Origin of the sequence: Hahella ganghwensis DSM 17046, assembly GCF_000376785.1 — a bacterium.
GTDB classification, from domain to species: domain Bacteria; phylum Pseudomonadota; class Gammaproteobacteria; order Pseudomonadales; family Oleiphilaceae; genus Hahella; species Hahella ganghwensis.
This window is the reverse complement of sequence record NZ_AQXX01000114.1, coordinates 1-57671: the sequence shown is the minus strand read 5'-3', so window position 1 is coordinate 57671 and position 57671 is coordinate 1. Positions and strand designations below refer to the sequence as shown.

The following is a 57671-nucleotide window of genomic DNA, read 5'->3' as shown; positions in this document are numbered from 1 at the left end:
AACAATCCTGCCTGCGATGTCATTGATTTCTGGAACAGCTTTGTGTCGAAGAGCGGCCAACAACAACTGGGAATCGTGGGGTGAAAGTGCCGCTCTTTTCTGAATCAGTTGGTAGATACCCACATGAGCAAGATCCATGTGAATGGGTGAAACCTGGGTTAAACGCAAGGTTTCCAGCATGAGAGAAATAATTTCAATATCCGCGGCAGTGTCCGCAATACCGAAAAGCTCGCAACCTGTCTGGATAGGTGAGCGGGAAGACAACATGTTTTGCGCTTTGGTACGCAGTACGCTGCCGAGATAGCACAAGCGGTTGGCTCCGGCTCTCTGACTTCTGGCATCTATCCGTGAAGCCTGAGGGGTCATGTCAGCTCGCACGCCCATCATGCGCCCGGTTAACTGATCGGTCACTTTGAAGGTCTGCAGTTCCAGATCACGCCCGGCACCGGTTAGTAATGATTCGAGGTATTCAAGAAGAGGGGGAACAATCAGCTCATATCCCCAGGAATGATAAAGATCCAGAAGTCTCCGTCGTAGCTCTTCCACTCTGCTGGCTTCCGGAGGAAGCAACTCTTCTACCCCATCGGGTAGTAGCCATAAATCAGATGCCGATAAAGATCCAGGATCACCAAACATTAATCTTCAGTCCTCGGACTCAGGTCCGCTGTTAACGAAAAATTCTTTGGGTTGTTCGCGCTAGCAAATTAAATCAACAGCAATCAAAAACGACAGTTCTCAAGAGCTGCAGCGCCACTAGTGTTTGACAACGTATAGCAGCAAAGCACCGGTCACCATACTGATCAACCCTATAGTCCGCATGGTCCGATCGTCCACTTCGGCCAATCTCTGCACCATCTGGCGCCACTTCCCCGGATAGAGAAAGGGAATCATTCCCTCCAGCACCAGCATCAGACAAAGAGCAGCACCTAAATCCTGCCACATAGAGCATGACCCCCTTTATCTGACTTCCCTCTCCCTTTGAAAACAGGGATTTTGGTTTAGATTGCCCACAAAAAAACCGGGTCCATGCCCGGTTGCAGAATATTAGCACTATTTTAAAGGTGGCCCAAACCTTTTAAGTATTGGAACCACCGATAATTCATCAGACCTCTTGTCCCGCTTAGCGGGTAGACTGCTTGATATACTTCAGGAACTCGCTATCCGGTTCCAGAATCAGGAGGTCGCCTTTGCTTGAAAAAGTTTCCTCATAGGCAGTCAGGCTACGATAGAAAGAATAGAACTCCCGGTTCTGGTTAAATGCATCAGCGTAAACCTGCGCTGCGATTGCATCTCCTTCACCTCGAATCTGCTCAGCCTCTTTCTCAGCCTCAGCCTCTACGACAATACGTTGACGATCTGCATCTGCGCGAATCCCCTCAGCAAGCTCCTCCCCCTTGGAACGATGCTCCTGAGCAATTTTGAGACGCTCAGACTCCATCCGCTCGTATACGGAATCACTAACCTTGGTCGGCAGGTCAATCGCCCTTACGCGAATATCATTGATCTCGATACCGAATTCCTTTCTGGTGAGAAAATCCAGCTCTTCCTTCAGCTCTTCCATCAATTCCTCACGTTCACCGGCAACGACCTCATGCATCGTCCGGCGACCAAACTGGTCACGCAAGCCGTTATCAATACGAGACTCTAGCAGTCTGACGGCATTAATTTCATCGCCAGCGGTAGACCGGTAGTAGTCACCGACGTTTACAATCCGCCAAGTTGCATAAGAATCCACATCCAGCGGCTTCTGCTCTATGGTCAGATAACTTTTGGTCGGCAAACTCATCGCCAACACCCGCACATCAAACAACTTGGCCTCGTGCACGATGGGAATTTTGAAGTGCAGACCAGCTGGAATATCCGAGTCAACCATTTCCCCAAACCGAAGCAAAACAGCCCTGTGTGTTTCAGGAACGATGTATACGCTTTGTAAAATGATCAATAGTGCCGCAAGAATGACACCAACCATTAGTCCGAATCGACCACTCATGACTATCTCCTGCTCCTGGTTAATGCTTCGTTACGGGTACGGAAATCATCATTACGTGAAAAAGATGAGTCCGCCTGCGAGGCCGCAGTAGCACGACTGGATTGACTGGAACTGTCTGATACCTGAGAACGATTCATCAGGCGATCAAGTGGCAGGTACATAATATTGTTGCCCTGAGCCTGATCCACCAAGACCTTGCTACTGCTCGACAACACACGCTCCATGGTATCGATGTACATCCGCTCGCGGGTAACTTCCGGAGCCAATTCATAAATCTTCAATACTTGTAGGAAGCGGTCTGTTTCACCTTCCGCCCGGGCGATAACTTCAGACTTGTATGCATTGGCTTCTTCGATAATACGCTGAGCACGACCGCGGGATTCCGGTACGATCTGGTTACGATAGGCCTCGGCCCTGTTCACCAGCTTCTGCTCATCTTCTTTGGCACGCTGCACTTCTTCAAATGCAGATTTTACCGCCTGAGGAGGCTGGGCCGCATTTATGTTCACTTTCCGCAATTCAATGCCGGCACCGTAGAAGTCCAGATACCGCTGCAACCGGTTTTGAACGTTAATTGCTAAAATAGCACGACCTTCGGTCAGAACCTGATCCATCTGAGCGCTACCCACCTCGTGGCGTAAAGCACTATCAATGGCATAATCAACTGTTGTGATGGGATCACGCATATTGAGCATGTAATCCTGCAGATTCTTGATCACAAACTGAACAGTCAAATCGATGTCCACGATATTCTCGTCCTCAGTCAGCATATGCCCTTTTTTGGGCCGGTTCCTGACAGAGGTAACATCTTCTATGAAGATCTGATCGATATAGGGGATTTTAAACTGCAGACCTGGACCTTTAGTATCCAGATATTTACCGAAACGAAGCACAACGGCTCGTTCCTTTTCATCGATTCTGTACATGGAATCCCAGATGGTAAACCCAGCCAGCACCACAATAATAATGGCGATGATACCTCCGGCTGACCCACCGGAACGTCCGCTACTACCGCGGGACGGTTTTCCACCAAATATTCCGTTAAGTTTCTCCATTCCTTTACGAATCACCTCATCAAGATCCGGTGGACCATCATTATTACGGCGCCCCCCAGATCCCCATGGATCCTGATCTTTGTTTCCGCCTGGTTCATTCCAAGCCATTTTCAACCCCTTACTCTGATGACGGATAAATATTGCGGGTAATACTATGGATCTTAATTCCATTCAGCAAGTTAAGCTGTATCTATGTCAGGTCGACAGCCTGAATTTTCAAGACATGCCGCGTTCCAGTAGCTCCTCCAATCGAACATTTGCCTTCCGCTCCAACTGATTCCAGTCACTTTTCGGCATTCTGACATGAATGGCAAATGAACCATCTGCATCAATACTCTCAGACATTACCGCCTCCCTCTCGTAGAGTTGAGCCCGTATGCGGGCCAGAGACGGGGGAATATGCAACGTCTGATCAAGCATATCATTGCCCAGAAGTTCGGCGACCGCTTCTTCTATCAGATCCAGGCCTGCACCGGTCTTCGCCGACACCCAGATTCTTGTAGGCCGCCCCTCTTCATCTCGATCAATCCTGGGTTCTACGCCATCAAGGCAGTCAATTTTGTTGAATACGAACAAACAGGATACCTGGTCTGCCCCGATTTCCTCGAGAACCGCATCAACCTGTTCGATATTTTCTCTTCTGTCAGGATCACTGGCATCAACAACGTGCAGCAACAGCGTCGCATTCAGGGTTTCTTCAAGAGTAGCATGAAAGGCATTAACCAGCTTATGCGGAAGATGACGAATAAAACCAACCGTGTCCGCCAGAACTACCGGTCCGAGAGATGAAAAATTGATACGCCTTAGGGTGGGATCCAGTGTGGCAAACAGCTGGTCTGCGGCGTAAACTTCCGCCGAGGTCAGTGTATTAAAGAGAGTCGACTTACCGGCATTGGTATATCCAACCAGAGATAAAGAAGGCACATCAGCACGCTTCCGCGCTCTACGCCCTTGCTCCCTCTGCTTTCGCACTTTCTCAAGTCTTTTCATAATAGACTTGATTCGCCCACGAATAAGACGACGGTCTGTTTCCAGCTGAGTTTCACCCGGTCCACGTAAACCTATACCGCCTTTCTGACGCTCAAGGTGAGTCCATCCTCTGACCAGCCGGGTAGACAGATGCTCAAGTTGAGCGAGCTCAACCTGCAGCTTTCCTTCGTGGGTGCGTGCTCTCTGGGCGAAAATATCCAGGATCAGACCAATTCGATCGAGCACCCTGACTCCCAGGTCTCGCTCGAGATTACGTTCCTGACTTGGACTGAGCGCATGATTAAAGAGAACAACATCGGCAGATGTCTCAGTAACAGAAAGCTTGATTTCTTCAAGCTTGCCACTACCGACAAAATACCTTGGACTCGGATGATTTCTTGAACCCGAGACGAGCGCAACCGGGTCAGCCCCGGCAGACAGAGCCAACTCGGTAAATTCCCGGGGGTCCTCCCGATCTTTCTCTTCCAGCATATCCAGGTGAACTAGAACAGCACGTTCACCCGATTTTGGTCGCTCAAACAATTAAGCGCACCTGACGTTAGGCATTACCTGCTTCACCTTCGCCTTCACCTGGAGGAGCAATACGCACATTGCGGGCCGGCACTACAGTTGAGATAGCGTGTTTGTACACCATCTGACTTACAGTGTTTTTCAGCAATATAACGAATTGATCAAAGGATTCGATTTGCCCTTGCAGCTTTATTCCATTCACCAAAAAGATGGATACCGGTATACGCTCCTTCCGTAGAGCATTCAAATAAGGGTCTTGTAAAGATTGCCCTTTTGACATTCTTTTTCTCCTGTTTTTTTGATTCTAATTATCCATTCCACACCCCAATATGGGGCCGGATATTTCATTTCCACATTGACTCCAACGCAGAAAGTTCCGCATAAGCTCAATATAGGTCCGGTTTACTGCGTTTTAAATAGCGGCGATCAAACAAATCTGTAAACAGCCTTGATACGGGCTCAATCCAGACTCAATCAGGTCCTTATCTGAGCAGACCACTCTACCGCAGACAAGTACCTAGTCGAAGTATAGCCGACTATATATGCAATAAGGAGTTTTTTTACTACTCCGGGGAAGGATGTAAATGCTCGCTTTCCAATGAGACTCAATCTCATCGCCAATGCGAGTATACTCGTCTCAAATGGCCAGAGCCATAGGGGATTACCTTATTGTAACCAATGATTTATCAAATCTGCCGTACTTTCGACTAATTGACTATCAGTCGAGTTTAACCATCGGGCAGTTGGCCAGTTACGTAACCAGGTCATTTGACGTTTAGCGAGTTGGCGGGTGGCAATAATCCCTTTTTCCCGCATAGTTTCGTAACCATACACACCATCAAGAAATTCCCAGACCTGCCGGTAGCCCACAGCTCTTATTGAAGGCAACTCTGCCGACAGATCTCCGCGGCCGTAGAGACCGCGAACCTCTTCAACCAGCCCGGATTCGAGCATGTTGTCAAACCTGCGAGCGATACGTTCGTGCAGAACAGGCCGTTCGGCAGGAGCCAAAGCCAGCGACAGCACAGAATAAGGCAGACTGGTCTCCTCCGAGCGGTTCCAGTCAGTCTCAACCGCCGCTCCTTCCGCTCCCCAGAAGCTTGAAAACGGCTTGCCTGTGAGCAGGCAAACCTCAAGAGCACGCTGAATCCGCTGTCGGTTATTGGGATGAATCTTACTCGCAGCTGCCGGATCAAGCCCCTGCAGCTTTGCATGCATCGCAGGCCACCCAATTTGAGACGCTTCATCAATCAACGCCTGACGTGTTGCCGGGTCAGCACTCGGCATATCACCAATTCCCTGCCATAACGCCTTGTAATACATCATGGTGCCGCCTACCAGCAATGGAATGCGACCTGCCCCGGAGATTTCAGACATGGCATCCAGCGCATCATCACGAAACTCTGCTGCTGAATATGGTTCTGACGGGTCTTTGACATCAACCAGACGATGGGGGTAGCGCTCAAGCGTCTCCCGATCAGGCTTAGCCGAACCAATATCCATCCCCCGATACACCATCACAGAGTCGACACTAATCAACTCACAAGGGAATAAATCAGTCAGCGCCATCGCAAGATCAGTCTTACCCGAAGCGGTAGGTCCCATCAGAAAAATGGCAGGCGGCTTCTTCTCACTTGCCCTGCTTATCTCACCACTCACTCTAGCGCCCTCGCAGGAATAGTTTATCCAACTCACTCATGGTCAACTGCACCCAGGTCGGACGCCCGTGATTACACTGACCACTGCGCTCGGTAGCCTCCATATCTCTGAGCAACGCATTCATTTCCGCGATTGACAGCTGACGATTAGCTCTGACAGACCCGTGACAGGCCATGGTTCCGAGCAAAGTATTAATCGTTTCTTCTACCTTACGGGTAGTCCCATGCTCCAGAATATCGGTCACCACATCACGCACCAGATTCTCAATATTGGCACTTTTCAGAATAGCAGGTACCTGCCTTACAATAATCGACTCCGCCCCAGCGACAGATAGCTCCAGCCCGAGACTCTGGAGGGTTCCTCCGTGCTCTTCAACAGCCCCGGTCTCTTTACGGCTCATCGCCAGACTTAGAGGAACCAGCAGCGGCTGCTGAGTGACACCACCTTCCTCCATGGACTTTTTCATGCGCTCGTAAACAATACGCTCATGGGCAGCATGCATGTCAACCAGGATCATTCCCGCCCTGTTCTGAGACAGGATATAAATACCGTGAAGCTGGGCGATGGCATAACCCAGTGGCGCCCCCCCGGCTTCTGATTCTTCAGAGTTGGTCACCCCACTCCCCATAAGTGAGGACACAGCGCCCCCCACAGCCAATGGACTGGCGGTGTATTCTCCTTGACCAGATACTCCCGACTGAGCAGCAGTCGCGATCTCAGGCTGAGATTGAGCGGCACCGGAATAAAGGGCTTCATAACCAACAAGCTGCTCTCTGATGGCGCTTTGCGCTGGCCTCTCTGATAACGGGAGTGAATTCTGCGAAGGCCAGCTTTGAGCAGCCAACACCGGAGCTGCGCTTTCCGACTCTGATTCCACTTCCACGACAGGCCTGATTTCCCCTAAAGCCCTGTGAAGGCTACGAAACAGAAAATCATGCACCATCCGGCCTTCCCGAAAGCGCACCTCATGCTTGGTCGGATGAACGTTAACATCAACTGTTGCAGGATCAAGCTCCAGATATAGAACAAATGCAGGGTGACGGCCGTGATAGAGAACATCCTGATAGGCCTGCCGAATAGCGTGGGCCACCAGTTTGTCCCTGATAACCCGGCCATTGACAAAAAAGTACTGGAGATCGGCCTGACTTCTGGAGAAAGTGGGTTTAGCCACCCAGCCATGCAACTGCAGCCCGGAACCACTGGTGTTGATTTCCACAACACTCTCCACAAAGGGTTTGCCGCAAAGCTGTGCAACCCGCCTCAGATGAGATTCATGGTCGTTTGCAGGCCGTAACTGGTGAATCACTCTCTGGTTATGGGTCAGACTGAATGATACATTCAGACGGGCCAGCGCTTGCCGCTTGATAATTTCTTCCAGGTGATTGAATTCTGTCTTTTCTGTGCGTAGGAACTTTCTTCTGGCCGGCGTGTTGTAGAAGAGGTCCCTCACTTCGACAGTAGTGCCCGGTGTATGGGCCGTAGGAGAAAGTCTGGGCGTCATATCACGCCCTTCCACCTCGACCTTCCATGCCTCGCTCTGGTCTGCCGGTCTCGAAGATAGCGTCAACCTGGAGACAGAGCTCACACTGGCCAAAGCCTCGCCACGGAAACCCAGGGTGGCAACAGCCTCGAGATCATCCAAAGTCGTGATTTTACTCGTCGCATGACGTGACAATGCCAGAGCCAACTCATCCTTGGGAATTCCGCCGCCATTATCACGAATTTTTATCAGCTTGACCCCGCCGTCTTCCACTTCCACATCAACGCGCGTTGCTCCGGCATCCAAGGCGTTTTCCACCAACTCCTTTACAACAGAGGCTGGTCGTTCGACAACCTCACCTGCAGCAATCTGGTTAGCGAGTCGAGGGGTAAGTAATTGAATCTTTGACATATTGGGTAGGATTATCTGCTTGGCTCATTCACGGGAAAGTGACGGGATGGTAACAGATGGGACAAAGGAACAGAACAGCGTCGAGGAAAAGGAAGTATCCACGATAGGAAAAGAAAGAAAGGTCATTAAAGGGCTTCAGATAACAACGGAAGCCCTCCTGTAAAGCGCCCCAAAAACGCTTTATTCATTGTTAACTGGCCGGAATTTTCAGTACCTGGCCGATTCTCAACTGTTCATTCTTCAGACCGTTATGCTGCATCAGATCATTCAGGCTAACCCGGTTACGGGCGGCGATTTCACTAAGCGTATCTCCACGCTCAATCTTATAGGTCGCTCCCTGAGCCATACGATTCTGAAGCTTACTCCAGGCTACATAAGTGCCGGGTGGCGGAGATTCGTCAAAGTATCCCTGCAGCCCTTTATAAATCGCCTGCGCCATCTTGCGCTGATATTTTTGGGTTCTCAGCCGACCGGACTCTACCGGATTCGATATAAAGCCGGTCTCAACCAGAATTGACGGAATATCTGGCGATTTCAAAACCACAAAGCCAGCTTGCTCAACCCGCTTTTTATGCAGCTTGGAAATCCGTCCCATTGACCGGAGAACATGATCTCCGACACTCAGGCTGGACTTCAGACTGGCCGTCATGGAGAGATCCAGCAACACACCGGCCAATACGTCATCTTTATCATCCAGACTGACGGAACCAACGCCGCCGATCAGATCAGACATATTCTCTTTGGTTGCCAGCCAACGGGCGGTTTCACTGGTGGCGCCGCGCTTGGACAGCGCATAAACCGACGCCCCACTCGCTTGCGGACTTTTGAAAGCATCTGCATGCACTGAAACCATCAGGTCGGCATTGTACTCGCGCGCAAGATTGGTACGCTGGCGCAATGGGATAAAATAATCCCCTTTACGTGTCAGACGGCTGTTGTAACCTTTCTTCTGGTTCAGCATGGCCTGCAGTTCCCTTGAAATGGCAAGGACTACGTCCTTTTCACGCACACCACGCGGCCCGAGTGCACCAGGATCATCGCCTCCATGACCAGGATCAACCACGACCAGAATGTCACGACGCTGACTGTTTTCCTCAACACTCTTGGTGACTTCGCTTGTTTTACTGACCGTACCGCCGTATAAATCAATCACCAGACGATGCCCATACTGATCATTGGGCTTTAACACAAAGCTTTTGGGTTTGACGGACTGTTTAAGATCCAGCACCACCCGCAAGTCGTTCTGATTACGTTTTGCACTACGAATTCTTCGGATAGGACTGTCATCCAGCTTGATATTCCCCATATCCGTATTAAGCTCCGCACCGCTCAAATCAATGACCAGTCGGTCTGGCGATGACAAGGCAAATACTTTATGTTCTGCTGGAGAACTCAGATCAAATACCAATCGCGTATGATCCGGTGCCGGCCAAATTCTAACGTTGCTTACCGAACCCGCCAGAGCCGGGGCCGCGACAAACCACACCGCCAATAGAATCCATCGATACCATCTGGTCATAAGATCAATACCCCTAAACCCCTGTTACTCCTGATCCCGAGAGCCATAATATCTATACCTTCCATATGCCCCCAGACTTATTCCGTCTCAAGAAGCCCCAAAATCTTTTACGACTTTCGCAACTATTACGGTCATGGATTCACCATGACTATGAAATGCCACCTGTCGTCCTTCTCCGGCAGTTGACAGCCGGATTTCCAAATCCGCCTGGGGTAGCCACCCCTGGCCTTTTTCCGCCCATTCAATGAGACAAAGAGTAGTCTCTTGAAAATAGTCCCGAATCCCCAAAAACTCCAACTCCTCAGGATCTCCCAGACGATAGAGATCGAAGTGGTACAATGCACCTTGTGCCAACTCGTATGGCTCTACCAGCGTATATGTCGGACTCTTAACTGACCCTGAATGTCCCAGGCCTCTGAGAATGGCACGAGACAAAGTCGTCTTACCCGCCCCCAGTTGCCCTTCCAGATACACGACTGAGGGCCACTCCAGATGTCGGGCCAGTATTGCTCCCAATCGAAAAGTCGCGTCCTCATCAGGCAAAACCAAGCTTGTGTTATTCGTCATTCGCGCCCCGCTTCCTGCAGTGTGACAGCTTGCTTCCAGGCGTCCCCCAAACCGGCAATAACATCCGTGGCCGTCAGCCCCGGCTCTCCAGTCTTTGCTGCAGCCATATCTGCACTGCTGGCGTGCCAGGAAACGGCAAGACAGGCAGCATTGAAACTATCCATCCCCTGGGCAATCATTGAAGCGACCATGCCTGTTAAGACATCCCCCATGCCCCCAGCTGCCATCCCCGGGTTGCCGTGCTCAGCCACAACATTAATCCGGGTGTTCCCATTTCCAGAAGCTGCCACCAGAGTCCCGGCACCTTTGAGTACAACGGTTGCCTGGTATTTCTCCGCCAATGTTTCGGCAGATGCAAATCGGTCAGCCATAACGTCCTGAACAGAACACCCCAACAACCTCGCAGCCTCTCCCAGGTGTGGTGTCAATACGGTCATTTCCGGCAATTGCAGATGATTGGCAGCCAGTATGTTCAATCCGTCGGCATCCACTACCAATGGCATATTGTATTGCTGGCAGTACTGTAGTGCCGTCTGGAAGCACATCTGCCCCCATGGGCCACTTCCGAGCCCCGGCCCCAACGCCACTACCGACGCAGAGGTCAACATTTCTTCCAGTGTCTGGCGATGAGCTACCTCACGGAACATGACCTCCGGCACTCTTGCTAATCCCGGGCCAATATGGCTGGGTATCGTGGCACAACTCACCAGCCCTGCGCCTGAACGACAAGCAGCCTCTGAGGCCATCAACACTGCACCACCAAAACCGGAATCTCCGCCTACCACCAACACATGACCACACTGACCTTTATGCGCAGTACGATCTCTGGTCGGTAGTAACGTCCTGCTCTCGGCGAAATTCGACCGAGTTACAGATGAGAGAACACAACCAAAGACGTCATCGGATACCCCAAGATCATCAAACCAGAGATCTCCCACGACATCAGCGCTTTGCCCTGTCAGCAGTCCACGCTTGATACCAATAAATGTCGAAGTTATCACTGCTTTGACAGTTGCACCCAACATCATTCCCGTGTCCGCCGACAATCCAGAGGGGATATCCACAGCCAAGACCGGCTTACCCGACAGATTGATCACATCGATGACCCCGGCATAATCCTCACGAACGTGCCCGGTCAACCCTGTCCCCAGCATCGCATCAACAACAACATCACAGTCATTCAAGATTTCTTTGATCAGAGAAAGTTCGGGCATCTCTGCGACAATTCCCGACTCTGAAGCGTTTTGCCAGGCTTCTGCAGCTTCACCTTTCAGTTTTTCGGGGTTGGAAAGCGCAATGACTCGCACCGCTTTTCCAATCTGCTTTGCCATTTCAGCAATGACGTACCCATCACCACCGTTGTTTCCACCACCACAAAATACTGCTATTGACGCCGCTTCCGGAAAATGGCGCAGCAAATGGCGAAAGGCGGCCCTGCCCGCAAGACGCATCAAAGCGTACCCGCCACCTTCAGTCTGGGCGATCGTCAGAGCATCAAGCTGACGCACCTGTGCTGCGGTATATAACACCTGGGGCACATTACTACTTGTTGATTGAATCAACACTTCTTGAATCCACTTGAAATAATGTCTCTATATTGCTGTAAATTTTAGCAAAATACTATAAAAAGTACATTTCATAATCAATCTTCATGTTTCTCTTATCGCCCGTCATATCAGGGATGTACGCGGCATTGCACCAGCAATTTTCCCTAACTACTGATTTCCAAAGCAGTTCCAGGAACGAAGCCTGAAAATTGTTGCCAATTGCAACAGACTCTAATGCTTGTGTATGCCAAAATAGGCATTCTATTCATCAGTAAGTCTGTCAGTTTTGAGTCAAATCGATTACATTTCCCTGGCCAAAAACATCAAGTCCTGGGCCCTGGAGCTGGGATTTCAGCAGTGCGGGATTACCGACGTCGACCTCGGGGAGCATGCGGAGCACTTCCAGCAGTGGCTGGCGAAAGGCTACCACGGCACCATGAGCTACATGGAGACCCACGGCAGTAAGCGATACCGGCCTGACGAGTTGGTGCCGGGTACCCTGAGGGTGATTTCACTGCGCATGGACTATTGGCCCGAGCAAGATCAGGCGAAAAACGCCGAGGCCGCCTTATCAGAAGATCAGACAGCCTATGTATCACGTTACACCCTTGGGCGTGACTACCATAAGTTGATTCGAAAGCGTCTGGCCCATCTGGCGGAACGAATCACCCAGAAAATCGATAGCAGCCAATACAGGGTCTTCGTGGACAGTGCACCAGTACTGGAACGTGCGCTAGCGCAGAAAGCCGGACTTGGCTGGATCGGAAAGAACACTCTCTTGATCAATCCCAAGGCTGGCTCATACTTTTTTCTCGGCGAAATATTCACCAACCTGTCACTGCCCATTGATGAGCCTTTTGACAGTCACCACTGCGGAAGCTGTTCGTCTTGCCTTGATCTGTGCCCAACCAATGCCTTCGTGGGCCCACAGGTACTGGATGCCAGACGCTGCATCTCCTATCTCACCATTGAACTGAAAGGGGCTATTCCCGAGGATTTACGGCCACTGATGGGCAACCGGATATTCGGCTGCGACGATTGCCAGATGGTATGTCCATGGAACAAGTTCAACCACCCCTCCAGAGAGGAAGACTTCACCCCTAGACACCAACTGGACTCCAGCCAGCTTATTGAACTATTTCACTGGACCGAAGAAGAGTTTCTGGAGAAAACCCAGGGATCCGCTATTCGCCGAACAGGATACGAAAGCTGGCTTCGCAATATTGCGGTAGCCTTGGGGAACGCTACTCCCAGCCGGGAGGTCGAGGTGGCTCTAAAAGCCAAATTGGACCACCCTTCTGAGATTGTCAGGGAACATGTGACCTGGGCCTTGAATCACCTCCGCAAACGTTCGTCCCTGGGTATGACGACGGATTAACTGAGCTTCAGGAAGTGCTCCCGGTAATATTTCAATTCTTCAATCGACTCACGAATGTCTTCCAAGGCCTGATGGGTACCTTTTTTCTTGACCCCTGCTGCCACTTCCGGGCGCCAGCGACGGGCCATCTCCTTCAAAGTGCTGACATCAAGATTTCGATAATGGAAGAAGCTTTCCAGTGATTTCATGTACCGGGCCAGAAAGCGTCGATCCTGGCCAATGGAATTGCCGCACATGGGCGAAGCGCCCGCTTCGCAATGCTCATTCAGAAAATCCAATACCTGCTGCTCAGCAAGCAGTTCAGAAATTTTACTCTGCTTCACTCTCTCAGTAAGACCGCTGTCACCATGGGTTTTCTTGTTCCAGTCATCCATCAAGGACAGCACAAAATCCGGCTGATGCACAGCAATCACAGGACCTTCCGCCACCACTTCCAGATCACTGGTGGTCACAATAACCGCCATTTCAATGATACGATCCATCTCCGGATCAAGTCCGGTCATTTCCAAATCTATCCAAATTAGGTTATCGCGACGTGACATAACTTCTCCACCGAATTACAGTAGCGCAAACCCTACCGGGTGCATTTAGGCGCAATATTACCACAGTGTAGTTGATAGTCTTCTTTAATCCGGCATCAGTGGGATTAAAAGAAGTTTAAACGAGGATTGTATTAGCACCGCATGGGAAAACGCAGACTTACGAAACAACAGAAGTGGCGCATCAAGAAGATTCAGGACGAACGGGCCCGACGGGCTGAGCGTAAAGAATCCGAAGCCGTAGAGCAGCTTGATGCAGGCGATCTGTCAGCAGAACAGAAAGGTCTCGTCATTGCCCACTATGGTCAGCAGTTGGATGTGGAAGCATTGGACGGAGACCTGAAGGGGCAATTGCACAGATGCTATGTCAGGGCCAACATAGACTCCCTCGTCACCGGTGATATCGTAACCTGGCGCGCTGGCTCGGATAACAGTGGCATCATTGTCGCCCGCGGAGACCGGCATACAGCCCTGAAGCGTCCGGATAAGTTTGGCCAACTGAAACCCATCGCCGCGAATATCGATCAAATCCTCATCGTTATTGCTCCCGAACCTGAAGCACATGCCAACCTCATCGACCGTTACCTGGTCGCTGCGGAAGCCGTCGAGATTCCGCCTAAAATCATCATGAATAAGAAAGACCTGATTAACGATGAAAATCAGGCGCGAATAACACATCTGCAATCCCTTTACACCAAACTGGGTTATGACTGGATCGAGGTATCTTCCAAATCCCGAGAGGGTTTAGCGCCCCTGGTAAAATTATTATCCAACAGAACCAGTATATTTGTCGGCCAGTCCGGAGTGGGCAAATCCTCATTGATTCAAATGCTTTTGCCTGAAGAAAACATTCGGGTGGGTGAATTATCTGAGGGTGTGCGTAAAGGCACCCATACCACCACTACAGCCAAATTGTTCCACATGCCGACCGGTGGAGATCTGGTCGACTCACCAGGAATACGGGAATTCGGGCTCTGGCATATGGACGAACTGACTCTGGCCCAGGGATTTGTTGAGTTCCGCCCCTTTCTCGGCGCTTGCAAATTCAGAGACTGCAAGCATCAGGGAGAGCCTGGTTGCGCCCTGCAGTCAGCTCTGGAACAGGGCGAGATTGAAAGTTCCAGAATGGAAAGCTTTCAACGCATCAGAGACTCTCTTGACGATCAGACGATTATTAATACGCACGATTGATTCACAGTCAGACCTTACCAATTGAGCCCCTCAGAGCCGTTTTGCCCGCCATTTTCGGGCTTCTGCTCAATCGGCAAATCCTTGTTTGGATCAAAAGCCGGCTTGCTTAACTCCTGACGAATCAATTTGTCGACTTCACCAGAAAGTTGATTCGTCGATACATCCGAGTCGACCTGCTCGGCGTCTTCAATTTCCGCCTGGGTCTTCTTATTCAGCACAATAATTGAGATTCTTCTGTTCACCGGGTTTAACGGGTCTTTGTCGTCATAAAGTACCGAAGAGGCCAGACCAACAACCCGCGCCAGTCGATTTTCCGGCAGGCCACCGTCAACGAGCGCACGACGTGCAGCATTGGCACGATCAGAAGACAGCTCCCAATTAGTATAGTTGGCACGCCCAAGGTAAGGGGCGCCATCAGTGTGACCGGAGATACTGACTTTATTGCGAACCCGGGTTATCAATTTGGCCAGTTCGTATAGAATATCTTCAAAATAAGGCTTCAGGGTGGAATCACCGCTATCGAACATCGGGCGTTGGCGCTTATCCACAATCTGAATCCGGAGACCTTCCTCTGTTATGTCGATAATCAACTGGTCTTTGAATTCTTTTAGTTTTGCGCTGCTATCGATTTCAGCCAGAATTTCATCCATCAGTTTTTCCAACCGACGCTGCTCAACCTGGGTCGCAATATCTTCAATAGTCTCTTCTTCCATGACAACTTCAGGCTGGGTTTCCGGTGTCTGTGCCGTATCGTCTGTCACGGTAACCGTTACACTACCTTCCAGGTCAATCACATAGGGGCTGCCACCTTCTTCAAAGCCCACAGGATCAGAAAAATAGCCGGCGACGGCTTCTTTTTGTTCCTTGGTTGTAGAAGCACTCAGCCACAACACCAGAAAGAAGGCCATCATCGCTGTGGCGAAATCCGCAAACGCCACCTTCCAGGCACCACCATGCCCCTTGTGATACTTACGGACTCGACGAACAATAATCGGGGGTTGTTCTTCCATCATAACTTCGCCAACCTGGAACTAACCCACAATAAAAATCATGAAACGATCATTCTGCATTCGCCACCTTTACTTCGAGCGAACATAATCATTGAGCTCCTGAAAGCTCGGCCGTGCACCGGAATAAAGCGCTTTTCTTCCAAACTCGATTGCCAACTGCGGCGCCAGCCCCCCCATAGTTGCCAGAATACCGACCTTGACGCATTCATAAGCTTTGATTTCGCTGGCTGCAATATTATGCAGCGCCTGAGCTGTCGGTCCGACAAACCCATAGGCGGCCAAAATCCCAAAGAAGGTTCCCACCAGAGCCGCTGCAACATGGCCCCCTAATTCTTCGGGCGGTCCTCCCAGCGATTTCATCGTAATGACAATCCCGAGAACCGCCGCCACGATACCAAAGCCCGGCAGCGCATCTGCGACTTTATTAACAGCTTCGGCCGGTTTCTCCAGCTCCTGTAGGCGCGTCTCGATCTCCAGGTCCATCAACCCTTCCAGTTCGTGCGGAGCCATGTTACCGCTACTGACTATCCTCAAATAGTCAGTTATGAAATCACGCACACCTAACATGCGCATAATAGTGGGATACCGATTAAAAATCTCACTGTTCTCAGGGTCGTCCACATCTGCCTCTATAGACATCACACCAGACTTCCTCGCCTTGTCGAAAAGATCGTAGAGCAAGGACAGTAAATCCATGAACACAACCTGATTGAATTTACTGCCGACAAACAACGACGGCGCTGAGGCAAATACTGATTTGATCACTTTCGGAGGATTGGCAATCAGGAAAGCACCGAACGCGGCACCACCGATAATGACAATTTCAAAGGGCTGCCAAAGTGCGAGCAACTCTCCATGGGAGAGCACATACCCCCCCAACACACTGGCGATTACGAGCACAGTACCAATGATGAACAGCATATATCTTGTTAGCCACTCCAGACAGATGACAAATAACGGATGATTATCTACATTACAGTAAAGATCAAAAAAGGCTATTTCACAAATACTTATGCAGGAAACCGCGCCGAAATTGCAAGATCTGGAATGGATAGATCAGCTGCTGAAAAAACCTTTGCCGTCTGTCAGCGGAGCAAGCACCATTCTCCTCCGCATGATGGCGGGGAACACCCTCTCCTACCACAAGATGAGCGAGGTGATTCGCAACGATCCGGTGCTGGCACTCAACCTTCTCAGTAACGCCAATCTCCGTACTCACACCCAGGAAAGTCTGGTCAAAACTCTGAGCCAGGCAATCAGCCTTTTGGGCACAGATTTCCTGGAGAATGTCCTGCAAAACACGCCACCTCCGGAGAGGGCGTCCATCCCAGCAGTTGTCACATATAACAAGGCCATAGCCAGCAGCTTTTTCGCGGCCCACCTCGCGCAGTGGTCAGCACAAATGAGGCATCGAGATAAACAGAATGAGTACTACTGGTATGCCCTGTTTTACAGCATGCCGCTCTGGTTGTTATGGCGATACACTCCGAAAAAAATGCAAACCTGGACCAGTCGCCTGGAACACTCTCTGGAATTTCGCCGCACAATGGAAACCAGAGTGTTTGGTGACAGATTCGTCGAAGTGTGGAAACGAATCCATCAGGGTTTCACACTCCCAGAATCCGTCACAGACACACCAATCTTTGACCATATCCATAACAATCGTTTGTTGATCACGATTGAAAGACATTGTCGGAATACGCAACCATCACCTCGCCCGACAAACCGAGAGGCTTTACTTCTGCTAAATCATCCGGGATTCCTGGTCTCCCTGAGCAACTTGATAGCCTTTCATGCTGGCAGGGATATTTACTCCACAATCACCCTGCGACTTATCCGCTGCCTCGCCGTCTATCTGGAACAGTCTCTAAGAGACACTCTACGACACGTGCATGAACTCGCGGTTGAATCCTATCGCCAACATCCCTTGCAATCTGGTAATGGATTAGTAAGTCAGTTGATCGCAGGCCCAGACATTCCACTTGCCATCGACGAAGAACAATCAGCCGAAACCGCCATGAAGCCTACCCACGAGACGGAGCAAACCAGCCCTCCACCAGGAATAGAACAGGAGGAAATCCCTCCGATAGAACTTCGCAAAACTGAACCAGAGAACGTTGAAGAAGATTCTGTACCGATCAGAGCAAACTCATCTGTTCCTGAAGAGAAGACAAGGAAGCCACGCCCGATTCCCAAGACTCCGGACAATCGACAGATGCGCCAAGGAAATCAGGAGCTATACATCAATATCACTCAAACCATGCTGAGGTCCCCGGCACAGTTTAAGGATATTGCCGCCCTCATGAATGGTGCAGCCCGCTGCATTACGTTTGGTGTAGGTTTGAGGACCTGTGTCATCGCACTCATTAATACCAACAAGACCCGGCTGAAAGGTTACTATGCCGCAGACACCCAGGATCGGCCGGAACTGGCCCGAATGGATCTGGACCTTACACGCCCCTCATTGTTCAGCAAGCTGATGGAAAAGCCCTCAAGTATCTGGATCAACCCCGGCAGCTCTGACAAAGTGAAAAAAATGATTCCCGCAGAATTCAGGTCAGTCAATCAAAGCATGGATTTTTTCCTTACCTCCTGCTTTGTAAAATCAAGACCTGTCGCCATGATCTATGCCGACGCCGGCATCAATGCCCTACCGCTAACCGAATTTGAATACGACTGTTTCAAACATGTCTGCAGCGCGACTTCCCAGGTGCTTTACTACTTTTCACAGCGCAACAGCAAGAATGGCAAAAATGCAAAGAGCTAGGCAGCGCCTTAAAAACGTTAGTGTGGCCCTAGTTACGTTGTCAGCCATCTGCTAACATCCGCAGCAGCTGAGCATGTCCGCGACTCAAGCTTATACGCTGAGTTCTGGCAGCGAACAGCGCATTATCCCTTACCTTAGTTACAGGACTTGTCATGGATACAGCCAAAGGCAAACTCCCCTTTATTATTGAACCGGCCGAACTTCAACCTTTATTGGATCAACAGGGCCTGCTGATACTGGATCTGTGTCGCCCTGAAAACTATCAGGCGGGACATTTGCCCGGAGCATTCTATATTCCTCCCGGCGCGACACAGTACGGCCGCCCTCCTGCACCAGGATTACTTCCCCAGGAGCAGCAGCTAAATGCACTGATTCAGCACATCGGCCTGACACCGGATGACCATGTTGTCGTTTATGATGATGAAGGCGGCGGCTGGGCCGGTCGAATGATCTGGCTGTTAAACACCATTGGCTTCAGAAACTGCAGTTATCTCAACGGAGGCTTGGTCGCCTGGCGCGAAGAAGGCCGTCCGGTTGCACAAGATACACCTCAAGCCAAATCCGCGACTTTTACCATGACACTTGATCCAAGCACCACCGTTGAATTGTCAGAACTGGTTGACCTGGTAGGTTCAGATGATCTTGCAGTATGGGATGCCCGTTCGCCAATGGAATATACCGGTCAGCGACAAACCGCGCTACGTAACGGCCACATACCCGGAGCTGTTAATTACGAGTGGACACGCGCCATGGACCCCGCAAACGGACTCAGGTTGAAAGGGATGGAGACGCTGCGACAGGAATTGAATGAAATTGGCATCAATGAAGACAAAAAAATAGTCACTCATTGCCAATCGCATCACCGTTCCGGTCTCGCCTATTTGATCGGAAAAGCTTTGGGGTTCAATATTCGCGCCTATGCAGGTTCCTGGAGCGAATGGGGCAACCACCCTGATACTCCCATAGAAACCTGAGATTCGTTTCGATTAACCTAACTAACCCAATTTGCCCGGAAACATCCATGTCATTGTTTGATCGTATATTTGTGGCCAGCCAGTACGTCACGCCACAACATGCACTATCCAGAGCCGCCGGCAGTCTGGCTGACTGCAAAAGATCCGCTATTAAAAACGCTTTTATCAAGTGGTTTATAGACCGCTATGGCGTCAACATGGATGAAGCGCTAAAGGGATCAGCCGAGGACTACGAGAATTTCAACGATTTCTTCACCCGCGAACTCAAGGAAGGTGTACGCCCGATTCAGGGCGGAGCCAAAAAACTGGTAAGCCCTGTCGATGGCTGTGTCTCTCAGTCTGGCCGAATCGAATACGGCCGCATCTTCCAGGCCAAAGGGCACAGTTTCAGTTTAATCGAGCTGCTGGGCGGAGATTTGCAACGTGCCCAACCGTTTATCGGGGGCGACTTCGCCACCATTTATCTCTCTCCTAAAGACTACCATCGGATACATATGCCGATAGCAGGCGAGCTGCAGCAAATGGTCTACATTCCGGGAGATCTGTTCTCGGTCAACCCTGTCACCGCTGACAGTGTTCCTCGACTGTTTGCACGTAACGAACGGGTAGTGTGCCTGTTCTCAACCGCTTTCGGGCCCATGGCGATGACTCTGGTCGGCGCCATGATAGTCGCCAGTGTCGAAACTGTATGGGCAGGCCGGATTCAAGGACACGGCAAGACAATCAGAAACTTCAGCTACAACCCCGGTGAAGTGAAACTGGCCCAGGGTGAAGAAATGGGCCGCTTTCATCTGGGTTCGACAGTCGTCCTGACTTTTCCGGAGAACGCCATGCAATGGAACTCTGCAGTCACTGCAGAAGCCACACTAAGACTGGGCCAGCAAATCGGCGACATTACTGCCGGCTAGTCTCTAAGTGTAGCCCCAGAAACTATACACGCCCTGCTGGAAAGGCAATGACATCCTGCAGGGTTTTCTGATTCGAAAGTACCATCAGCAAACGGTCCAGCCCCAGGGCAATGCCTGCAGATGTAGGCATTTGCGGCAAAGCCGCCAACAACCTCTCATCGACTGGAATCTCTTTCTTCCCTATTTTCCGGCGTCTGGCATTATCATCTTCAAAGCGCTTTCTCTGCTCCTTGGGATCCACCTGCTCATCATAAGCATTGGCGATCTCAATGCCGTCTATATACAACTCAAACCGTCGCGCCACCCGATTGCCGTATTCGTCAGTTTCGATTCTGGCCAGAGCTGCCTGGGAGGCCGGGTAGTCATGGACATATATCGCCCCGAAAGTCTTTAGCCAGGGTTCCACCTTATGAGTCATCAACAGATCAAGCGCCGTTTCCAAATCCAGTTCTGACACTGGAATCGAAGAACACTCGCTGGCCTGAGACAACAGCGCCTGCTCTTTTTGCCGGCAATCAACCGCAGACTCATCAATAAAAGGATTAATATTAATCGAACGAACAAAAGCGTCGCGGTAACTGATCGATTCAACTTGCCCCTGATACCCCAGAAACCTGAGCAACTCCGTAACCTCTGACAAAAGATCCTGCAGGGAAAAACCCGGACGATACCACTCCAGCATGCTGAACTCTGGATTGTGTCGACTCCCTCTCTCATCCCGACGGAACGCTTTGCTGACCTGGAAGATAGGACCAGATCCCGCAGCTAGAAGACGCTTCATAGCGTGCTCTGGGGAGGTCAACAGATATAGAGGCCTGCAGTCGGGTAACCCCTGAATTTCATAACTGTCCAGATAGGGGTCGGTTGCCGTCACCTCACTTAAAACCGGTGTATCAACCTCAAGTACCCCTCGGTCATGGAAGAATTGTCGCACCCCAGATAAAAACTGCTGCCTGCGCACCAGCATTTCTCGCGTCACTGAGGGTTTCCAATCCGCCGTTGTGTCGTTCATATACGTTCAATCCACTCTCATAACGGCTCTTTTCCACTTCGATGAGCCACGCCAAACAGAAAAATAAAACCGTAGGTATTTAAAGGCCCAAAAAAAGGGCAGATAAACGAGTTACCTGCCCTTAGAACTCCAGTTAGGACTTTTTAGCTTTTGACCCGGCTTACATATTCTGAAGTCCGAGTATCTACGCGAATCATCTCACCCTGTTCAATAAACAGAGGAACGCTGACGACCGCGCCAGTACTCAGGTGAGCAGGCTTACTACCACCTTGAGCGGTATCGCCACGCACGCCAGGATCAGTTTCGACAATTTCCAGCTCTACAAAATTTGGAGGCGTTACTGACAAAGGCGCACCGTTGTACAGAGTTACCGTATAAACATCCTGCTCTTTCAGCCATTTCGTGGTATCACCAACCGCTTTGGCATCAGCAGCGTGCTGCTCGAATGAGCCATCGGTCATCATGAAGTGGTAGAACTCACCGTCGGTGTAAAGGTATTCCATTTCCAGATCGATAACGTCCGCACCTTCCACGCTATCACCAGATTTGAAGGTTTTTTCGCCGACACGACCAGTTTTCAGGTTACGGTACTTAACCCGGTTAAACGCCTGACCCTTGCCTGGCTTTACAAACTCGTTATCGATAATGGTGCATGGGTCTCCATCCAGCATTACCTTGAGACCTGATTTAAATTCGTTGGTAGAATAGTTGGCCATATTCCTCTATCTCTGCAAAAAGGCCCCACTGACCATCAGCGAAGCCTACAAAAAAACGCTGGTAATCTTCCGGATATCCGGCCGCAGACCACCAGTTAACGAAATTAGTTGGAAAATAAATTTGGCAATCATAGCTCGAAACCACCCTTCATTTGAAGCTTCGCCTTCTAAGACATTGAATCCGACCACGCTGATCTGCTCAGACGCGGAGCAGGCAAGCAAGGTCCATTCATCCGCACCTTTGAAGGACTCCTGGCAACAGGATCTGGCACAAATGATCCGATCCGCAGACGAACTGGTCAAATATCTAGATCTCCCGGTAAGCCTGGCAAAACAGGCAGCTGCAGGAGAAAAGCAATTCCCTGTCAGAGTGACCAGACACTACGCAGACAGGATTGAAAAAGGCAACTTGAGAGACCCCTTGTTGCAACAGGTATTGCCACTGGACGCTGAAGGTCTGATGACAGAAGGTTATTCCAGCGATCCACTGGCAGAAAGCCAGTTTCAGGCCACTCAGGGTATCCTGCACAAGTACCATGGTCGGGCTTTACTGGTAACGACGGGAGCCTGTGCCATACATTGCCGGTACTGTTTCCGCAGGCATTTTCCCTATCAGGATCATCGACAGAGTCTGTCGGACTGGGAAGAAAGTCTGCAGATCATCTCACGAGATCCATCTATTTCAGAAATCATCCTCAGCGGTGGAGATCCTTTGATGTTAACCGACAGCCACCTCGGGAAACTGCTGTCGGTGGTAGAAAGCACCCCCCATGTCAGAACTCTGCGTATTCACACCCGGCTACCAGTGGTATTACCAACACGGGTAACCGAAGGACTTCTGCAACTCCTGTCAGAAACGCCTCTTAAGACCGTCATCGTGATACACAGCAATCACCCACGTGAAATTGACCCGCTTACCGGTGATGCCCTGGAGCAACTTTCCAGGCACGCTGACGCACTCTTCAACCAGGCAGTACTGCTACGAGGCATTAATGACAATGGGAATACATTGGCAGAACTCAGCGAAACCCTGTTCCAGCACAGAGTACTTCCGTATTACCTGCACCTGTTGGACAAAGTCACTGGCGCAGCTCACTTTGACACCCAATCCCACACAATTGATCAGATAATGCAGGACCTGCGGAGTCGATTACCCGGTTACCTGGTGCCACGGCTGGTACAGGAAATTCCAGGGGAAAAATCCAAGTCACCTGTCTGGGCCTGAGCAATGATTTTGAGCGCCGCAGTTACAAAATGTAAGCAATTCTGTAAAACTATGTAAGAACATGGGAAATTTCAGCAGAATCCAACGGTTTGCGGATTATTTGCTATTCTAACTACTAAGAACTTAATTTAAGGTGAGATTAGAAAAGGTTCGTGAGAATGTGTCGAGGTTACATTGAATACTCTAGCTATGACGAATGCTTCATCAAAATGGCGCTTTAGTTAGAGTATGAAATGACATCTCACTACACTCTGATTGGCCGGATACCAAGGTCAAGAAGCATACAAAAATTAAATGAGCACAAAATGGTCGTGATGCATGGACGAAACTAGTTCAGCACTTCAAATAACTGTTCCTGAGCAGAAGTTAACCAGTCTTTCCTTCTGTGAGGCGAATCCCAAACAAATGGAGCAGTGGGTAAGTAACCTTCCGATGGCAAATATCGGGGAAACTGCCAAGCGCTTATATCATGCGGTAATGGAACTGAATCAGTTGATACTAGCGCCCAGCGTCCGCTATCAACTGGTGGAAATTCTACGTAGCCCTGTGTATTACGTGTGCAAAGAGCTTTCCAAACACTTTCTCAATCACTCCATTGTGCTCCCGGAAAAGCAGCGCAAGATAGCCAATCTGGCCCAGGCTCTGCAGCTTCACCTGGCCAACGGCTATAAATCGGTTATCCACGATCAGTTAAATCAGGGAGCCAGCGATAAAGCCATCAAAAACCTGGCTCCTGCCTGCCATCGCGCTATCTCCGACCTGGCCCGGTGTGTGGTTCGCTCATACCAACTCTATTGTCAGAGCCCTCCCAACGTATGGCTGGAAATTCACCAGTTGTATAACTTTGCCCATGAGCATGGTATCGAGCATACCAAGGTCAAGGATAAAGAGCTGTCGTGTAACGACGAGACCAGCATTGAGCATACCTATAAACGAATCGTGCTTTTAGGGTGCAGCAAGCCCAACCAAATGCGCCAGAACGATATTTCAGTGGTATATGAGGCTTTTGACGCCTTGGCAGAACACACTCATCTGGCCTATGGCGAAAGTGCAGGACTTTTCCTGATAAATCCCCATAGCGACAGCCCTCCCTACTATCGTGCGCTGCACTCGGGGCCTCCAGTTGCTGACGGCATGGGTTTCGATACTGCCGAACTGGTGGACAAACTCACAGATTACATCGCTTATCTGAACCAGCATAAGCGCGCACCTGATGACATTCTGGATATGCCGGTGCGGGTGGCCGACAATGTTCTTGGGTCTCTCAGCAAAGCGCTCGGCATCCTGACCAAACGCACATTTAAACGCCTATCCACCAACGGCAGGATATTCCTGACGGTCGGATTGTCGTCCACCCACTATTTCTGTGCAGGTAATGTGGACTTTAATGCCCTCCTGATGCGGCAAGATGGGGAAGAGCACGATGCCAATTACTATCTGCACCGGGCGCAGACGTCGGATATCTGGTCCTCCTCATTTGATTCCGGCCCATCCGGAATCAATCGTACCAGTGCCGAAATGACACCTATAAGCTTCACCGGAGCCTCTGGTGGCGCAAGTAGCGACACCAAACGCAACTACTCCCAACACATTGTTCCTCTGATCAATACCAGTCCGGGTGGCTATTGCATCCAATGGTCAGGCGATGTTCCAGGTAATGTCCAGGCCGGGGAACTTCTGGGACTAAGAGAAGAAGAGAATCAGCCCTGGAGTATTGGCGTCATTCGCTGGATTCGCCAAGTAAAACAGCACGGCACACAATTCGGAGTAGAACTCCTCGCCCCCAACGCCAAGCCATGTGGTGTGCAGTTGACACAAAAGACCGGTGACAGCAGTGAGTTCTTACGCGGCTTGCTCTTGCCCGAGCTACCTTCCATCGGCCAGCCTGCAACACTCATTACGCCCCGCCTGCCCTTCCAGGTCGGCCACAAGGTCGTCCTGAATAAAAAGGGAAGGGAATCAAAAGTCCAGCTTAGCCGTCGGGTATCCTCTACAGGAAGCTTCAGTCAGTTTGAAATCAAGTTCCTCAGTCAGGCTATGCAGCAGGCTCAATCCGAAGTGAAGGCAAGTAAGGCGAGTGAAGACGATTTTGATTCACTTTGGCCCACTCTCTAGCCAAGCTAACCAAGAACCGGGGCTGCGAACCCACCTTCGCCAGCCCCAAACATCACAAGTTACATGAATCACCGCGAACAGTTGTCAGAGCGGAATAATTAGTCACCTTTCCCTGAGAAAACTTGAATTTTTCAATCAGGACCGGTGACGATGGTCGCTATTTGAACGAAATCGCAATGAATCTGCACAAAGTCCATTAATCGTCTTGTGAGAATGGCCGGCGACTCCTAGAATAAAAAAGTTGTTTACCGAAATGGACATACTGTTGTTGCGTTTTCTTTTACAGGTCATCAACATGCAGCAACTCTATATCGAATTAAGTTAGCCTGATTACATGCAGAAAAAAAATCAAACCGTACATTTGCTGCTTCTGGACTCTTCGCAAAATGACGCAGAGAAAGTGGTCAGCCTCATGCGCAATGCAGGAAAGGCAACCAGAGCGCACCGCGTTACCAGCCTGGAAGACCTGGACGAGTCTCTGGCGGAGCAGGTATGGGACCTGTTCATCTCACGCGAATCAGATGGTGAAGTGACTTATGCCGCCTGTCTTGAGCAAATTAAACAGCAGGAGAAGGATATCCCCTTTATTGTCCTGTTAGAAAACTTTGACGAAGAAACGGCGATTGGCGCGCTCAAACAAGGTGCCCGGGATGTTCTTCCGGCAGACTCACTTTCCAGATTAATGCTCGCTGTAAAGAGAGAGTTGGGGGATCTGGAAGAAAGACGCAAACGCCGTAATATGGAAGTCTACCTCAGGGAAGCAGAAAAACGCTGTAATATTCTGCTGGAAAGCTCCATGGATGCGATTGCGTATATCAATGAAGGTATGCATGTATTCTCAAACAAAGCATATCTGGATCTTTTCGGTTATGAAGACATCGATGACCTGATGTGTATCCCTGTCATGGACACCGTTGCCGGCAACAGTAAAGAAAAGTTCAAGAGCTTCATGAAGCGTATGAACGAAGGGAGTTCCTCGGGCAACGAACTGACCTGCACGATTCAGAAAGAGGACGGTACGGAGACGGATGTCGTCATATCGTTCTCTCAGGCCACCTATGATGGTGAAGCCTGCACACAGTTGATTGTCAGACCTGAAGTTGATTCAGAGCTCGAAGAAAAGCTGAGAAAATTCAGCAGCGAAGATCTGCTCACCGGTCTGTACAACAAGATTCATTTTATGGAACACCTGGACAACATTGTTGAAAAAGCGCTCAACCGTGAAGTTCAGGCCAATCTACTCTATCTCGAACTGGATGACTTCAGTAATGCCCGAGCCGAATATGGCATTGCCGGTGCTGATACCATCCTGGCCGACGTGGCTTCCATGCTGCGCAAAGTCTGCCCTGAGGATTACGCCATTGCGCGGCTGGGAGATGAAACCTTTGGCATCATCAGCATGATGTCTGACACCAAGGCAGCGGAAAAGTTTGCCAAGGATTTATGCCACCAGATTGCAGAAAATCTGTTTGAGGTTGGTGACAAAACGGCTCAAATCACCGCCAGTATTGGTATTGCCAGAATCAACGAGAACGCGCCAGCCGCCAATGACCTGATGACGCGAGCCCACAGAGCCTGCTCACATGTAAATACACTGAAAGGCTCGGAAAAAGGCAATGGTGTGTATGTCTATAACACTGTCGATTTTGAGGGTGACGCCAGTAGCGAAGACTTGATGGCAACCCTACAGACAGCACTGGATAACAATCGATTCAAGCTGCTGTTCCAGCCGATTATAGGCCTTCGTGGTGAAGGGGAAGAGCACTACGAAGCCTTCCTTCGAATGATCAACGAGAAACAGGAAGAAATCAGCCCGTCTAAATTCCTGCCGATTGACTCAAGTGCGGAACTTTCCACAAAACTGGATCGCTGGGTCATTCTGCAGAATATCAAGAGCCTTAGCTCTCATCGCTCCAAGGGACACGACTCAAGACTGTTTCTCAATATCACCCCTCATACCATTGTGGACAAAAGCTTTGTTGAATGGCTTGGTGTTGCACTGAAAGCCGCCAAATTGCCAGGAAACTCCCTGATCTTCCAGATCAAGGAAAGCGATGGAATCGAATATCTGAAGCAGGCCAAAGAATTCACCGAAGGGTTGCAGAAACTCGGCTGCAAAATATCCATCAATCAATTCGGTTGTGCCTTGAACCCTTTCAACACCTTCAAACACATAAACGCAGACTATGTGAAACTGGACGGGTCTTACACTGAAGAAATTCAGAAAGACGAAAAGGCCCGGGCACATGTGAAGGAGATCATTCAGCGACTTCAGGAAGCGGAGAAATTGACGATTGTTCCCTTTGTGGAGAATGCATCTGTACTGTCAACCCTATGGCAGGCAGGGGTCAACTATATCCAGGGTTACTATCTGCAAGAGCCGACGACTGAAATGAACTACGACTTCAGCGAGGGAGAGTAACTCTCTCCTGTCCCCTCCAAAAAAAAGGACGACAGATATGTCGTCCTTTTTTTATATAGCTTGGAACTTCAGCACTTTATAACTCTTCCAGCAAAGCCGTATCGCTGTCCCTGAAGCCTAATAAATACAGAATACTGTCCAGCCCCAAAGTAGAAATAGAGTGTCTGGCAGACTCCTTGACCAATGGCTTGGCGCGGAATGCCACACCCAGCCCAGCGACGCTGAGCATAGGTAGATCGTTAGCCCCGTCTCCGACAGCAATAACCTGCTGCAACTGCACCCCTTCGCGCTCAGCAATTTCATGGAGAAGTTCAGCCTTACGGGCACCATCCACTACTCTGCCGGTGACTTCCCCTGTTACGGCTCCGTCTTTAATATCCAGTTCGTTGGCATAGATGTAATCAATACCCAGTTTATTTTGCAGATACTTGGCAAAATAGGTGAAGCCTCCAGACAAAATGGCTGTCTTATAGCCCAGCTTGCGTAGAGTACTGATGAGCTTCTCAGCCCCCTCGGTCAATACCAGGCGCTGACAGACGTTTTCCAGTACAGATTCCGGCAACCCTTTTAGCAGCCCCACTCTCTTTTTAAAGCTCTGTGAGAAGTCCAGCTCGCCACGCATAGCGCTTTCGGTAATCTCTGACACCTGATCCCCAACACCCGCTTCTTTGGCCAACTCATCAATCACTTCGGCTTCAATCAGAGTGGAATCCATATCGAACACAACCAACCTTCGGTTACGACGGAAAATATCATCTTTCTGGAAAGCAATATCCACCGCGAGTTCGTTAGCCACCTGCAGGAATTCTTTCTTCAGTTCGTTGAGATCACTTGGATTTCCACGCACCGAGAACTCAACACAGGCTTGTGCCTGAGAACGATCCTCATATAGAGACAAGCGACTGGAGAGCCGGGTAATATTGTCGATATTCAAACCGCTGGCCGCCGTAATGCCGGACACTGTGGCAATCTGTTCGGCAGTAATTTCCCTGGAAAGCAGAGTGACAATATAGCGATCCTTGCCTTTTCCACTCACCCATTCCATATATTCTTCATCAGTCACCGGCGTGAACTGCACCTGCAGATTCAGCTCATGCATTCTGAATAATAAATCTTTCAAAACCGGCGCTGATTCCTGAGATGCCGGAATCTGTACCAGAATTCCCCAGGTCAGATGGTCGTGGATGACCGCCTGCCCGATATCCAGAATGACCAATCCATATTCCGCCATAATGTGGGTTATGGATGATGTCAGTCCGGGTTTATCCACCCCGGACACATTGATCAATAGTATTTCATTCACTCGTCAGATACCTGTCTACACAGTACTACGTCAGTCCGCTGAGTTTTCGTCAGCCGGTTTTGCGTCCGTCAAGACTTCCAGTCGGTCTACTCTCTGCAGCCCGCGGGGCAGTTTATGACCCCGACGACCACGCTCCCCAATATAATGAGCCAGATCTGAAGCACTTAACTTCAGGAAGCGTTTGCCCGCATGAATCACCAGACTCTCTTCTTCTCCCACAATCGCCATATGAGCCATCCATTCCTCACGCGCCTGCAGTCTGGCAGACGGAATGCTGATGATTTTATTGCCTTTGCCCTTGGCAAGCTCGGGCAGTTCGCTGATAGGAAATACCAGCATCCGTCCCTCATTGGAGACTGCCACAAGATGCGGGTTAGAGCGCTTTCCAAGCAACTGAGGAGCCATCACCTCTCCTCCTTTGGGCAGGGAGATTAACGCTTTACCAGCCCGGTTTTTAGATTGCATGTCTTCAACAGTGGCCACGAAACCATATCCGGCATCAGAAGCCAGTAGCACTTTGGCTTTATCATCGCCCATCAACACATGCAGCATACCGGCGCCTGACGGTGGGTTAACTCGTCCGGTAATCGGCTCGCCCTGTCCCCGGGCGGACGGCAGCGTGTGCGCTGGCAAACTATATGAGCGACCGGTACTGTCGAGGAAAATCGCATTCTGGTTACTGCGCCCAAGCGCAGCCGCCCTGAACTTATCACCGGACTTATAGTTAAGCCCCACGGGATCAATATCATGCCCTTTTGCGGAACGGACCCAACCTTTTTCCGAAAGCACAACCGTGACGGGTTCCGAAGCAATCAATTCAACTTCACTAAAGGCCTGGGCTTCCTGAGCCTCTACCAATGGAGAGCGACGCTCGTCCCCAAAGGTTTCCATGTCTTCCTTGATTTCCAGTTTTACTTTTTTACGCAGTCTGGCTTCTGATCCAAGAATTGACTCGAGACTTTTACGCTCTTTCTCCAGCTCTTCCTGCTCGGCCTTGATTTTCATCTCTTCAAGGCGAGCTAACTGACGCAATCGGGTATCCAGCACCCAATCAGCCTGTACTTCAGACAATCCAAAGCGCTCCATCAGCGCCGGCTTGGGTTTGTCTTCTGTCCGGATAATATGAATTACTTCGTCAATATTCAGAAATGCGATCAGCAAACCGTCCAAGATATGCAACCGGTCCAAGACCTTTTGCAAACGGTGTTGCAGACGTCGCCGGATTGTTTCAGTGCGGAATGTCAGCCATTCTTTGAGTAATGTACGCAAATCTTTGACAGCCGGGCGGCCATCCAGTCCGATGACATTCAGATTGACCCTGTAGTTTTTCTCAAGGTCTGTGGTCGCAAACAAGTGAGCCATTAAAGATTCTGCGTCAACCCGGTTTGAACGCGGAACAATAACCAGGCGAGTTGGATTTTCATGGTCAGACTCATCGCGCAAGTCAGCCACCATGGGAAGCTTTTTGGCTTGCATCTGCTGGGCGATCTGTTCCAGCACTCGGGCGCCGGATACCTGATGGGGCAACTCAGTGACGACAATATCCTGCCCTTCACTGATATACTTGGCCCGCATCTTGACTGATCCACGGCCGGATTCGTACATTTTCAGCAGATCTTCAGTGCTGGTGACAATTTCACCACCGGTAGGAAAATCCGGCGCAGGGACAAAAGTGGCCAAATCCTGAACCGTTGCAGAAGGATGATCGAGCAAATGTATGCAAGCCTCTGCCACCTCTCTGAGGTTGTGGGGAGGTATATCCGTGGCCATACCCACCGCAATCCCGGTCGTGCCGTTCAGCAGAAGATTAGGTAATCGTGCCGGCAAGACAGACGGTTCATCCAGACTGCCATCGAAGTTCGTAACCCAATCAACCGTCCCCTGACTGACCTCTTTCAGCAGGACTTCTGAATATTTTGCCAATCGGGACTCTGTGTAACGCATCGCCGCGAAGGATTTGGGGTCATCTGCCGAGCCCCAGTTGCCCTGTCCATCTACCAGAGGATAGCGATAGGAAAAGGGCTGGGCCATCAACACCATGGCTTCATAACAGGCGCTGTCCCCATGAGGGTGGAATTTACCCAAAACATCACCCACTGTCCGCGCAGACTTCTTGTGCTTGGCCGCAGCATTCAGCCCCAACTCAGACATGGCGTATACAATTCGCCTCTGCACAGGCTTGAGTCCATCCCCGATGTGTGGCAACGCCCGGTCAAGGATGACGTACATCGAATAATCGAGATAGGCTTTTTCCGTATACTCCTTCAAAGGAAGGCGCTCGATACCCTCGTCAAACATTGTGCTCATATATTTCAGGAAATCTCTTATACGTTTATTAAGTTGTGAGAAACAACCTCAACCAGTACGGAGCCTGCACCCCACGCCTGGCGACAACCGTACTCTACGCAAGGATGCCCTCAAGATAAAGTCCCGGTAAGCAGATGTACGCATTTTACTGCTTTTCCGTGATCCGTAAGATCGCACCCAATCCAAGAGGCTACAGGAGGGCTCGAAGCACTTGTACGTCGTTGAATCCGAAGCGGGCACTGAGCAGGCAGATCACTCAGTATCAACCTCCCGCGTAGTTCCCATGGGCATTAGTGCATGTGCCCTGATGATCGCAGTGGATTATTTGTTATCGGGCAATTGGAGTGGTGCCCCGTATTTCTTCCTGGCAGGTTTGGTTTTAGCGCTTACTGCCTACCTGGGAAGAAAAGCCAAAAGGAGAAAAAGGACTTCATCATACAAAACCAAAGAGAACAACCCAGCCAAGCTGACAGGTGTTCACAGCCAGGAAAAGGCATAGGATAAGGCCGAATAGGAAACCTGGAAAGGGAATTGTTGTTTATCCTTCCATAATCAAGTGCCGGCACCCAAATAAGAACTACCACGTGCCGACACATATTCCATTAAAATCGCCGGATGTCATGCCAGCTCTATTCCTGGCCCCTCGATTGCCTAGCTCTGGCTCCTTGATCATTTAAAAATATTGCCCGTAAATTGAAGTATCCTGAGGGTCTCAGAAGGATCTGACTGTTATCAGCTCTGGGGCTGGCCGTTGCCTGGAATAAACTCAACTGTCATTTGTTCCGGGGGCAAGGGCTTGAAGGGTAATGTGAGGCGATGGTCAACAGGTTTAGCCACAGCAAATATGCTTTGGCCCGACTCGTGTGCGCGCAGGGAGTAAACCATACCGACCAGCATGCAGGTTACCAAAAGCGCTGTAAGCAGCGTTTTGAATCCTAGGTCGAGTAATGGAAGAGTGGCTACAGCGTCACGCATCTTTCCTGAGTGTCCTGTCATCAGTTGTATATGATAAACACTCACAGTCTACCAACTCGCCCACAAAACGCTGTGTCTACTCGGTAGCCTTTTGTTACGCTAATTTGTGCAAATGAAAAAAATTATCAATACGCCCAAGCCAATAACCATTTTTGTTAATCCCTGTTCCCATTTGCTTTCATGAAAACAGGGAAAATCTGTCTCCCACCCTCAATAAATTCCTTGGCGAGAGCTTTTACAACAAAGCCGGACTAATACCAGTCGGTCAGCAGAATGCCGATTCCGATACGTTTGGTGCGGTGGTTGTAATCAATCAGGCTTTCTCCGTAACCGTTGTAATACTGAATGTAACCTTTCAACCGACCGCCCAGAGGAAAACTATAGGAGAGCTCAAACGACGTCTTATTATCACTGCGAAAATTATTGAACAGGCGAAGGTTATATATCGCCTCTTCATTCTCACGCTTATAAGTTACCCCGAATTCACTGTATCCGAGATAACGTTCAATATCCGGGTTATCGTCCTTACTTTCATCTTCAGGTAGCCGCCACCAGGGACGGGCCGACAAAGTCAGGTTGCCCTTACTGAAGATCATGCCGGCAAATACTCTGTTCCAACTTCTGGACAGCGGATCTGAACGCCCATTTGACTGGTGATTGATACCAACAGCATAGTACTCGGAAGAAAAGCCAAAAATGCTCAGCGGCTCTTTATAAAGCAGCATCAATTCCGGTTCGTAATTACTTTCACGAAACGGCGCAGATTTTTCCTGATTATAAACCTGCCAATAGGAACGCTGAGTATAGGCAAACCATAAGCTGGTTCTCTCCGGCATGAGATTGCGGGCAAGCTGAACTTTAAAACTGATCTGGAATTTGGCTTCCGATCTGTCCAGGTCCTTAAAACCATCCACCCTCTCCTGCGTTGGTGAATAAGGGTCAAGATTGGGATTATGATTATAGGTATAGAGCAGAATATAGTTCGGATGATGAGGAATAATGACGAAGCTGTTATCACCAATCGATTGCTCAAAACTCAAACGACGGTCCAACGCCCCCTCATCATTGGAAGACATCTCGTCCTCAAAACCTTCTATACCTTCACCACTCCCATCTGAGGTGTCCGTCCGACCTTTAGCGCCACTCCATCTTTCGGCAAAACGGTCATAACACGCCAGCCTCTCCGAGGTTTCCTTTATCTCCTGGCAGTCGGAAAGTTGTACTTCCGGGGTATGACTCTCTGCAAGGCAATTGACAGAAAATACTGACAGGATCATCAGCCCGCTGGTTATTTCCTTTACAACACTCCTGAGTTTTTGCATAAATTCCTCTAACCTGGGATCCATCAATCTATCGAACCCTCACACTTTCTCACCGGCAGGCTAAAAACTGCCGATAATATTTTTGACCCGTCATGATACTCATCACAGCTATTCAGCATCCGGACAGGAACAGATTCAGCTTAATGCTCTCTTTACAAAACACTGACAACAATTAGCGTTCCTTCCGATGACCTCTATTTCAACTTTATTTTGGATAAATTTTTTCATGGACAACCAAGCTTGAAAAAGAGCACCTTTATTAACTGTATATTTAAACAGTATTTGAAGTGAGGAGGCAATCATGGTTGATCTATTGAAAGCGAAAAGCAGAGGAACTCTTTCAAATCCTGACAACCGTTTTTCCCGTCTCACCTCACAACCCGAGGCAGGGCTGTCCATCATTGCCAGAACCGGAAGCAGGCCCTCTGAAACGCTCCTCTCTCTTGATGAGATCTCTTCAGTCAGAACGTTGCATACGGAATATATTGAACAACAGTGCCGTTCTATCGTCTCCCGTAACAATTCACCTGACCTCCACTTTAATCTTTCCATCAATCCCTACCAGGGATGTGAACACGGCTGCGTATATTGCTACGCCCGCCCTACCCATGAATACCTGGATCTATCTCTTGGGCTCGATTTTGAAACCAAGATCCATTACAAATCCAATGCCGTAAGTCAGCTGGAAAAGTTTCTCAGCCGCCCCGGCTATAAGTGTGAGCCGCTTAATATAGGGGCCAATACCGATCCGTATCAGCAGATCGAACGGCAACAGGGTCTCACACGGAAAATACTGGAATGCCTTCTTGAATATCGGCATCCGGTAACCATTGTGACCAAGGGAAGCCTGATACTCCGGGATATCGATCTGCTGAAAGCCCTGGCAAGACATAATCTTGTCAAAGTCATGATCAGTGTCACCAGCCTGTCACCTGAGTTGAAGAATTCACTGGAACCCAGAGCCGCGGCCCCCCAAACACGCCTAAGAGTGATTGAGACGTTAGCTTTGGCCGGAGTACCTGTCGGCGTTCTCATGGCGCCCATCATACCAGCGATTAACGATATGGAAATCGAAAAAGTCATTGAGCAATGTGCTGCCGCCGGAGCCGGTAACATGCACTATGTTCTGTTGAGGCTCCCTCTGCAGCTGAAAACAATCTTTGATGACTGGCTTACTGAGTACTACCCCGACAGGAAACACAAAGTTCTGCATTTATTGGAACAATGTCATGACGGCGAGTTGTACCGGTCCGAATTCGGTGTTCGACAGACTGGGACCGGTATATATGCCCGTATGATAAACCAGCGTTTCAACCTCGCATGCCAACGATTTGGACTCAACCACAAAAGAGAGGCACAACTACGAACAGACTTGTTTACGCCCCCAAAAGAAAGCAAGCAGATCGATTTATTCTCAGAGTAATATCATCGGCCTGTTGAGATGTAACTTTCATGTTAAGGGTTCGAAGAAGTCTCCGATGTTTCAGGCGTATACAGTAACAGTCTGTTGGCTAAGAGTTATCAACTCACCTTTTGAATTCCACAGCTTGGAGTGCGTGTAACCGTAACCATCTCCCGCCGTTTCAACATAGGCCTGATATAGGCATTTTTCCAACACATCAATTCTGGGCAATGGGTGCACAAACTGAATGGTCCAGGTCAGGGTACTGGCAGGCACAGGCTTATCAACCCAGGGAAGGGTTGCTGGCGGCCAGGCATCCACCAGCCCTAATATTTCGGCTTCAGTTATTGCCGGCATGGCTTCCCTGTATGAGATCCATCCTCCCATTTCACGCGAGCGCACACCTGAAAACGGCAATCCTCCATAGGCATACTGAAAAAGAAAATGCTCAGTAAAATCAGGCGTAACTCCTTTGATAAAAGGCAGTTCCTGACAGTCTTCAGGAGCTTTGGCGTAAGGTATTTCAGCACCTTCGGCGTTAATAACAGACTCTCTTGCTGAACCGAAAGCCCCTGTCACCAAAACCTTGACCTGACCGTTCTGGATACCACGCCCTTCCACGACAGATACCGCCTTCCCTTCTCGCAGCACATCGGTGCCAATGGAAAGTGGGCCTGGCTCTATAGGGCCGATAAAATTGATCGCCAGATTTCGTACCGGCTTATCTTCACCCGCCTGTAATCGCATGGCCTGAAAAACCATGGCCACCACCAGACCACCAAAAGTTGCCCGCCCCTGCCCCCAGCCTTCAGGTACATCAATAAGTATGTTGGGTTCTTTTATTTGTCCAATTGCATCTGAAAACAGCATAAAAATCGACCTGACAATGTGTAAGTTAACCAATGTTTACAGCTAAAACATAAAAGATCAAGCAGCCTACTTCGCCGATATTGGGCAGAAAACACCCAAAACGTAGATTTATTACGAAACAATTACTAAAGTACTACTCTATTTAAGGTCATCTTCGGTTAAAATTCCGTATATAATCTCCAACTACAAAAATCGTTGTCGACTCGTTGTAACTGTTATTTACCCATAGCAGTTTAATTATCAGCGATAGAAGAAAATGATCGCGAGCGCCTTACAAGGGCACCGTTGTTGATCCTGCCGCAACCACGTAGGGAAAATCATGACTGAAACAAAATCTAAAATTATTTACACCATAACCGACGAAGCTCCAGCTCTAGCCACTTACTCTCTTCTCCCCATCATACAATCTTTTACTGCCGCGGCAGATATTGAAGTCGAAACCAGCGACATATCTTTGGCAGCAAGGATTCTGGCAAACTTTCCAGAGAATCTGACCGAGGAACAAAAAGTTCCTGATGCCCTGGCAGACCTGGGTGAGCTGACTCTGCGTCCGGAAGCCAATATTATCAAGCTTCCCAATATCAGCGCGTCGATTCCACAGCTGAAAGCCGCTATCAAAGAGTTGAAAGATCAAGGCTACGATATTCCGGAATTTCCGGATGAGCCTCAGACAGATGAAGAGAAAGCAATCCGAGCTCGTTACTCCAAAGTTCTGGGCAGCGCGGTAAACCCGGTGCTTCGCCAGGGCAACTCTGATCGCCGAGCCCCTCCTTCCGTTAAGGAGTATGCTCGCAAGCATCCTCATTCCATGGGTAAATGGAGCCAGGCATCCCGCACTCACGTTGCTCATATGTGGGATAACGATTTCTACCACGGTGAGAAATCCACCGTAGTGGAAAAAGAAGGCAATGTTCGCATCGAGTTTGTCAGCAAAGATGGCCAGGTCAAGGTCATGAAAGAGAAAACTCATTTGCTGAAAGATGAAGTCATTGACGGCATGTTCATGAGCGTCAAGCACCTGCGCAAATTCCTTGAAGAGGAAATGGAAGGTGCCAGACGAGCTGGCCTGCTATTCTCTCTGCACGTCAAAGCCACCATGATGAAGGTTTCTCACCCCATCGTATTCGGCCACGCGGTTACGGTTTACTTCAAAGATGTATTTGAAAAGCACGGCGAACTGTTCAAAGAAATTGGCGTTAACCCGAACAATGGCTTGAGCAATGTTCACCAGAAAATCGAAACACTGCCATTGTCCAAGCGGATGGAAATCGAATCTGACATCCGGGCCTGCTATCAGAACCGTCCGGAAATTGCGATGGTGGATTCAGATAAAGGCATTTCCAACCTGCACGTTCCCAGCGACGTAATTGTCGACGCCTCCATGCCGGCGATGATCCGGGTAGGCGGAAAAATGTGGGGCTCAGACGGTAAGCTGAAAGATACCAAGGCAGTCATCCCCGAAAGTACCTACGCGACTATCTACCAGGAAGTGATCAACTTCTGTAAGCACCACGATGCCTTTGACCCAAGAACCATGGGTACTGTGGCCAACGTTGGTCTGATGGCTCAACAAGCTGAGGAATACGGCTCTCACGACAAGACTTTCGAACTGCATGATGACGGAATCATGCGTGTGGTTGATGAGGACGGGAATGTCCTGCTTGAGCACAATGTTGAGAAAGGTGACATCTGGCGTATGTGTCAGACCAAAGATCTGCCTATCCAGGACTGGGTCAAACTGGCAGTCACCCGTGCACGCCTGACCGGCTGGCCAGCCATTTTCTGGCTTGATCAGGAGCGCGCTCATGATGCGCAGATGATCAAGAAGGTTAAACGCTACCTGCAGGATCATGACACCGAAGGCCTGGACATCCAGATCATGTCTCCGGATACAGCGATCCGCTATACCATGGAGCGTCTGATCCGCGGCCAGAACACCATCTCAGTGACCGGTAATGTTCTGCGTGACTACCTCACTGATCTGTTCCCAATTCTTGAGCTGGGCACCAGCGCCAAAATGCTGTCCATCGTACCTTTGATGGCAGGCGGTGGTCTGTTCGAAACAGGTGCCGGTGGTTCTGCTCCCAAGCATGTTCAACAATTTGTTGAAGAGAACCATCTCCGTTGGGATTCCCTGGGCGAGTTCCTGGCAATTGCAGTATCTCTGGAAGATCTGGGTATCAAGAACGATAACGAGCGGGCCAAAGTCCTGGGTGAAACCCTGGATAAGGCAACTGGTATGCTGTTGGAAAACGATAAGTCACCTTCACGCAAAGTGGGTGAAATCGACAACCGCGGCAGCCACTTCTACCTGTCCATGTACTGGGCACAGGCACTGGCGGAACAAACCAAGGACCCCGAACTGGCGGCCAAGTTTGCACCATTGGCCAAAACTCTGGCAGAGAACGAAGAGAAGATTGTTGCTGAGCTGAATGGCTCTCAAGGACAGTCAGTCGAAATGGGCGGTTACTATCACCCGGCTTTCGATAAGGCAAGCAACGCTATGCGTCCAAGCAGCACCTTCAACTCCATTCTGGAGAGCTTGTCCTGATATTCATTGCCTGCTCACTGATATTCAGCAGCAGGCTCTGAATCCGAAAGCTTCGGATCCGGATACACAAAGGCCTCGAAGGTAACTTCGAGGCCTTTTTTATGGGCGACTTTTGTTGACCACTTCAACCGCTAAGAATTCTACCTTACCTTAACATCCACCCAGACCAGCCTGTGGTCTGAACTGGCACTACCACCAGCACCGGTCAGCCGATACAGCTCACTTTCACTGTCCGGCCAGAACACTGCGGAATCAACAATTTGCATATTGGCTGATGGCAGCACATAGTCCACGCGAAGGTTACCAGGATCACCATCAAAAAAATCAGCCGTGTCCTGAGCCCGATTTCCTACCTGCAACTCATTTGCCTCTCCCTGAGAAAAGGCTGCTTCAGCAGAGCCAAGGCTTACAGGTGTTCTATGGTTATTTACCCGAGGGTGATCCAACAACAAAGCAGCAGGATTACCGGTCGCGTCTCCATCAAACGGGTCGGCGTTCATGTCCCCCATAATGACAAACCGGGAACGTTTGGACAGTCCACCCCGACGCCCCTGATCATCGCGAATGTAAAGGCTCTGATGTCCACCTTGAATGTAGTCCGCCCAGAATCTGATTTCATCGTGGTTCCGGGTTCCGTTTCTGTCTTCCGGACCATCAAATACCGGCGGCGTCGGATGACTTACCAGGACATGTACAATTCGGCCTGATACCAGAACAGGAAGATCCCAATGACTCTTTGATGAGAGCCTGACGACCTCTAGCTCTTCCTGAGTGAACCAGTCGTGAGGCTCGGGCGTTTCAGAGTTGTCAGGCAGCAAGGCCCCAGGCATGTTTTTCCAGAGGAATTTCTGAAATGTTCTGACATGCCATCCCAGAATCGGGTAACGGGAGTAAACCACCATGCCGTACTGGCCGGCGAAGGTACCAAATCCAAAAGCATCATTTGCCAGTTCGAACCCACTTTCGCCTATGACACCATCGTTATTCAGATCATATCCGGAGGGAATTCCCGTGTTGATGGCTGCTGAATATACATAGGGATATTCAATCGGATTGGCTCCATTTTGCCCAACTTCAAGATAGTTCTGCTGAAATAAACTTACAGCAGAGCCTGTTTCATCAAAATCAAACTCATTGATCAACAATATATCCGGGCGGGATCTTTGAATAATTTCAGCGACTGCCATCGCCTGAGTATTACTGCTGTCAGTAAGATCCTCTATCAGCTCTCCTTCACCATTTCGGTTAAGTGAAGCGTTAAATGTAGCGAACCGCACGGTATCGTTTTCGTCAATCCAATGCTGGTTATTGGCACCTGAAGCCTGACTTACACCGCTGAAACATACGATTACTAGCGTAAGAACCAGCCCGACACCCTTCAATCCAATATTCTTCAGCCCGATTCCACGCAACAAACATTCCTTCATATTTTTTATCCTTTTTGAACTTTTCAATGCCAAATATAGACTGCCCCTGCACGATGACATCAAAGAGACCAATAGGTGAAACTAACGTGACATAAAACGGACTATCTAACCGGCGTTTGTTGATTAATAAAGAGACAGTTTAATAATTAAGCAGAACGATGATTAAGGGAAAAGGTCAGTATATTTAGAAAGATCAAATTGCCAAAAGTGGATGGTACACACTGAACCTATAGCAAAGCCCCAACACTCTCAATCAAAAGAGCTGTTTCGGGTAATCGCTCTAAATCCTGGGATCTGAACTTGCCTGTCTTTACCAGACAACCCTGAAGCCCCGCTCTGACAGCCCCTTCCACATCTCCAAGCACATCATCACCCACCATGAGACATTCCCCTGCCGAGAACCCCGTACTTGCGACAACCTGATCAAAGAATTCCCTGCCTGGTTTACCCATCACGACCGCTTCAATATTGGCCGCCCATTCAAGACCATGAATAAAAGCTCCTGCATCCAGCATCAGCCCCTCATCATCCTTAAAATACCGATTCATACCGATGCCAATGAGTGTCGCGCCTTGCATACAAAGACGAAAAGCTCGATTCAGGTTATCGTAATTCAGGTCCTCACGTGCATCTCCAAGCAAAACACAGTTCGGATTATCTTGATCCAGATCTTCAAATTCCGACTTGATGGCTTGATGTATAAGACAATACGGACGCAGCCCTTGTTTCTGGATATAGCACTTGGCAGCCACAGGAGCAGTATACAGCTCTTCAGGTTCAATCCGGATCTGCATTCTCTTCAGCAGGTTTACGACCTCTGACGCCGAACGGCTGGCCGTGTTAGTAACAAACCTCAAGATCAACCCCGCGCCACGAGCTCGCTGCACAAATTCAGCTGCTCCAGGTATAGGGTTTGAACCTTCATAGAGAACACTACTCAGATCCAACAACAATGCCTTGCAAGAGAGACTCATAAATACTCCTCCCAGGACAGACCAGGTTAGCCTGTATACAGACAACTCCGGAGAGGGTGTATACGAAGAATCAGGGAAGAACAGCTCAGTAAAATACAGCCAGCCATAGGGTTTCTGTGTCGGGATCAGTCCAGCTCACCTTATGTTTCTGATGTGCTGGAATGTTCAGGTAGTCCCCTTCCTGCAGACGGATGTCCTGCCCGCTGTCATAGGTAATCACAGCGGTTCCCTTGACTACCATGACCCACTCGTTTTGATCCTGATCATACCAACCGGAATCTGGCGAGGTATGCCCCTGTGAAACAATACGCTCAATTTTGACCTGGCCAGCGCCAGCCAGGAATTCAAATACCTCAGAGGATTTGTCTCTGGGAATAGAGGCAAAGATATTGCCGATTTTTGGATCAGACATGTATGTCTTCCTCTTGCCGTCCACACTTCCTGTGAGCTGAGCAAAAGGCTCATCCCTGAGCCCCGGTGAGCTTATATCATCGCAATCTTATCTTTTAAGACAATCCATCCTGCCGGCTCATTAACAATACCTTTCCAATCGTATTGCCCACCCAGTAAACGGTGGGTTCGGCGCGTAAGCAATTCTTTCACCATTAACGATGCAGGGCCGGTTCCTCCACCGAAATGGCCAAGCAGACGCTGTTCCACATAGGCTCTCCAGTGCAACTCCTGGGCAGTGAAGGCCACCACCGCACCGGCCTGCTCCTTGATGCCAATCTTACAACCCCGCATTGTCATGCTGATGACCTTGCCGAAGATACCTCCTGCCAGCGATCCAGCAAAGTCACCACTCCTCACCACCACCTTCGTCATTTTCATCCGAATCAGAATATCAAGGAGAAACGACAGATATTCACTCCCCTGTACCCGTACACTCATGTTGGCAAAGCGGTATAGATGAATAAGAGAGCTGGCATCGGCGGTACCATGCTTGATAGCCGAAGCGACGTTTACTGACAGAGCTCCTGAACAGGCTGAGGCAACGCCCCCGGCAATTTCAAACGCCTCGCCACCAATCTTCTTTGCACATCTTTGCCTTAGATAGGGCGCGGTAAACTTGAAACTCTGGCCACTATACCCATTTTCCAGAAAATGAGGATTAGGTGCCAAAGGCACTCCCAGTATGACCGGCAGCCCTTTCTCCACCCCGTCTTCCTTGGTGACTTCGGCACCAATCGCCAACACTTTTGCGGTCATACTCGCCGCACTGTTACCCGCAAGAATATCTATACCTGATCCCAGGATCTTGGAGATATCCACCCAGTACTTTTCCAATGTCTTCTTATCCATAACGACTTCCTTACAATCCAATTTACAATCTCACATCAAATCAGCTGAGGTGGTCGACCGCCCAGCATCCTTCCATGAAGCGGCGCAGCATAAAGGGTTACCTTGAATTCATTTAATGAATTTTTTATTGCAGAAAAGAAAAGCGGGCACGAAGCACTAACAGGGCGATAGCCAGAATCAGAATGGACAAATTTGCCGGCTCAGGAAGATTGGTGTCTGCATCAAGAGATAAGGTGGACGGAGAATGAACAAGCTCAACACTATCGTTCAACACCTCACCCTGAGCGTTACGCAGATACATGAAAGGATCAAGAGTTTCGAGTAACTCGCTGTTCCTTGCAGGCGACACTAAAACGGAAAACTCTACACTTAAATGGTTGAAGCCCTTATCAGGATATTGGCTCTGGAATAATCCTGACTGAAGGGGACGACCTGGCTTTACCGCAACTTCCCTTTCCCTGTCCATACCACGCTCCCCGTGGATACCAGCCTCAATGCTTATCTTATCCTCAATAATTGCCGGCTTTCTGACACTGGAGGCCGCCTTATGCTCACTCGGACTCAACCCTAACTGGGAAGCTACAACAGGATCATCAAAATCAAACTCTGTCAAAGCCGTATGGACGGGATCATACAAGACATCAATATCCAGCGCCTTGAGAGAGTCGCTAATATTGTGGCTCAACTCCTGCACTGAAAAATATAAAGAGAAGGAGTCGTTGGCCTTGATTGATGAGGAAACATCAACCACGGCACCATAAACCGTCTGAATGACAGACAGCCAGAGACCTACCAGCAATGTCAAAAATTTCGCCATGACAAACACCCGCAACACTTCCCTGACGTCGGATCTCTCCCAGGGGTATAAGATCATGTATTTATATTAAAAACCTTGAACACGCATTCCCGCGTGGTCCAAAACGATTTCAGGAGGGATTTGTCAAAACAGAGGATGGAATCAAGTGTCCCTACTTAATCGTCAGACAGGCGATGCATTCTCAGATTAGATCATGTATCGCCTTTTCACATCTTACGATGAAGATGCAACTCTGGTTTCCTTTATTTTATCAAGCCATATAAATCAGACTAGGTCAACAGCTTGCCGGCAATAGCATGGAAGCGATCAAAAAAGTTTCCCAAGTTTCGACTCACATCTCATTGTAGCGGCGCTGCATTTCTTCAGGTGTCACCTTTTCGATACAGTGGCCGATCAACCAGCGATGGCCGAAAGGATCACAAATTGTCCCTGAACGTTCTCCGTAGAAGTGATCGCCAGGCTCTCTTTCCAACGTTGCGCCACACTCTACCGCTCGGCGAATCACTGCGTCAGCATCATCCACATGCAGATGTATCGTCACCGGAGTACCTCCATATGCGTCAGGTCCCCTGCTGCCACATTCCGGAAACTCATCACACAACATCAGGGTTGCGCCGTTGAAATCCAACTCTACGTGTCCGATTCGTCCGCCCGGTTCAGTCAGACGAAACTTTTCCGTCACCCCGAATGCTTTGATATAGAATTCAACTGCCGCCCCGGCATCGCGCGCACATAGATAGGGAAACATTTCGTGAATCATCTTTCAGGTATCTCCTCTTTGATTATGATGAATCGAATGAGATGGCAATTGAATATAGCCCTAGGGAAAGTCATGGTCTTGAATAAAATTGACCTCTCGTAGTGATTGCTTATGTCGAAGGAAGCTTCACATGGCGATGAAATTGGGGAGCGAGACGTCTGTATTCAGAGAGAGTGATGCCTGCGGTGGCAAGAAAATGACGACTACAATGGGCTTGATCACTATAGCCAGCCTCCAGTGCAATTTCTGCCATCGATTGTTGGGGAGAATACTTCAGACGATCTACCAGGCGCTGGAATTGAAGTATTCGACTATAAGCTTTCGGGGTGAGACCAACAAAACGTCGGAACAGTGCGTTAAAATGGCGATGGCTATAGCCGGAGTATTCAACGACCGAACGTATTGTCTCGCGGGCTTCAAGCCTTTTCAGTGCATCCACCATCACCTGGGAAGGAGCGTCCGCCACTGACAGGCGTCTGGCAAGCCAGCTTTCAACCATTGCCAGTTGACGAACCTGGGATAACTCAGACAGCTGCTCCCTGATCAACTCAGCTTCTCGCCCCCACACCAAGTCCACACAGGTATGGCGGTGAGAGAACTCATCGGAATGACTCCCAAACAGCCATTCTGAGACTCCTGGTTTCAAAAGCACCCCAACAGACCGGGTCGGCCTGGATATATCACGAATATAGTAAACTGACCGAACTCCACCAATCACTACAGGTCCATAGGATATCCCACCCGCCTCACCAGTCTGCCGATACACTTTCAGTGGATCTGAGGTTAACCTGAAAACTAAATGCATACTGCCGGTAGGCAGTACATGCTCCCTGTCTCCGGGACGAGATTCAGCGGAAGAACCGGTCGAGTCAGCAGCCCATGATTCTTTTACGAATGGTTGCAGAGCAGGTATTGGAGGACGCCTGATCATTATCGTTGACTCCTTTCAAACAGACAGGGATCCTTCACGGAAATCGGATTTATCCAGAATCACGTTAATCAACATTGGCTTACCGGCTTTGGCCAGCTTTTTGGCTTTGGTAATGGTGGCGCGTATATTTTTCGGGTCATCCAGCAGTAGAGCTTCCCCCCCATATCCCTGAGCAACCAAATGATAATCAGACTGCCGTAACAACACGCCTACATCATCTTTCAGCACCTTAATCTGATCCCTAGCGATCTGATTCCAGCAACCATCATTGCCAACTACCGCAATGAAACCCCTGCCATGACGGGCAAAAGTATCAAACTCCGCCAGAGAGTATGCCGAGGAACCGTCACCATAAATAATCCAGATCTCTGCATCAGGACGTACTGCGCCGGCACCGATTGCAAAGCCGCCTCCAACCCCGAGAGTACCGAATACGCCAGGATCCAGCCAACTCAATGGACGGCGAGGCTGTAAGGTATAGGATGCTGTAGCAACAAAATCCCCACCATCGGCAACGATCACGGCATTGTCATCAATTCTGGAGTCGAGAACAGTAAACAATTCAAGTGGATTGATATGCCCGGCCTGCTCACGGGCCTGCTGCTGAATTTCCTGGTTTCGCTGGGCATCAGTACTGGCAAGGGCCTGGCGCCAGGCATCGAAGCTTTTGTTTGTATGAGCTTTGTTTACAAGCGCTTCGTTTTCAGGGGATTTACTTTCTTGGGGTTCGCGTTCAGAAGACAAACGTTCAGCCAGGCAGGCAAGAAAATCTGCCGGTTCTCCCCAGGGATTCGATTCCTGAACAGGTCCGAACGACTCAGGTTAACCGATATCAGAGTCGCTCGGCGGTTTATGTGCCCCCCATAATCCAGTCGGAAATCACAGGGAACTCCCGCCAGCAAGACGACATCCGAATCTCTCAGCGCCTGCCTGCGTCGATGGCGACTTTGCAGCGGGTGATTCCGCCCCAATAGCCCGCGGGCCATTCCTGACAAAAAGACAGGCACCCCCAAGCTCTCAACTGCAGATATCAGTTCATCTATTTTGCCGGGAGACTTCACAGCCTGACTGCCGATCACCAGAACCGGCGCATTTGCGTGCCTCAATCTCCTGGCTGACAACCTGGCCAGCGCTTCGATATTCACATGTTCCAAGGCGTCCTCAGCCATACCGGAAAGCCGCAGTGAAAGCTGTCTGGCACCAGCCAATGGCGTGACAGCAGATTCTTCCGGTTTGAAAATCTGGTGCGTATGATAATCGAGGTACTTCTGAATAGCCTTGGAGGCAATGCCGCCCTTCGCCTGCTCGCTCCCTTTAATGCCATACCATTCTTTCACCAGATCTTCCGGGTACAGTATATCCAGGGGTAACTCGATAAATACCGGCCCCGGCACTCCTGATCGGGCCGTTTCAAAGGCCTGCCTGATAGTCGGCGCAATGTCCCGGACCTTTTTAACCGAATGAGTTGCCTTCACATGAGGCGCCATTAGACTGAGCTGATCGATATCCTGAAGCGAGCCACGCCCACGCAGAACCGTTGCACTGGCACCGCCCAACAGTATCAGAGGTGATTGAGCCAACTGGGCATTCTTGACCGCTGTAACAGAATTGGTGACTCCCGGCCCAGCCGTGACAGCAGCCACTCCGGGAGTTCCAGTAAGACGGGACACTGCATCCGCCGCAAACACGGCAGAAGCTTCATGACGAACATCCCAGACCGATATCCCTAACGCTTTACATCCAGACAGGATGGGCGAGATGTGCCCACCACAGAGAGTAAACAGGTGCTCTACTCCTTGCTCTTTTATTGCCTCGGCAACAATTCGTCCACCATGAATCAGTCCACCAAACTGCATCGCTCTGCCTCCCTTGGCCAGTTGTCGTGAGAGTATTGGCTGTTCAGATATTGCAATGTTTTAAAGACTGCTATTGACAGTACAAATCAAGCATAACAGGTAGTCAATCCACTAATTAACCCCACCCCAAAAGAAATACGTGCTTGCAGAATTTTTACAACATCACGACAATGAAAAAACACAATTACACAAGACATTTGTTGCGAGGGCTGTATACTCACCGAGCATTTGGGAGGTGCGTCTCTTCTACACCAAAATAACAGGAAGGCGCTGGCGCAAAAAAAACGATTACCTAAGCAACCTCACCACAAGAAGCCCCGTCCAGGATCAATTGCGGGCTCATCATAATTCGAAAATCCAAGCAACGCAGACGAACCACTGTCAGAAAGTATATCCAAGGCTTTTACTGACAGAGCTGGCTATCGGCTGCAGTTTCTCAATATTGGCACAAGTGATTAAATTCAGGTAGTTATGTATAAATCTTTAGCGTTGTTTACTGTTCTTCTCTGCAGCGTCTTTTCCGCCGCAGCCGAAACCCTCAGAGTTCTTAACTGGGACGACTATATTGACCCGGAAATCGTCAGCGAGTTCGAAAAGAAATACAAGGTCAAAGTTGAATACTCTACCTTTGACGACATCGAAGGTATGGCAGACCAGTTGTTTGCACCTGACAGTCGTTTTGACGTCATTTTCCCGACGTCTTATCTGGTGAGCCGCATGTCAGATAAAGATTTTCTGGAGCCATTAGATAAGAAGTCCCTGAAAAACTTTTCTGATATCAACCCAGTGATCAGTAAGGCGCTTTACCAGAATAGTAGCGGAGAAATCTATTCCTTCCCTTATATGTGGGGAACCACCGGTATCGGCTATAACGCCAAGAAGCTGAAGCAAATGGGCGTTGATACTTCAAACATTTCCTGGAGCCTGCTTTTCGACCCGAAAACTCTGGAAAAAACCTCCAAGTGCGGTATTGGTATTCTGAATGATCGTGACGAGTTGATCGGCGCAGCGCTAATCTATAAAGGGCATTCTCTGAACAGCGACAACCCTGACAGCCTCAAAGATGCCGGCCAGACACTGGTCGACAGTTTGCCTAAGGTAAGATATCGCAACAGCGGCCAATACAAAGAAGACCTGATCAAGAATGAAATCTGTCTGGCAGTTGGCTATTCCGGAGATATTCTGCAGTCATCAGCAGACAATCCTGATATCCAGTATGCCATTCCAACGGAAGGTGCCAATATGTGGATCGACACTATGGCAATTCCCAAAAACAGCCAGAACAAAGAACTGGCCTACAAGTTCATCAACTTCGTGTCTTCTGCCGAAGTTGCCGGAAGAAACTCAAACTACAATGCCTATCCAACGCCTATGCAGAGCGGCAAACAGTTTGTTGACCAGGAAATCCTGGATAACCCGGCCATCTATCCTCCTGCGTCAGTTGAAGCAAGCCTAGAACAGATTGCGCCGGTTGATCGCAGAACCAAGCGCCTGAAACACCGTCTGTGGGTTAAAGCTATCTGTTCCGGTGGAAGATGGTGTACAGTACCTTCCGACTCTGTATTCTAAACAGACAATAAACGACTCAACAGATAATAAAAAAGGGCCTGATAATCAGGCCCTTTTCATTTGAGGCTCGTCAGCCAAGTGTGGGCTGTCGCTCACTCTGTCAACGACCTGCCATCTACCCCTTCTTCTTCACCGGCCGGTAAGGATACATCCAGCTGGCAAACGCCTGAACACTGCGAGTCTGAATCCAGACTTTTCCTTTTCCGCTGAACCGACAGACAAAACCTTCGCCGGAGAAGAACAAAGACTTATAGCCCCCCACTTTGGTGATTTTGTAGTCCAATCCTTCCGTAAAGGCCACAATATTGCTGGTATCAACGACATAATCGCCGTCCACATCCAGCATGATCATGCCTCCGTAGGTGTTAAACCAGAGATCGCCGTTACCGCTACAACGAATCAGGAAAAGGCTCTCACCAGAGAAAAAGCCTTTAGTCAATCCTTGCCATTTGGTTTCCACGACCACATTCATATCGGAAGCAACGAAGGCAGAATTCTGCAGGAAGATCGTTTCATCGCGTAGATAAACATGAGCCAGATCTCCCGGAGAGGCAGGGGCAATCCCTATTTCTCCCGGACCATTCTGAGAGGTAAACTCATTGATAAAGATGGATTCTGAAGTTAACAATCGTCCCAACCCACCTTTAGCCTTGGTTTTCATCACCAGATTGGTGTCCATCGTCGCCATGGCGGAGGCTTCAACCCTCAGAGTTTTCTCAGCAGGAATGTTGACGGTTAGAAACGCGTAATCGGGTTGCCCCTCAATTTTGAATTGATAACCCGGTTGTTCCTCCACCAGCCTTGAGGTGGCATGCACTTCCTGTTTGAGCGGCGCATTTGAAGCCCGCTCGATGGCACGCTCCAGCGTCGACCCGTTCGTCGACTGTTCGGACTTCTGTTCATTCTGAGCCTGGGCCTGAGGCACTTGTTCCGCCGTCGCCATCTCAACAGCACTTTGCACACCGATATTATCGAGTGCGCGCTGAATTTTGTTGGCAGTCGCCTCATCCACACCTTTCTTTACCACCACCGGCGCTTTCGAAAAGATATTCTCAGCCTTTTCATTGGCCACTTTAAACAGTTTGGAAAAGGCTTCAACGGCACTTTCGCGGGAAACGCCGGGGTTCAACTCGCCGGTCACCCGAACCTGATAGGCAGATGTATTCATATGTCGCCCTCCTTACGCTTTACGCGGCTTCAGACCGGGGGACAAGGTCCACCCGAAGCTGCCGGGGTTGTGAGACTGACACCAGACTGTCCCTTTCCCCTGAAATTTGCATACCAGCCCCTCGCCCCCCAAAAAGGAGTGCAACCAGCTTTTGCCCGCTTTAGTAATGGAAAAATCCAGTGTTTCGTTAAAGGCCACAATATGACCACTGTCCACTATATACTCCCCATCCACCTCAACCGGGTATATGGCACCAAAGGAGTTCAGAAGCACTTGACCTTTTCCTTTCAGATTGACCCAGAACACGCTTTCACCGGAGAGAAAGGATTTAAACCCCTGCCACCCAAGATCAATTTCCACGCTGTCTTCACACGCCATAAATGACCCGCCCTGGACAATGAGGCTTTCGTTGTCGAGATTATAGGTCATCATGTCGCCAGCCAAATTCGCACCAAACCAGACCTCACCATCACCTGATTTAGGTTCAAAGTGGTTAAGGAACAATGATTCGCCAGCCACCATGCGCTTCAGCGCCTTTAACACACCACCACTTTTCTTCTTGTGAGTGGTGGTGGTCACATCCATATTGCCGCTCATGGCAATCATGGCGCCGGATTCGGCGGTGCATGTCTCGCCCTGTTGCAGTTTGACTTTCGCTGCGGTATTCCCGGGGCGATGAATTAATTCGATATCCATGTTCAGCTCCCCTCTAATACAGTTTTGGATTTATCCAACTCACCAGACCACTGACACTCCGGGTCTGGATCACAATCTTCCCTTTACCCTCAACGCGGGTGACCAATCCCTCACCGCCAAAAAAGCTGGAAAATAGCCCACCAGCCAACTGCAGTTTCAACTTCAGGGAGGGGTCATAAGACACCAGGTGGCTGGTATCAACAATAAACTCACCGTCGACTTCACGCTCCAGTAAAGCGCCATATGCGCCATACCAGACCTTACCGTTCCCGGATACCACGAGCTTGAACAGCCCCTCTCGGGCAATCCAGGAAGTCAATCCGGCCCAACGTAATCCCAAAGTGACGCCATCGGTTGCAGCCATAAAGGCACCCGGCTGCAGACACAGAGAGTCGCCATTCAACTCAACACAACGGATCTCTCCCGGTGTCGGCTGTACCAGCGTAATCTTGCACGGGCCACTGGTATTATTGGTAAAGCGATTGATGAAAAAAGTCTCCCCGCCCAATAGTTTCTTCAGCAATGCGGTGAACACAGATCCATTTGGCCTGGTTGCCATATCCAGCTCTGCCGACATACTGGACATTGCATCCGACTCCGCGGTGATCTGCTCTCCAGCGTCCAGCTCAATATCCAGATAGCTGAACGCTGAGCCGCCCTTGATTTCTGCTTTCATACAAAGCCTCTTTCATCGTGACTTGTTATCTGATTCAGTTCCCTGAATGCGTTATTTTCAACATCGGAAACAATAAACTTACAACGCCGGGTTATGACCCGGTAGTACTGCCCATGCCCTGATCTGGGCTATTCCTCTGGTAATGAATGTCTACTTTCGATTTCACCACCATTCTCTACAACAAACTCTTTCACCAATGCCTTTAGCTGTTGGAACTCCTGATCCAGACTTCGGTAATCTTCCTCATTTCCCTCCAGCTTTTCTTTCAAAGTGGCAATCCGTTCCTCTGTGGCAGGATGAGAACTCAAAAAACCCATTCCCTGCTCGATCAGGTCACGGGTGTCCTCATCTTCAACCCTGGCCATACGCGCTTTCTCTTCCTCAATAATTTTCTCGAAGAAGCTGATCATTCCCACCGGGTTAATGTTCGCCCGCTGCAATAACGCCATTCCTTTATCGTCCGCTTCAGATTCGAAACCTCTGGAGTAGCTCTGGTTAAGCAGGAAAGGAGCTGCATTGACCACCGTTGCCAGCAGACCACTGACATCACCAAACATTGCCTGAATCAGCGTATAGGTTCCTGTTGCAGCGATAATATTGCGAACCCCATGTTGTTCCGTAACATGGGAAATTTCATGGGCCACCACTCCCAGCACTTCTTCACCCGAGTCTGCCGCCAGAATCAGTCCTGAATTAATCACAATATAGCCGCCGGGAAGCGCAAATGCATTGAGGTCGGTGGAGTCAGAGATATAAATACGATACTCATAACGTTCGTCTTTGACGGCGCTCAGCAAAGGATCGGTCAAGGCTGCAAGCGCCCTCTCTCCATCTTCTGTATCCAACATATCCGTTTCTATCTGATACTGGGCAAAGGCAGACTTTCCAAGCTGCTCCTCCCACTCAACCGGCACTTGTCGCGCAGCAACGGCAGTAATACTGTCCATAAAGACAAACACCGATACAGGTGCTGCCACAATCAGAAAAGCCACCATGAACAAGACCATCCAGCCAATGCGCCGGACATTTCTTGCCTGACGTAACTGCCCCTGAATACCGGCATCAAGGTGCAGGTCCGGGTTTTTCAATATGCTGCGGTCACTGGTATAAAGCTTCCAGTCCGGATAATCAGGATGGGTGATAAATACCAGACGATTACTGGCCCCGCCCATTTGCACCTTCACTCGGCTGATCGGAAAACGAATCTGCCCCTGCCTGTCAGTACCGGCGTCAAATTCGATTGCGGTAGCGGAAACCTTGAGAGAACCGGAACTCCGGCCTTTATTGAATTGCTCGTGAAACGCGTGAGCCTCGTATTTGCGCGCCTGTTCCATTCCTCTTTCCTGTCGCTTGTTTGTCGGCAATTCGTGTATTTAAAAACACAGCCGTGGGCGCTTAGTTTATCCGTGAATATGACTTTAGGCCAATTTAATAAGCATAATCAATTGTTTAAGAAGATATCCAAATCATCATTATAGCGGCCTCACAATTAACATAACTCAAATGCAAAGATTATATTTAGGATCTTTCCAAGTTGAACTTACTTAGGAAGAGAAACTTAAGAGGGGCTTTTTAAGGAAACACGAGGTCATGGCTGCCGACATAACGGGCATATATGCTTAAATAGCGTCCGCTGCGCTTGAGAATGGTGAATGCGGAATTGAAATCATTTCTGACTTTAAGATCACGAAAGAAAAAGCCACAACGATTTTCGCCAAATAAACCAAACATATCCACATTCTGGTCAGTGTCGATCACCCCCTCTTGACCAACTTTGTTTCTGAAATAATGAAAGATTTCCTTGTCCAACTGAACAACATCAACCCGTCCCGTAAATAATAATTTAATTTGAAGCTCCTGGTCAAGGTGCTCACTATAGCCAGGATTATTCTCGGCCATTCTTCGCCAAGAATTTTGCTTGCCCCCTGCCATGACAATATTCGATATTCGGAAAGGTCATTCACTGTGTCGAAATGATAATTTCTGTCTTTCAGAGAGATGGCAAAGTTTTCATAGGAGTATGCAATCACCGAGAAATAGCCCTTTAACCCTTCATTGTCGATAATCTGCTGATTAATGTCCGTCACTACATCAACTAAACCATCGTGATAGGCTTCAATGCGTCGCGCATACGGGTAATATACGGGCTCAATAATGTAGCCCAGAGGCTCCATTGTTTCTCGCAGAATGTCCAGGATGATGCCGCTATCGGTGTCCGGCATCACCCAGGGAGGCAAGGCATTGCCAAAGGCAACCCTTAACGTTCCCTGTCCATATGCCGCACTAACTGCAAACAGCATACTCAATGCATACATGAGTATGCTGAGTAGTCTCATTATCCGCGCCTCATAGAATTCATCGCCTCAGCCCCATTCAACAAGCAGCCTCTTTCAGCAAAAACCGGCCTCTATGCAAATGCTCCGAACAAGCTGGCTCCCTCCTGGAGGATCAGACACATCCATGGACGCCGGCTGACGCTCAATCGTCTGTTTATTTTAGATAAGAGTTCAAAATTTCCTGATACCTGCCACTGTCCTTGATAGTTTTCAAGCCTGCATTGAAATCATCTCGGTATTCACGATTGCGAAATCCGACTTTGTACGCCGTAGGCTGAAAAATTTCAAAAATCGTTACTGGTGCATCAGTACTGACTTTTTTTTCCAGCTTTTTAAAGTACTTGAAGATATTGATATCCATGACCACGACATCCGTCCGGCCGGAGTACAGCAGTGTGATCTGCTGCTCCTGCTGCGCCTTTTCAGAATATTTACTATTGGCTTCTGCCATTGCAGCAAACTCGGCCCCCAGATACTTGGTCGCATTTTGAAATGCAATCACACGAAATTTAGCCAGATCCTGAACTGATTTAATTTGCAAACCACTTGATTCCAGTGCCACAGCAACATTCTGATAAGTGATATGCGTGTCAGAATAAACAATGTCCGGAATCTGAGAACCCTCATTGATCGTCATCGCGGCATCGACCTTACCTTCGGCAAGGTGTTGCCCGAACCGGATAAATGGCAAATATACTGGCGTCAACGAATGTCCCTTAAGTTTTAATGCCTCACGCACTACATCGAGCTCCATGCCACTATTGGAGTCAGTCAGGACGTATGGAGGCAGCGCCAGTCCAACTGCTACACGAATATCCCCCGCCCCGGCAAAGCCGGACAGAAACAGCAATATAAGCAGCAATACCTGGTGGAACTTTCTCATTAGATCAATCTCCGAGTTAAGGACACCTCAAGTATAGTATCTCAGCCACAGACTGATCATTTTTTGCACGACCCAGATCATCAGCCCAGTCCCTAAAACCTCTGAAAAATTATCCACTAAGCGCAATATCATGAAGTCTCGGCGTATTATTCTCTCTCTGAGATTTCATTAAAATAATTGTATTTTTCAGGACTAAATCTATTTAGAATTGCCGCCCTGTTAATTAAGACCCTTCGATTCGGTCACCTGATTTGATTTACCAGACCCCTTCGGAAATCACTTACATTCTCTTATACACTTTATTCGGAAGTATCATTAGAAAACGCCACTCAATATCATCTTAAATTCTTTGTATATCCCAGATATAAAAAGACTTTCCAGACATATAAGACATTGATCAACAATGTTTTCTCTCTCTTTGTAACGTGTCATAATACTTGACACTAATGATAATAAATATAAGTACTATCAATATATAACTAGTCCATTGTTGTTTTGTAACATGTTATATAGAACATATGATTGACTAAAACGTTTTAGTTGTTGTTTCCTGAAAACTCCAAGGAACAAAAACAATTAATGGAGTCAATCATGAAACATTTTGCCAAATCTCTTATATCCACCGCCGTCGTCACCGCGCTGTTTACAGTGCCCACCTCTCACGTCTTTGCGAAAGCCACCGATGATATTCCTGATTATTCGGATAAGGTTTATGGGGCTCAGGATATTGTCAGCCTGAAGCACACCATCATGAACGATTCGGATTTCTATGTTCCCCTGGCCTATCTTGCCCATTACCTCGGCTATGGCTGGTGTGGAGGAACAGCGTCAAATAAAGTCGGTGAAGATTTCAGTATCACCCGCAACGGCGACAATCAATACACTCTGCAAGCCAATTACAACAGCAGCGATCCTTATGCAGACGGGTATTGGGCAGACAGTCGGTTGAAAATGACGGTATCCGACCTGCGCTTCTACACAGACCCCTCGACCATGAAACTGGGAACTCCCCAGGTTTATGATCAGGAGCCGCTAAAAACGGTGACCGCCGTGGTATATAACTACGGTAATACCGAAGACACGGCAGTCGCCACCCTGGGGTATGATGAAACCAAGAGCTGGTCAAAGCAGGAAGATTACTCATTCACCGAATCGATCAGTATCAAGAACTCTTATGAGTTTGACCTTAAGATCTTCGGTGGCAGTACTGAAATTACCGCCGCCTTCGAGGCCAGTCAGGGCTGGAGTGAAACCAACGGAAACAGTGATACCATCCGGCAGTCTTCCCAGTATCGTGCGCAAATGCCGCCGCGATCCAAACGCTTTATCACTCTGACCGTATTCAAACAGAAAGCCGATATTCCATATGAATCGGAGATGGTGCTGAACTACAACGTTGCCATGGAAAACTTTCTCCGCTGGGGAGGGAATGCCCGAACGGATCATCCCACCGACCGGCCATGGGAAAACTTTACTTTCGGAGGCCGCAATAACCTGAATGCTTCGGAAGATATTCTCGATCAGTATCTGCACCGGGATATTTCAGGTTATGGTCAATGGGATTGGGGTTGGATGATAGACCAGTTTGGTCAGGGCAGTTTGCAATGGACCCTGGGCAACATTACCAAACGCAGATATGTCGCACCTCTGACCGGGAAATTTACCACTGTCGACGGTAGTCACTACGTCATTGAGGCAGGTCCTGCGATTGATCTTGAGGAAGGGGAAATGCCCACACAGCAGGCGCAACAATCCCGCTTGAGCAAACGCAGCCTGGATAGCAATGATTCTCTGCACATGGAAATTGTCCGGGTTGATGACTACAGCTATGACGATACGGTCACTAACCTGAGCTTCACATTGGATGGAGCCCTCCAGACCCAGTAAGCACGGAGTTATCAGTTTCTGACCAATAAAGCGGCGCCCTGCTGATCCCAGGGCGCCGTTCTTTTAATTTCCTTTCAACCAGTTTTATTCCCCGGCAGCCTGCTTAAGGTTCCTCTCCTGGCACAGGGCTCCCTCGTAGCCGCTATACTGTTAATCAGCATTTCTATATGTGGACAAACCAGTCATGTGCGGACGTTACAATGTCATAGACAGTCCAGAGGTGATCGGGCTTCTGGAAGGCATGGGGTTTGATACTTCCGGCATGAAACCCAGAGCTCAGCCGGACATGTTCAATATCGCCCCGACAGATGAGGTCCTTGTCGCCATCAAGGATGAAGTCACCAAGATTGTTCGTGAAATGCGCTGGTGGCTGACCCCTCATTGGGCTCCGGCCATCTCCATGAAATATTCCATGTTTAATGCCAGAGCTGAAAGTATTGAATCCAGCAAAGCATTTGCCGGGCCGTTCCGGCACCGCAGAGCGATCGTGCCGGCTTCCGGGTATATCGAATGGAGTGTCGTAGACGGCGTCAAACAGCCTTTTTATATTCGCCCAGAGTCTGGTTACTGTTTCTTTGCAGGTATCTGGGACCGGTGGGAAAAAGAAGGTTATCCAGTGGACTCCTGCGCTATCATCACCACGGAGGCCTCACCGTCATTGAAAGACCTGCATCCACGTCAGCCGGTGATGCTCCAGCCCGAGCAATTCGACACCTGGCTCGATACCTCCTTGGACCTCAGTGAAATTCGCCCAATGCTTGCTCCAAGGGAGCTCGAAGGTTGGGTTTATTATCCCATCAGTAAGATGGTAGGGAATGCCAGGAACAAGGATGGCAATTTAATGGAGCCGACAGGTCCGATCAAAAAAACAGGTGATGAAGAGTCGTCATAAAGTGAGGCCGTCCCTGGTGTTTTCTGACGTATAGTGAAGAACAGATTAGATCAATGCCCCGAGAGACGCTTTAGCAAGCGATCTCGAGATCTAATTCAGCGCCAAAGGTCATCGCAATCTTTCCCCACCGCTCTTCCTGTTCACTCAGAAACTTTCTTTCATGCTCTGGGTTGTAGTTAGGGTGATTGACATCCCAATACGGATATTTCAGCTCGGCCTGAAGACGCCAGAGCATCGCAATATCCACAACGATGTTAACCTCCATGGGTGTCAGGGAGATTTCACCATTGTTATGTTTACTGACAATTCGGATGACATCAGGCAGGTTCTCTTTTTCCGCAAAGGAACGGATATCATCTAAACATGAAGGGGGTATATAGTATTCCTTTTCCATGACAAACCACTCGTAGCTGAACAACTCCACTAGCCAAGAGATAATGGCTTTACAGGCCTCTGTGGCATACCCCTTATTCCAGAACCTTCTGGCCAGGCGGTAACCTAGGGAGAGTCTGAATAACCCCAAGGTTCTGAGGTAATTCAAACTCTCGACGATATATGGCCGAATATTCAGAGTGTTTTTCCGGCCATTTTGGATCTTCCCCCCCCTGTGGGGCGTCATCTGGGCTCACTGCCCCTATACCTGCAGCTCTTTCCTTGCCATCAGCAGATTGCTGAAGGCCGCCAACAGATAGAGCCGGCTCTTGTTCTTGGCCAAGCCTCGATAGCGGACTTTGTCGTAACCAAACACCTGCTTGATGTATCTGAACGGGTGTTCCACTTTA

53 protein-coding genes (1 of these 53 running past the window's edge) are annotated in these 57671 nt (G+C 49.4%); 14 read left to right on the top strand and 39 right to left on the bottom strand.

The features are described from left to right. The 11 genes from F566_RS0113790 to F566_RS32885 form a co-directional block, all read right to left on the bottom strand. Positions 1–636: the 5' portion of an ATP phosphoribosyltransferase regulatory subunit gene (locus F566_RS0113790; protein WP_020407585.1), read on the bottom strand. It extends 564 nt beyond the left edge of the window; only the first 636 of its 1200 coding nucleotides appear in the window; it begins with the start codon at positions 634–636; its stop codon lies beyond the left edge, outside the window. A gap of 117 nt (positions 637–753) precedes the next feature. Continuing rightward, positions 754–942 (bottom strand): DUF2065 domain-containing protein, encoded by a 189-nt coding sequence (locus F566_RS0113785; RefSeq protein ID WP_020407584.1) that lies wholly within the window; start codon positions 940–942, stop codon positions 754–756. A 178-nt stretch (positions 943–1120) separates the two neighbouring features. Next, positions 1121–1990 carry a protease modulator HflC gene (gene hflC / locus F566_RS0113780; RefSeq protein ID WP_020407583.1) on the bottom strand — a complete coding sequence of 290 codons (870 nt, stop codon included), beginning with the start codon at positions 1988–1990 and terminating at the stop codon, positions 1121–1123. 2 nt (positions 1991–1992) lie between these two features. Beyond that, a complete protein-coding gene (gene hflK / locus F566_RS0113775; protein WP_020407582.1) occupies positions 1993–3153 on the bottom strand; it encodes an FtsH protease activity modulator HflK in 1161 nt (386 codons plus the stop codon). A 108-nt stretch (positions 3154–3261) separates the two neighbouring features. Then, entirely contained in the window at positions 3262–4557 is a 1296-nt protein-coding gene (gene hflX / locus F566_RS0113770) for a ribosome rescue GTPase HflX (RefSeq protein ID WP_020407581.1), read from the bottom strand. 16 nt (positions 4558–4573) lie between these two features. Further along, a complete protein-coding gene (gene hfq / locus F566_RS0113765) occupies positions 4574–4825 on the bottom strand; it encodes an RNA chaperone Hfq (protein ID WP_020407580.1) in 252 nt (83 codons plus the stop codon). 386 nt (positions 4826–5211) lie between these two features. After that, complete coding sequence (gene miaA / locus F566_RS0113760) at positions 5212–6204, bottom strand: tRNA (adenosine(37)-N6)-dimethylallyltransferase MiaA (protein ID WP_020407579.1); 993 nt, start codon at positions 6202–6204, stop codon at positions 5212–5214. 1 nt (position 6205) lies between these two features. After that, entirely contained in the window at positions 6206–8095 is a 1890-nt protein-coding gene (gene mutL, locus F566_RS0113755; protein WP_020407578.1) for a DNA mismatch repair endonuclease MutL, read from the bottom strand. 190 nt (positions 8096–8285) lie between these two features. Further along, positions 8286–9614 (bottom strand): N-acetylmuramoyl-L-alanine amidase, encoded by a 1329-nt coding sequence (locus F566_RS0113745; protein WP_020407576.1) that lies wholly within the window; start codon positions 9612–9614, stop codon positions 8286–8288. 87 nt (positions 9615–9701) lie between these two features. Next, entirely contained in the window at positions 9702–10181 is a 480-nt protein-coding gene (tsaE, locus tag F566_RS0113740; RefSeq protein WP_020407575.1) for a tRNA (adenosine(37)-N6)-threonylcarbamoyltransferase complex ATPase subunit type 1 TsaE, read from the bottom strand. Beyond that, positions 10178–11746, bottom strand: coding sequence for an NAD(P)H-hydrate dehydratase (locus F566_RS32885; protein ID WP_245555253.1), 1569 nt, complete (start codon positions 11744–11746; stop codon positions 10178–10180). The genes tsaE and F566_RS32885 overlap by 4 nt, the downstream gene beginning before the upstream one ends. 268 nt (positions 11747–12014) lie before the next feature. Between F566_RS32885 and queG the strand changes: the two genes are divergently transcribed. Next, entirely contained in the window at positions 12015–13106 is a 1092-nt protein-coding gene (gene queG, locus F566_RS0113730) for a tRNA epoxyqueuosine(34) reductase QueG (protein WP_020407573.1), read from the top strand. Here the strand turns inward: queG and orn are convergent. Continuing rightward, entirely contained in the window at positions 13103–13648 is a 546-nt protein-coding gene (gene orn, locus F566_RS0113725) for an oligoribonuclease (RefSeq protein WP_020407572.1), read from the bottom strand. The genes queG and orn overlap by 4 nt on opposite strands. A 141-nt stretch (positions 13649–13789) precedes the next feature. On the opposite strand from orn, the gene rsgA reads away from it, so the two are divergent. Then, a complete protein-coding gene (rsgA, locus tag F566_RS0113720) occupies positions 13790–14836 on the top strand; it encodes a small ribosomal subunit biogenesis GTPase RsgA (RefSeq protein WP_020407571.1) in 1047 nt (348 codons plus the stop codon). A gap of 14 nt (positions 14837–14850) precedes the next feature. Here rsgA and motB read toward each other — a convergent pair whose 3' ends face one another. Next, positions 14851–15849, bottom strand: coding sequence for a flagellar motor protein MotB (motB, locus tag F566_RS0113715; protein ID WP_020407570.1), 999 nt, complete (start codon positions 15847–15849; stop codon positions 14851–14853). Between the two features lie 66 nt (positions 15850–15915). Further along, positions 15916–16767, bottom strand: coding sequence for a flagellar motor stator protein MotA (gene motA / locus F566_RS0113710; protein ID WP_020407569.1), 852 nt, complete (start codon positions 16765–16767; stop codon positions 15916–15918). A gap of 112 nt (positions 16768–16879) precedes the next feature. Here motA and F566_RS0113705 point away from each other — a divergent pair, with 112 nt between their 5' ends. The 3 genes from F566_RS0113705 (at position 16880) to asd (ending at position 20495) form a co-directional block, all read left to right on the top strand. Then, entirely contained in the window at positions 16880–18613 is a 1734-nt protein-coding gene (locus F566_RS0113705) for an HDOD domain-containing protein (protein ID WP_157496787.1), read from the top strand. Between the two features lie 152 nt (positions 18614–18765). Beyond that, positions 18766–19587 (top strand): sulfurtransferase, encoded by an 822-nt coding sequence (locus F566_RS0113700; protein WP_020407567.1) that lies wholly within the window; start codon positions 18766–18768, stop codon positions 19585–19587. A 47-nt stretch (positions 19588–19634) separates the two neighbouring features. Continuing rightward, positions 19635–20495 (top strand): archaetidylserine decarboxylase, encoded by an 861-nt coding sequence (asd, locus tag F566_RS0113695; protein ID WP_020407566.1) that lies wholly within the window; start codon positions 19635–19637, stop codon positions 20493–20495. Between the two features lie 22 nt (positions 20496–20517). Here the strand turns inward: asd and epmA are convergent, their stop codons facing one another. Next, positions 20518–21507, bottom strand: a complete 990-nt coding sequence (gene epmA / locus F566_RS0113690; RefSeq protein WP_020407565.1) for an EF-P lysine aminoacylase EpmA — start codon at positions 21505–21507, stop codon at positions 20518–20520. A gap of 143 nt (positions 21508–21650) precedes the next feature. After that, positions 21651–22223 carry an elongation factor P gene (gene efp / locus F566_RS0113685; RefSeq protein WP_020407564.1) on the bottom strand — a complete coding sequence of 191 codons (573 nt, stop codon included), beginning with the start codon at positions 22221–22223 and terminating at the stop codon, positions 21651–21653. A gap of 121 nt (positions 22224–22344) precedes the next feature. Between efp and epmB the strand changes: the two genes are divergently transcribed. The 3 genes from epmB to F566_RS0113670 all read left to right on the top strand — a co-directional run bounded on the left by epmB (position 22345) and on the right by F566_RS0113670 (position 27985). Then, a complete protein-coding gene (gene epmB / locus F566_RS0113680; RefSeq protein WP_245555252.1) occupies positions 22345–23448 on the top strand; it encodes an EF-P beta-lysylation protein EpmB in 1104 nt (367 codons plus the stop codon). A 318-nt stretch (positions 23449–23766) separates the two neighbouring features. Next, complete coding sequence (locus tag F566_RS0113675; protein ID WP_020407561.1) at positions 23767–25563, top strand: hypothetical protein; 1797 nt, start codon at positions 23767–23769, stop codon at positions 25561–25563. A 334-nt stretch (positions 25564–25897) separates the two neighbouring features. Then, on the top strand, positions 25898–27985 hold the full coding sequence (locus F566_RS0113670; RefSeq protein WP_020407560.1) for an EAL domain-containing response regulator: 2088 nt from the start codon (positions 25898–25900) through the stop codon (positions 27983–27985). Between the two features lie 76 nt (positions 27986–28061). On the opposite strand, the gene serB is transcribed toward F566_RS0113670, so the two are convergent. Further along, on the bottom strand, positions 28062–29288 hold the full coding sequence (gene serB, locus F566_RS0113665) for a phosphoserine phosphatase SerB (protein WP_020407559.1): 1227 nt from the start codon (positions 29286–29288) through the stop codon (positions 28062–28064). A 30-nt stretch (positions 29289–29318) separates the two neighbouring features. Next, positions 29319–31595 (bottom strand): DNA topoisomerase IV subunit A, encoded by a 2277-nt coding sequence (gene parC, locus F566_RS0113660; RefSeq protein ID WP_026179994.1) that lies wholly within the window; start codon positions 31593–31595, stop codon positions 29319–29321. A 211-nt stretch (positions 31596–31806) separates the two neighbouring features. Between parC and F566_RS0113655 the strand changes: the two genes are divergently transcribed. After that, positions 31807–32094 carry a hypothetical protein gene (locus F566_RS0113655; protein WP_020407557.1) on the top strand — a complete coding sequence of 96 codons (288 nt, stop codon included), beginning with the start codon at positions 31807–31809 and terminating at the stop codon, positions 32092–32094. Between the two features lie 233 nt (positions 32095–32327). Here F566_RS0113655 and F566_RS0113650 read toward each other — a convergent pair whose 3' ends face one another. Both F566_RS0113650 and F566_RS0113645 read right to left on the bottom strand, forming a co-directional pair. Continuing rightward, entirely contained in the window at positions 32328–32570 is a 243-nt protein-coding gene (locus F566_RS0113650; RefSeq protein WP_020407556.1) for a hypothetical protein, read from the bottom strand. Between the two features lie 251 nt (positions 32571–32821). Beyond that, complete coding sequence (locus tag F566_RS0113645; RefSeq protein ID WP_157496786.1) at positions 32822–33892, bottom strand: phospholipase A; 1071 nt, start codon at positions 33890–33892, stop codon at positions 32822–32824. Positions 33893–34193: 301 nt separating this feature from the next. Here F566_RS0113645 and F566_RS0113635 point away from each other — a divergent pair, with 301 nt between their 5' ends. Continuing rightward, entirely contained in the window at positions 34194–35315 is a 1122-nt protein-coding gene (locus F566_RS0113635; protein WP_020407554.1) for a PA0069 family radical SAM protein, read from the top strand. Between the two features lie 60 nt (positions 35316–35375). On the opposite strand, the gene F566_RS0113630 is transcribed toward F566_RS0113635, so the two are convergent. Next, positions 35376–36164, bottom strand: coding sequence for an acyl-CoA thioesterase (locus F566_RS0113630; RefSeq protein WP_020407553.1), 789 nt, complete (start codon positions 36162–36164; stop codon positions 35376–35378). A gap of 319 nt (positions 36165–36483) precedes the next feature. On the opposite strand from F566_RS0113630, the gene F566_RS0113625 reads away from it, so the two are divergent. After that, positions 36484–38715, top strand: coding sequence for an NADP-dependent isocitrate dehydrogenase (locus F566_RS0113625; protein WP_020407552.1), 2232 nt, complete (start codon positions 36484–36486; stop codon positions 38713–38715). 140 nt (positions 38716–38855) lie between these two features. On the opposite strand, the gene F566_RS0113620 is transcribed toward F566_RS0113625, so the two are convergent. From F566_RS0113620 to F566_RS37355, 9 genes are all read right to left on the bottom strand, one after another. After that, positions 38856–40142, bottom strand: a complete 1287-nt coding sequence (locus F566_RS0113620) for an endonuclease/exonuclease/phosphatase family protein (RefSeq protein WP_020407551.1) — start codon at positions 40140–40142, stop codon at positions 38856–38858. A gap of 227 nt (positions 40143–40369) precedes the next feature. Continuing rightward, positions 40370–41116: a TIGR01458 family HAD-type hydrolase gene (locus tag F566_RS0113615; protein ID WP_020407550.1), complete on the bottom strand. Its 747-nt coding sequence runs from the start codon at positions 41114–41116 to the stop codon at positions 40370–40372. Positions 41117–41201: 85 nt separating this feature from the next. Then, positions 41202–41528: a cupin domain-containing protein gene (locus F566_RS0113610; RefSeq protein WP_020407549.1), complete on the bottom strand. Its 327-nt coding sequence runs from the start codon at positions 41526–41528 to the stop codon at positions 41202–41204. 71 nt (positions 41529–41599) lie between these two features. Beyond that, entirely contained in the window at positions 41600–42418 is an 819-nt protein-coding gene (locus F566_RS0113605) for a hypothetical protein (RefSeq protein WP_020407548.1), read from the bottom strand. 124 nt (positions 42419–42542) lie between these two features. After that, a complete protein-coding gene (locus tag F566_RS0113600; RefSeq protein ID WP_157496785.1) occupies positions 42543–43235 on the bottom strand; it encodes a hypothetical protein in 693 nt (230 codons plus the stop codon). A 331-nt stretch (positions 43236–43566) separates the two neighbouring features. Further along, the gene (locus F566_RS0113595; RefSeq protein WP_020407546.1) at positions 43567–43995 is read right to left on the bottom strand and encodes a VOC family protein; all 429 of its coding nucleotides are present in this window, start codon (positions 43993–43995) and stop codon (positions 43567–43569) included. Between the two features lie 109 nt (positions 43996–44104). Beyond that, positions 44105–44926, bottom strand: a complete 822-nt coding sequence (locus F566_RS0113590) for an AraC family transcriptional regulator (RefSeq protein ID WP_020407545.1) — start codon at positions 44924–44926, stop codon at positions 44105–44107. 15 nt (positions 44927–44941) lie between these two features. Next, positions 44942–45670: a thiamine pyrophosphate-dependent enzyme gene (locus F566_RS37360; protein ID WP_245555250.1), complete on the bottom strand. Its 729-nt coding sequence runs from the start codon at positions 45668–45670 to the stop codon at positions 44942–44944. After that, a complete protein-coding gene (locus F566_RS37355) occupies positions 45613–46782 on the bottom strand; it encodes a thiamine pyrophosphate-binding protein (RefSeq protein ID WP_211210667.1) in 1170 nt (389 codons plus the stop codon). Before F566_RS37355 ends, F566_RS37360 begins: the two co-directional genes overlap by 58 nt. Positions 46783–47253: 471 nt before the next feature. Here F566_RS37355 and F566_RS0113580 point away from each other — a divergent pair, with 471 nt between their 5' ends. Beyond that, complete coding sequence (locus F566_RS0113580; RefSeq protein ID WP_020407544.1) at positions 47254–48351, top strand: ABC transporter substrate-binding protein; 1098 nt, start codon at positions 47254–47256, stop codon at positions 48349–48351. Between the two features lie 115 nt (positions 48352–48466). Here the strand turns inward: F566_RS0113580 and F566_RS0113575 are convergent, their stop codons facing one another. The 7 genes from F566_RS0113575 to F566_RS32865 form a co-directional block, all read right to left on the bottom strand. Continuing rightward, complete coding sequence (locus tag F566_RS0113575) at positions 48467–49519, bottom strand: TIGR00266 family protein (protein ID WP_020407543.1); 1053 nt, start codon at positions 49517–49519, stop codon at positions 48467–48469. 12 nt (positions 49520–49531) lie between these two features. Next, positions 49532–50215: a TIGR00266 family protein gene (locus F566_RS0113570; protein ID WP_020407542.1), complete on the bottom strand. Its 684-nt coding sequence runs from the start codon at positions 50213–50215 to the stop codon at positions 49532–49534. Positions 50216–50228: 13 nt separating this feature from the next. Beyond that, positions 50229–50891, bottom strand: a complete 663-nt coding sequence (locus F566_RS0113565) for a TIGR00266 family protein (protein ID WP_020407541.1) — start codon at positions 50889–50891, stop codon at positions 50229–50231. 128 nt (positions 50892–51019) lie between these two features. Further along, positions 51020–52225, bottom strand: a complete 1206-nt coding sequence (locus tag F566_RS0113560; protein ID WP_020407540.1) for a M48 family metallopeptidase — start codon at positions 52223–52225, stop codon at positions 51020–51022. A 238-nt stretch (positions 52226–52463) separates the two neighbouring features. Beyond that, entirely contained in the window at positions 52464–52649 is a 186-nt protein-coding gene (locus tag F566_RS36925) for a hypothetical protein (protein WP_020407539.1), read from the bottom strand. Beyond that, complete coding sequence (locus F566_RS37735) at positions 52646–53227, bottom strand: transporter substrate-binding domain-containing protein (RefSeq protein WP_245555257.1); 582 nt, start codon at positions 53225–53227, stop codon at positions 52646–52648. Before F566_RS37735 ends, F566_RS36925 begins: the two co-directional genes overlap by 4 nt. A gap of 154 nt (positions 53228–53381) precedes the next feature. Continuing rightward, positions 53382–54110 (bottom strand): substrate-binding periplasmic protein, encoded by a 729-nt coding sequence (locus F566_RS32865; protein WP_020407538.1) that lies wholly within the window; start codon positions 54108–54110, stop codon positions 53382–53384. A gap of 591 nt (positions 54111–54701) precedes the next feature. Between F566_RS32865 and F566_RS0113545 the strand changes: the two genes are divergently transcribed. Both F566_RS0113545 and F566_RS0113540 read left to right on the top strand, forming a co-directional pair. Continuing rightward, entirely contained in the window at positions 54702–55997 is a 1296-nt protein-coding gene (locus tag F566_RS0113545; RefSeq protein WP_245555248.1) for an aerolysin family beta-barrel pore-forming toxin, read from the top strand. A 169-nt stretch (positions 55998–56166) separates the two neighbouring features. Next, positions 56167–56889 carry an SOS response-associated peptidase gene (locus F566_RS0113540; RefSeq protein ID WP_157496783.1) on the top strand — a complete coding sequence of 241 codons (723 nt, stop codon included), beginning with the start codon at positions 56167–56169 and terminating at the stop codon, positions 56887–56889. A 70-nt stretch (positions 56890–56959) separates the two neighbouring features. Here F566_RS0113540 and F566_RS0113535 read toward each other — a convergent pair whose 3' ends face one another. After that, a complete protein-coding gene (locus F566_RS0113535; protein WP_020407535.1) occupies positions 56960–57508 on the bottom strand; it encodes a GNAT family N-acetyltransferase in 549 nt (182 codons plus the stop codon). Positions 57509–57523: 15 nt separating this feature from the next. Continuing rightward, the coding region (locus tag F566_RS32860) for a transposase (RefSeq protein WP_020406419.1) at positions 57524–57671 on the bottom strand (148 nt) is incomplete at its 5' end.

Bases quoted from the DNA above. Each gene is read 5' to 3' on its own strand.
- F566_RS0113785 (WP_020407584.1), bottom strand. From the start codon at position 942: ATGTGGCAGGATTTAGGTGCTGCTCTTTGTCTGATGCTGGTGCTGGAG.
- hflC (WP_020407583.1), bottom strand. From the start codon at position 1,990: ATGAGTGGTCGATTCGGACTAATGGTTGGTGTCATTCTTGCGGCACTA.
- hflK (WP_020407582.1), bottom strand. From the start codon at position 3,153: ATGGCTTGGAATGAACCAGGCGGAAACAAAGATCAGGATCCATGGGGA.
- hfq (WP_020407580.1), bottom strand. From the start codon at position 4,825: ATGTCAAAAGGGCAATCTTTACAAGACCCTTATTTGAATGCTCTACGG.
- mutL (WP_020407578.1), bottom strand. From the start codon at position 8,095: ATGTCAAAGATTCAATTACTTACCCCTCGACTCGCTAACCAGATTGCT.
- F566_RS0113745 (WP_020407576.1), bottom strand. From the start codon at position 9,614: ATGACCAGATGGTATCGATGGATTCTATTGGCGGTGTGGTTTGTCGCG.
- tsaE (WP_020407575.1), bottom strand. From the start codon at position 10,181: ATGACGAATAACACAAGCTTGGTTTTGCCTGATGAGGACGCGACTTTT.
- orn (WP_020407572.1), bottom strand. From the start codon at position 13,648: ATGTCACGTCGCGATAACCTAATTTGGATAGATTTGGAAATGACCGGA.
- rsgA (WP_020407571.1), top strand. From the start codon at position 13,790: ATGGGAAAACGCAGACTTACGAAACAACAGAAGTGGCGCATCAAGAAG.
- motB (WP_020407570.1), bottom strand. From the start codon at position 15,849: ATGATGGAAGAACAACCCCCGATTATTGTTCGTCGAGTCCGTAAGTAT.
- motA (WP_020407569.1), bottom strand. From the start codon at position 16,767: ATGCTGTTCATCATTGGTACTGTGCTCGTAATCGCCAGTGTGTTGGGG.
- F566_RS0113700 (WP_020407567.1), top strand. From the start codon at position 18,766: ATGGATACAGCCAAAGGCAAACTCCCCTTTATTATTGAACCGGCCGAA.
- asd (WP_020407566.1), top strand. From the start codon at position 19,635: ATGTCATTGTTTGATCGTATATTTGTGGCCAGCCAGTACGTCACGCCA.
- epmA (WP_020407565.1), bottom strand. From the start codon at position 21,507: ATGAACGACACAACGGCGGATTGGAAACCCTCAGTGACGCGAGAAATG.
- efp (WP_020407564.1), bottom strand. From the start codon at position 22,223: ATGGCCAACTATTCTACCAACGAATTTAAATCAGGTCTCAAGGTAATG.
- F566_RS0113675 (WP_020407561.1), top strand. From the start codon at position 23,767: ATGGACGAAACTAGTTCAGCACTTCAAATAACTGTTCCTGAGCAGAAG.
- F566_RS0113670 (WP_020407560.1), top strand. From the start codon at position 25,898: ATGCAGAAAAAAAATCAAACCGTACATTTGCTGCTTCTGGACTCTTCG.
- parC (WP_026179994.1), bottom strand. From the start codon at position 31,595: ATGAGCACAATGTTTGACGAGGGTATCGAGCGCCTTCCTTTGAAGGAG.
- F566_RS0113650 (WP_020407556.1), bottom strand. From the start codon at position 32,570: ATGCGTGACGCTGTAGCCACTCTTCCATTACTCGACCTAGGATTCAAA.
- F566_RS0113645 (WP_157496786.1), bottom strand. From the start codon at position 33,892: ATGCAAAAACTCAGGAGTGTTGTAAAGGAAATAACCAGCGGGCTGATG.
- F566_RS0113635 (WP_020407554.1), top strand. From the start codon at position 34,194: ATGGTTGATCTATTGAAAGCGAAAAGCAGAGGAACTCTTTCAAATCCT.
- F566_RS0113630 (WP_020407553.1), bottom strand. From the start codon at position 36,164: ATGCTGTTTTCAGATGCAATTGGACAAATAAAAGAACCCAACATACTT.
- F566_RS0113625 (WP_020407552.1), top strand. From the start codon at position 36,484: ATGACTGAAACAAAATCTAAAATTATTTACACCATAACCGACGAAGCT.
- F566_RS0113620 (WP_020407551.1), bottom strand. From the start codon at position 40,142: ATGAAGGAATGTTTGTTGCGTGGAATCGGGCTGAAGAATATTGGATTG.
- F566_RS0113615 (WP_020407550.1), bottom strand. From the start codon at position 41,116: ATGAGTCTCTCTTGCAAGGCATTGTTGTTGGATCTGAGTAGTGTTCTC.
- F566_RS0113610 (WP_020407549.1), bottom strand. From the start codon at position 41,528: ATGTCTGATCCAAAAATCGGCAATATCTTTGCCTCTATTCCCAGAGAC.
- F566_RS0113605 (WP_020407548.1), bottom strand. From the start codon at position 42,418: ATGGATAAGAAGACATTGGAAAAGTACTGGGTGGATATCTCCAAGATC.
- F566_RS0113600 (WP_157496785.1), bottom strand. From the start codon at position 43,235: ATGGCGAAATTTTTGACATTGCTGGTAGGTCTCTGGCTGTCTGTCATT.
- F566_RS0113595 (WP_020407546.1), bottom strand. From the start codon at position 43,995: ATGATTCACGAAATGTTTCCCTATCTATGTGCGCGCGATGCCGGGGCG.
- F566_RS0113590 (WP_020407545.1), bottom strand. From the start codon at position 44,926: ATGATCAGGCGTCCTCCAATACCTGCTCTGCAACCATTCGTAAAAGAA.
- F566_RS37355 (WP_211210667.1), bottom strand. From the start codon at position 46,782: ATGCAGTTTGGTGGACTGATTCATGGTGGACGAATTGTTGCCGAGGCA.
- F566_RS0113580 (WP_020407544.1), top strand. From the start codon at position 47,254: ATGTATAAATCTTTAGCGTTGTTTACTGTTCTTCTCTGCAGCGTCTTT.
- F566_RS0113575 (WP_020407543.1), bottom strand. From the start codon at position 49,519: ATGAATACATCTGCCTATCAGGTTCGGGTGACCGGCGAGTTGAACCCC.
- F566_RS0113570 (WP_020407542.1), bottom strand. From the start codon at position 50,215: ATGGATATCGAATTAATTCATCGCCCCGGGAATACCGCAGCGAAAGTC.
- F566_RS0113565 (WP_020407541.1), bottom strand. From the start codon at position 50,891: ATGAAAGCAGAAATCAAGGGCGGCTCAGCGTTCAGCTATCTGGATATT.
- F566_RS0113560 (WP_020407540.1), bottom strand. From the start codon at position 52,225: ATGGAACAGGCGCGCAAATACGAGGCTCACGCGTTTCACGAGCAATTC.
- F566_RS37735 (WP_245555257.1), bottom strand. From the start codon at position 53,227: ATGAGACTACTCAGCATACTCATGTATGCATTGAGTATGCTGTTTGCA.
- F566_RS32865 (WP_020407538.1), bottom strand. From the start codon at position 54,110: ATGAGAAAGTTCCACCAGGTATTGCTGCTTATATTGCTGTTTCTGTCC.
- F566_RS0113545 (WP_245555248.1), top strand. From the start codon at position 54,702: ATGAAACATTTTGCCAAATCTCTTATATCCACCGCCGTCGTCACCGCG.
- F566_RS0113535 (WP_020407535.1), bottom strand. From the start codon at position 57,508: ATGACGCCCCACAGGGGGGGGAAGATCCAAAATGGCCGGAAAAACACT.